Below are 56,768 nucleotides of genomic sequence, written 5' to 3' on the forward strand. Positions count from 1 at the left end.
TGTTGTCATCGGTGAAGATGGTTCCATGAAGGTCGATTTCTCCAGAGAAGCCACCTATCTCGATGCAGAAGGTAACCCAGTTTCCGCGTTCTCGCGTAACCAGTCGCTGATCCGCGTCGTCCTCGAACACGATATCGGCTTCCGTCATCCGGAAGGCCTGGTGCTGGGTACCGGCGTCCTGTTCTAACCCACCCCCTCTGTTAATAAAGCCCGCATATGCGGGCTTTTCCCTTTAAGGAGAATGCTATGGCTGCGAAAAATAAATCAGTGGAGCCGGAAGAAACGGTCGTACAGGACAACCATGCGACCGAGACCACACAGGACAACCATGCGACTGAGACCGCACAGGATAACCGTGCGACCATGGTCGCACAGGCAGAACGTAAATCCGTTGTGTTCCTCGGTCCGCATAGCCGTTATTCCCGTGGTGATATCGCGTGGTTTGAAGGATCGCACGCCGAAGAGCTGGTTAAGCGCCGTATCGCGGTATGGCCGAAGGATGCCGAACGCGCGCTGAAACCGAAGCCGGGAGACAGCGATTTTGATACTGACATTGGATGATGTGAAAACCCAGCTACGCCTGGAACTGGATTTCACGGAGCATGACGCCATGCTCACGCAAATGGTGAACGCCGCACAGCGGAGCATCGAGCGTGATTATTACTGCAAGCTGGTCACCAGTGATGAAGAGCTGCAGGCACTCCCGGAGACCGTCCGCGGATTTATCGCGGATGAAGATATCCGGCTGGCCATTCAGTTTCTGGTCAGCGATGCGTATCTGAATGGCCATACCGGACAGTGGCTGGAAACCGCTGCGGTGAGGCATCTTCTTTTCCCCCTGCAGGAGCATACGCTATGAACCTGAAACCGGGTGATATGAACTGTCGCATTGCGATTAGCTACGTTCAGTCCGGTCGGGGGCCGCTGGGCGAACCGCTACCGGAAAAGCAGGTTGAATCGGGAAAAGCGTGGGCAAAACGGGAGCTGGTATCGGGGCGAAAAGTCCGCACGCTGGATCAGCAGCAGGTGGTGGAAACCTGCCTGTTTACGGTCTATCCGGGTGTGCTGGTTGATATTGACTGGAAAATCACGACGAAAAATCTGGTTTATACCGTCCGGAATATCGACCGCAAAACGGACCGGATCATTATCACGGGGGAGGCTGACGGGCGGCATGATAGAGCTGGCGATTAAGGGTGCGCTGGAGCGCATCACCGGCATGAATGCGTATCCGCTTTTACTGCCGGACACGGTCCAGGAAGGAGCGACCTTTCAGCGTATCTCTGACCCGGAGATGGTCTCGGGAATGTTGCGAACGGGGATCGTCTCTGCCCGTATCCAGGTGAATCTGTACCGTCTCGATGATTACACCTCGCTGCTGCAGCTGGATAAAAAAATCTGGACGGAACTGAAGTCCGTCGTTCATGGCCAGCTGGAGGGTATCCCGCTTCAGTATGTGGAGCGAGGCGGTATCCATCAGGATAAAAACCAGCTGACGAATCGTCGCATTCAGTATCGCCTGACCCGCGATTTCATCATTCACTACGTGGAGGACTCCTCGTGATCCGAATGGAAGTTAAAGGGCTGGATGAGCTGGAGCGGCAGTTAATGGCCCTGGGCGAAAAAGTGGCGACGAAGGTATTGCGGGATGCCGGGCGCGAAGCGCTAAAGGTCGTCGAGGAAGATATGAAGCAGCATGCCGGCTTTGACGAAACGTCTGCCGGGCCGCACATGCGGGACTCAATCAAAATCCGCTCTTCCACCCGCAAGGGTAAAGGGAACGAGGTTGTAACGCTCCGTGTTGGCCCCAGCAAGCAACACCATATGAAGGCGCTGGCGCAGGAGCTTGGCACGGTTAAACAGGTTGCAGACCCCTTTATCCGACCCGCCCTGGATTACAACCTCCAGACCGTTTTGCGCGTGTTAACCGTGGAAATCCGAAACGGCATTGAAAACAGGTAGCATCCGCTGCCGTATAAAAAGAGAGAGAAACATGGCTGATAAAACTTCGCCTGAATATGCGATGTTGCCGGCGGGCACCATTGTGAAATACGGGGAGCCTGGCGCTGCCACGTCAGCGCTGAAACCGCTGATTAACTGTAAAGCGCTGGGTGCAATGGGGCAGACGGGGGGCTTTGTCGACTGCACCACGTTACTGGATAAGCAGAAACAGTCCATCAGCGATCTGCCTGACGGGCCTGAAAAGTCGCTGGGCTTCATTGATGATCCGGGCAATACCGATTTTGCCGCGCTGCTGAATGCAGCAGAGGCCCGCAAGACCATCCAGTTATACGTCGAATTACCCAACAAGCGAACAGCGACGATGCTCCTGGCGCTGTCCGGCTGGCAGATGAATGAAATCGCCGCTCCGGCGAATGAGGTCATCCAGATCACTGTTCAGGGTAAGCAGAACAAGATCACCTGGGGAACCGTCGCTGTCTCCGGCGGCGCCTGATTAACTTAACCTGTAAACAGCCACCTTCGGGTGGCTTTTTATTTTTAAGGACTACCTGTGAAAGATAAAGATTACCTGTCCACGCTGAAATCCGCGTTGCTTAAATCGGAGCCAACCGTCATTAAAACCGAGTTGTTTGGCGCCACCGTATTCATCCGCCGCCTGACCGGGGATTACCTCATCAGCTACGAAGAGAAAATGGCTGAAACCGCAAAAGCTGGCGCAGCGCGCGAGGCATCGGAGCAAGTCATCCAGATCGTCATCGATGCACTGGTTCAGCCGGATGGAACGGCCATTCCGGATGAGTTTAAACCCACGGCAGCCGAGCTGCTGAAGGCCCATGAAAACCCCGAACTGCTGGCCGCAGTGGAAAAAGTGAAGCAACACGCAATCGGCAAGCTGGAGGAAGCGGAAAAAAACTGAGTGACTCGCCCTGGCTGGAGCTGATTTTCTGGCTGGCCGACCGCTGGGGCGAGCCTGACCCATCCAAAATTGCCGCGTTGCCGGCAAACACGCTGTACCACTGGCGAGCCTACTTCCTGAAACAGGGCACTTTCCGCCGTCCTGGCGATGAAAACGCGCCACCTACCGAAACCACACCTGCGCCATCCCGGGTCGATGATGAATGCGCGGCAGTCATGAGGGCATTAATGTAATGGCAGACGTCGCATCTTTAGCGGTTGGGCTGCACCTGAACGCAGCCAGTTTTAAATCCCAGCTGCTGGGAGCGTATGGCGATGCGGAGAACCAGTCACGACGGTTTAACCGTAATGCCCAGGCGGACGCGAAAAAGACGGAAGACGCCTATAAGAAGGTCGGTCTGTCGATATCCGGGATGGCCAGCCGGCTGGCGGGGCTGGCAGGAGCCGGCCTTTCCATCGGTACGATCGTCACCACGTCCAGACAATATGGACAAGCGTTATCAGATCTGCAGGCCATCACCGGTGCGACTGCAGCTGAAATGAAAGCGCTGGATCTGGCTGCGCAGGAAATGGGGCGCACGACAGAGTACAGCGCCAGCCAGGCCGCCGAAGCGTTAAAGCTGATGGCGTCGGCTAAACCGGAGCTTTTAAAAACGTCCGATGGACTGCAGAAGGCTACGAACAGCGCGCTTATCCTGGCGCAGGCCGCCGGCACAACGCTGCCCGATGCGACCAGAACGCTGGCGCTCTCCTTAAACCAGTACGGGGCGAGCGCGCAGGAAGCGGATCGTTATATCAACGTGCTGGCCGCCGGCGCGAAGTACGGGTCGTCGGAGATTGTGGATACAGCGGCCGCCATTAAAAATGGTGGCGTTGCAGCCGCACAGGCCGGCGTTGGTTTTGAGCAGCTGAATGCCGCGATTCAGGTGCTGGCAGAGCGTGAAATTAAAGGCGGTGAAGCCGGCACGGCGCTGCGTAACGTCATACTGAACCTGGAAAAGGGCACAGACAAGAGCCTCAAGCCATCCGTGGTTGGTCTCAGCCAGGCGCTGACCACTCTTTCCGGGAAAAATCTATCCACGGCCCAGGCCGTAAAACTGTTTGGCGTGGAGAACCTGAATGCGGCGTCTATCCTGGTCCAGAACCGTTCAAAGCTTGATGAGCTGACCGCTTCCCTGACCGGTACCAAAACGGCGCATGAGCAGGCATCCATCAGGGTTAACAACCTGAACGGCGATTTGCTGGGGCTGAGCAGTGCGTTTCAAGGGATGGTCATTAAGATCGGCCAGAGCAGTAACGGGCCACTCCGCAGCGGGATTCAGGTTGCCACGGAGGCACTGAACAGCCTGGCAGACAATTTCAACACCGTCTCCAGCGTGGCGCTTTACAGCCTGATCCCCGTGTTATCCACGAAACTGACTGCAGGGCTGCGGGAGAATATCGCGGCTTGGCGGGAAAGCCAGGCGGCGGTAAAAGCGCGGGCGCAGGCTGATGCGGATATTGCCCGCAAAACGCTGGATTCGACAGCTGCCATCCTGAAACAGAACGACGCTGAGTTTGGCCACTACCGGCAGATGGAGCGGACGGCTAAACAGTACGGGATGAATATCAGTTACCAGGATGAGTTTACACGCCTCATCCGACAGGAAACTGAACAAACCAATCTGGCCAGCCAGGCGAAGCTGAAACTGGCGGCGGCAAACCGGCAATTGTCGATATCAGCCCGCGCGGCCTCCGTTGCGGTGGGGCTGGCAAGAGGTGCATTAAATTTAATCGGTGGTCCGTTCGGCGCCGCGATGCTGGCCGGTTCGGGCCTCCTTTACTTTCATGAGAAAGCAAAGGAGGCCAGGCAGTCAGCCATTGATTTAAAAGATGCCGTAGTCGAAACCAGTGAAGCGCTGATGCGCCTCTCGATTAACCAGCTAAATGTGAAGCAGTTCGACCTCGAGGATCAGTACGAAAACCAGGTCGTGCAGCGTAACCAGCTGATGAAAGAGATTCAGGATGCCGACAGTCGTATCGACAGCCTGAAAGGGTTTGACCCCTTCGGCCAGCTGGAAGGGGTAACAAAAGGCCAGGCGCGTGCACGGGCGGATCTCGATAGCGTTAACGAGGGACTCCGCAAAACCGAGGAAAACATTAAGCGTGTCAGTGATGCAAAAACACTGGCTCAGCTGGGTTTATCGGGAAAAATAACCTCCCTTACGGACGATCTGAAAGGGGCGTTAAGCACGCCCCCCAAAGAGACCGGAGATGGAAATCCCTGGGGCGGCGATGGCGGTACCGGCACGGGGAAAGGCAGTAAGTCCAAGGTCGACCAGTTCAAAACGCTGCGGCAGCAAATTGAAGAAGCCCATGCGTCCAGCCTGGCCAGAATTAACCTGCAGGAAAAGGACAGTAACAGGGAGCTGCAGGAAGCGGCGAAGAAAAATGGCGCCAGTGATGCTGACCTGCAGCGCGCGCTGTTAATGAACGCAGAGAATTACCAGAAACAGCGACTGGATCTGGCCGCGCAGTATTCCCCCGCCCAGGAAACTCTGCGAAAAGAGCAGGAAGCCAGCTGGGACCTGGCTGAGCTTTTCAAAGTCCGCCTTCTTGATGAAAAAGAGTACCAGGCCGCACGAATAACGCTGGCCAGAGATACTGCGAAAGAGCTGCTGCAGGCGCATGCCGATGAAATCGCTGCGCCGGCACTGGATATCGCCGGCGAAGTTGATCCACTGGTCTCGCTGCGCAATCAGCTTGCGCAGCGGCAGGCATTGCTGCAGGCGTACTACCAGGGCAGCGCGATCAGCAAAGAACAGTACGAAATGCTGATGCAGAAGGCGACGAAAGAATCCGCCGATGCGCAGTATCAGACGTCACTGGAGTTATACCGATCACAGGGAGAATTCCAGAGCCTGGCCGTCGGGTTATTTGAAACGGCCCATGAGCGCTCAAGCAACTTCCTGACGAGCATGCTGACGCGGACGAGAAGCTTTAAGGAGAACATGGCTGACCTGTTTTCCTCGCTCACGCAGTCGATCATAAAAAACCTCGTTGATATGGCCGCTCAGGCGCTGGTCACCAGTTCCGTCATGCAAACCATTATGGGCGTGGTGGGCGTCGGGACCAGCGTTGTCACGGGCGCTGCGGGCGCAGGCTCGGGGACGGCGATCCAGAATGCCGCCAGTAACTTCCAGTTCAACGCCAAAGGCGGCGTTTACGACTCGCCGTCGCTGAGCGCATACAGCAACCAGGTCTACGACTCTCCGCAGTTCTTCGCTTTCGCAAAAGGGGCCGGCGTATTTGGCGAGGCCGGGCCGGAGGCCATCATGCCACTGACGCGTGCCGGCGATGGTTCGCTGGGTGTACGCGCTGTCGGTGGTGGTCAGAACGCCGGCGCGTCGGAAGGGCCAAAAGTCTATATCACGATTGAAGGCGGAAACACCTCAACGCAGGCGCCGTCTGGTTTTGAGCAGTTTGGCCAGCAGATCGGCTCGTTTGTGGAGAAAAAATACAGGGAGCTGATGGCGCAGGATATGCGCCCTGGCGGGATGGTCTGGAATGCAGTTAAAGGGCAACGCTAATGGCTATTGAGATATTCACCTGGAGTCCGCGGGTTAATCCCCAGCAGACCGTTAACTTTCGTGTCCGGAAGGCGCAGTTCGGTGACGGGTATACGCAGGTATCCGGCGATGGTATTAACACCCGATCACAGGACTGGGAGCTGAGTTTTGTCGGTACGGAGGACTATATCCGCCCGATTAAGCAGTTCTTCGACCGTCATGCAGGCACCCGCGCGTTTCAGTGGACCCCGCCTCTGGAAGAGGTGGGGCTTTTCCGCTGCGAACAATATAAACCGGTGCCGCTGGGCGGCGGAAATTACTCACTTTCAGCCACTTTTATTCAGGCATTTAAACCATGAGCCTTAACGCGAATTATCAGAAGTTAGAGCCAGGCGATGAGGTTCGTCTCCTGGAGATCGATGGCCAGGCGTTTGGCCTGGATGAGGTTTTGTATTTCCACGGCTATAACGTTCCCCAAACTGCAGCCGAAATCCTCGCCGCTGGCGGCGACCTGGATAAGCTGCCGGCGAAAAGCATCTGGTGGCAGGGGCGGGAGTATAAAGCCTGGCCATGTGAAATCGAAGGGATCGAGTCATCCACCACGGGCAGCGACGCGCAGCCAACGCTGCGGGTAGGGAATATCGACGGAAAGATATCCGCGCTCTGTCTTCATTACGACGATCTGGCTCTGGCGCGGGTTGTTATCCACGACACGCAAAAACAGTATCTCGATGCGAAGAACTTTCCGGAAGGGAATGCCTCAGCTGATCCGACGCAGGAGAAACGGCGCCTTTTCTTCATCGACGTAAAGCATTATGAAGACGATGAGAAGGTGGAATTTACTCTCTCCAGCCCGTTTGCCCTGCAGGGGATGATGATCCCCACTCGCCAGCTGCATGCGATTTGCACCTGGTGTATCCGCAATCAATACCGCAGCGGTAACGGGTGTGACTATGCCGGCACCCGGTATTTTGACAGGAACAATCAGCCAGTTGATGACCCGTCGCAGGATGTCTGCAACGGAACGCTCACGGCCTGCAAATTACGTCATGGTGAGAATAGCGAACTGCCGTTTGGCGGGTTCCCTGGCACTTCATTAATCAGGAGCTGATATGCGTCAGAAAACGATTAAGGCCATCCAGGAGCATGCGGCCGCAGAATATCCGCGCGAGGCCTGCGGCCTCGTCGCCCAGAGGGGCCGAGCGGAGCGTTATTTCCCCTGCCGGAACCTGGCCACAGAGTCGAAAGATAATTTTGTGCTGGCGCCGGAGGATTATGCGGAGGTTGAAGAATGGGGAACGATCACCGGTATTGTTCACAGCCATCCTGATGCCACCACCCAGCCGAGCGAACTGGATAAAGCGCAATGCGACGCGACCCTTCTCCCCTGGCATATTATCAGCTGGCCAGAAGGCGATCTCCGTACCATCCACCCGCGTGGTGAGTTGCCGCTCCTCGAGCGACCATTCGTGCTGGGCCACTACGATTGCTGGGGCCTGGTGATGAGCTATTTTCGGCAAACCCACGGAATCGAGCTGCACGATTACCGCGTCGATTATCCGTGGTGGGAAAAGGAGTATCCGGACAATTTTTATCAGGACTGCTGGTATGAATGCGGGTTCCGTGAGTTTGATGGTCCACCGCAACCGGGTGATATGGTGATCATGCAGGTGCAGGCGGATAAGTGGAACCACGCCGGGATTCTGCTGGAAGGGAACCTGCTGCTGCATCACCTGTATGGCCATCTCAGCAAGCGCGTGCCGTATGGTGGGTACTGGATGGAAAGGACGATGAAGGTCGTTCGGTATAAGTCTCTATGTTAATATTTCGTCTTCTTTAAAAGGAGATGAATTAGTGAAAATTATTTTAGCATTGCCGATTATTATCGGGGCATTCATTCTTACTGGTTGTAAGTCACCTTCGGAAGTCCGTCAGAGTGGTCCGGAAGAAATATTTCATTCGAATAAGAATGTGAATGATGTTTCTGAGTGCATTTTATCAGGCTGGCAGGAAAAAAGTTTTCTAACAGGACCTGTCCCGGTATATATTCAGCCTTATAAAAACGGTAAGACTGTCTATATAGACGTATATACTTGGGTTGCAGATGTGATTCCTGACCAAGATGGGAAAAGTAAAGTTATTTACTTCTCTCAAAATGCCAGAAGAAGCGCTGAAATGAAATCGGTGATCAAATCATGCATATAAAAAAGGTGTGGTTTTATGATTACAGTTCAGGAGTCAATAGTTAATATTGAGCTGAGCGGTGAATTAGGAAAGCGATTTGGTAAAAAACATAAGCGCCTAGTAGCCACTACAAATGAAGCTATTCAGGCGCTTTGCTGTACGATCAGTGGCTTTGAAATGTTCATGAATAAAGCGAAAGAACGAGGATTGACTTTTGCGATATTCAAGGACGGGAAAAACATAGGGCTAAATGATTTTTCTTATCCTGTTAATGATGAAACTATAAAAATAGTCCCTGTTGTTATTGGCAGTAAAAAAGCAGGGGTATTGCAGACTATCCTTGGCGCAGTAATCATAGCTGCTGCCGTTATGCTTGGACCTGCCGGCGCCGGTGCTTTAGCCGCAGGTACTGCGTGGAATGTCGGGTTGGCTGGCGGCGCCATGATGCTCGGCGGCGTCGTTCAGATGCTTTCCCCACAGCCAGTTGGCCTGGCACGAAAAGAATCCGCTGACAATAAAGCGTCCTACGCCTTTGGGGGCGTGACGAACACTGCCTCTCAGGGATACCCGGTCTCTTTGCTTTATGGCAAACGCCGAATTGGCGGCGCCATTATATCTGCCGGTATTTACGTAGAAGACCAGCAATAAGTTTTATTCAGTAAACCATCCAATTCAGGCCACCTTGCGGTGGCTTTTTTTATGGGCGTAATATGGCAAATAACATAATTAAAGGGCGCAAGGGTGGCGGCTCAAAGCAGCGTACACCGACGGAACAGCCGGATGATTTACAGTCTGTTGCGAAAGCCAAAATTCTGCTCGCATTAGGTGAGGGTGAATTTGCAGGTGGTTTAACCGGTAAAGATATTTATCTTGATGGCACCCCGCTTGAAAATGCTGATGGTTCGCAAAACTTCAGTGGCGTGTCCTGGGCATTTCGACCCGGCACGCAGGCTCAGACTTATATTCAGGGTATTCCCGGCACTGAAAATGAAATCAGTGTGGGAACGGAAGTTTCCAGCAAGACAGCCTGGACCCATACCTTTACTAATACCCAGCTTTCTGCCGTTCGTGTCCGCCTGAAATGGCCGTCCCTGATGAAACAGGAAGATGACGGCGACGTGGTGGGCAATACCGTCAAGTATGCGATTGACCTGCAGACCGACGGTGGCGCCTGGCAGACGGTGCTGGAAACCGCTGTCACGGGTAAAACCACCTCCGGTTATGAGCGGAGCCATCGTATTGATCTGCCCCATGCCGGCAGTACCTGGACGCTACGCCTGCGTAAAATCTCTCCGGATGCAAACAGTGTCAAAGTTGGCGACGTGATGACGCTGCAGAGCTATACCGAAGTGATTGACGCGAAGCTGCGTTATCCCAACACCGCGCTGCTTTATATCGAGTTCGACTCCAGCCAGTTTAATGGCTCCATTCCGCAAATTTCCTGTGAGCCGCGTGGGCGCGTGATTCGTGTGCCGGATAACTACAATCCGGAAACCCGCGAATATACCGGCGTCTGGACCGGCGGGTTTAAATGGGCCTGGACGGATAACCCGGCCTGGATCTATTACGACATTGTTACAGCTGACCGTTTTGGTCTCGGTAATCGTCTGAGCAGCGCCAATATTTCGAAATGGACGCTGTACCAGATTGCACAGTACTGCGATCAGCTGGTTCCTGACGGGCGCGGTGGTGACGGCATGGAGCCGCGCTATACCTGTAACGTCTACGTCCAGGAACGCAACGATGCTTACACCGTGCTGCGAGACTTTGCAGCCATTTTCCGGGGCATGACCTGCTGGAACGGTGAGCAGATTGTTGTGCAGGCTGATATGCCGCGTGATGTCGATTTTACCTATACGCGCGCCAATATTGTCGGCAAACCCCGTTATTCGAGCAGCAGCAGCCAGGTTCGGTACACCAACGCCCTGGTTTCCTGGTCTGATCCGGATAATGCTTATGCTGATGCAATAGAGCCGGCGTTTATCCCGGAACTGGTTTCCCGCTACAGTTTTAACCAGCTCGAAATGACCGCGATTGGCTGTACGCGCCAGAGCGAAGCCCACCGTAAGGGGCTGTGGGGCATACTGACCAACAACAAAGACCGGGTCGTTGAGTTTGATGTGGGGCTGGACGGTCGCATTCCTCAACCCGGTTATATCATTGCCCTGGCGGATGAGTTGCTGGCCGGACGGGTCAACGGCGGGCGGATCAGCGCGGTGAATGGCCGGGTGATTACGCTGGATCGTTATGTGGATGCCAAACCTGGCGACCGCCTCCAGCTAAACCTGCCATCCGGGATCTCACAGAGCCGGACCATCCAGGCCGTTAACGGACGCCGGCAGATTACGGTCACAACGGCGTACAGTGAGACGCCAGAACGGGAATGCGTCTGGGCCGTAGAATCTAATGACCTCTTTCTGCAGCAGTACCGGGTCGCAGGGGTAAAAGAGAACGGCGATGCCACCCTCACGATCACCGGCGTGTCACATGACCCGGATAAATTCGCCCGCATCGATACCGGCGCGATTATCGATCAGCGCCCGGTTAGCGTATTGCCGGCGGGCAACCAGTCACCTCCTGACGATATTGTCATCACATCCCGCTCGGTCGTGAATCAGGGGATCAGCGTCGAAACGATGCAGGTTAACTGGTCAGCGGTCAGCGGCGCTATTGCCTACGAGGCGCAGTGGCGCCGTAACGACGGGAACTGGATTAATGTGCCGCGCAGCTCGACCACCTCGTTTGAGGTCAGCGGCATTTATGCCGGTCGTTACCTGGTTCGCGTCCGTGCGATCAATGCGGCGGAGATCTCGAGCGGCTGGGCGTATTCCGAAGAGAAAACCCTGACCGGCAAGGTCGGCGAGCCGCTGGCACCGCTGACGCTGGCAACCCGTTCGCTGGTTCATGGGGTCCAGGTTAGCTGGGAGTTCCCGACCGGCTCCGGGGATACGCTGCGCACGGAACTGCAGTACAGCAAAAACCAGGACGGCAGTGCGCCAATGCCGTTATCAGACGTAGCCTATCCGGGGAAAAGCTATCAGCAGATGGGCCTCAGTATGGGCGCCGAATTCTGGTACCGGGCGCGCCTTGTGGATCGTCTTGGCAATGAAAGCCCGTGGACCGGCTGGGTCCAGGGGATGGCCAGCGATAACTTTGATGACTACTACGAAAACCTGACCGACGCGATCAAGGATACGGCTGCCTGGGAGGAAACGCAGCGCACCATTAGCGAAACGCAGGAAGGTATCCGCAATACGCAGCAGGAACTGGAGCAGACCGCTGAAGCTCTGCGTAAGGAAGCCGAAGACCAGGCGAAGCAGGTCAGCCAGGATATTGATGCATCGGCGAAAAGCATCACTGCTGATGTTGACGGGAAGATCTCCGCCGTGAATAAAACCATCACGGATGAGATCACCTCGGTCAATGAGGCTCTCGATTCTGGTCTGGCTCAGGCAAACAAAGGCGTTCAGGAGGCAAAATCCGTTGTCGCAGATGCGAACAAGCAGATCGCAACTGTGAACAAGTCGCTGACCGACAGCATCACCCAGGTAAGACAGTCAGTCACCGATACGGCTGCGGAAATCAACGCCACCATCGACCTGGAGATTGCCAGGGTCAGCAAAACGCTGGCCGACGGCGATGCCGCATTGAATGCGCAGATAAAGACTGCTGAAAATGGCCTGAAGCAGTCGCTGTCTCAGGTTAACACCACGCTGACTAATGCAGTGAAGCAGGAGACCGCGGATCGTATCGCCGATGTTAACGCGAAGGCGGCACAGGCCGCTGATGAACTGCTGGCGGCAACGCAGGGGATTGAGGCGAGTATCGAGAGCCTGTCTGAGGCCGTGACCTCTGGTGACGAAAATCTGGCACGCCAGATCTCACAGATTGCCGCTGGCACAGGGGAGCAGTTTGACTCTCTGGAAATCTGGTATTTCGACAAAGATGCCGAAGGCTGGACGGAAGACGACAACGGCTACACGCCAATGAGCGTCACCAGCGATGGCTGGCTGAAAGCCAACAATTCGACTTCAACCTGTCGATCCCCTAACGGCCTGACGATCGATGCCCATGCTTATCGTTTCATTAAGATGCGCATTAAAAAGGTTGGCAACCCAACCTGGAACGCCAAAATGTTCTGGATCGGCGCTGATGAAACCGGCTGGAATGCTGGTCGCTCCGTGGTTATCAATGAACCGGAATACGATGACAAGGGTATTGCGATTCTGACCCTGCACGACATTGAGTGGCGAGATTCGACAACGATTCGTCGTTTCCGCTTCGATTTCACTTCAGGTCAGGATGCGGACAACTATCTGTTATTTGACTGGATCGCCGTTGGCCGGCCAGCACCCGGCGCCAGTACGGCGGCTCTGCAGGATGTGCGCAGTACGCTGAGCAACGCGCTGACTGCCGAAGCGCAGGCACGCAGCACGCTGGCGGCGCAGATGCGTGGCTCCTATGAGGGCAGCGATCTGGAGAAAGTCACCTCCGGGCTGCTGTACCAGGAAAAAACCGCGCGCGTTACCGCCATCTCGGCGGAAGTTAAGGCCAGAGAGTCCCTGCAGACGCAGTTTAACGACAACAAAGCTGCTGTTTCTGGTGAACTAAGTTCTCTGACGACAGAGCAGAGCGCGCAGGCGAGCCGTATCGGTGGCCTGGAAACCAGCCTCGGGAAAAAAGCCGATGCGGCCGCGCTGACGTCCCTGACGCAGAAAGTTGAGCAACAGGGCGCCACGCTGACATCGCAGGGCGCCGCGTTAACATCACTCACTAATCGGGTTGGCCAGACGGAAACGGGCCTGGCTGGTACGAATGAGGCACTGAGCGGGCTGCAGTCTGTTGTTACCCAGCAGGGCGACAGGATAACCAGCCAGGGTCAGTCCATCACGAAACTGACGAGCGATTTGGGCACGACAAATGCCGCGCTGGCGAAGAAAGCCGAAGCGGCTGCGGTCACTGCCTTAACGCAGCAGGTAGAGCAAAACGGGCGGGATATTCGCAGCAATACTGACAGCATCACCAGCCTGTCGAATCAACTGGTCAATGGCCAGCCGAATCGCTGGTCCCGTCGACTCTATCCGGTGCAGCTGGCTAACGCCGGGACAGTCCCGTCATTCAGCGATGTTCGCGCTGTGGCACCAACGGTCGTGGATGAGGTGGCCGACGCGGCCAAACTGGACTTTACGTCCGCCGGCAGCTATCTGATCGCGCTGTATTCCTGCCAGGTGAAAGTGGCCGCAGATACCACCATCACACTGGCGCCCGGCGCCAGGGTTTTTGATGATACCGGCGCCATATTTGTGAACGGGGTTCAGGTCGCCTGGGGTAACGCCAGCTGGAATACCGTCAGTTTTGAACTGAAAGCCGGCTGGAACACCGTTGAATTTCTGGTGAATCAGTGGACCGGCCAGGCGTATATCAACCTGGGCCTGAAGCTGTCAGACAAGGTTGCTGAGATGTACTCCGGTCTCGGGGTTTCCGCGCTGGCAAACGCAGCCGGCGTGCTCAGCTCGAATGTCAGCCAGATTGGCAACGAGGTGGTCAGCAATTCGCAGAGCATCACCCAACTCCGGAATGCGCTGACGCAGACAGACGCGAACGTGGCCAGCAAAGCGGATCAGACGGCGATGAACTCGCTAACCGGACGAGTGGAGAAAACGGAATCCGGGCTAACGGCTGCTAACGCCAACATTACCTCGCTGAAATCCGCTGTACGGGCCGGAAACGCATCAGGCGGAGATTTAATTCCCAACCCGACATTTGACCCGGCTTACGACCAGATGGGGTTTAGCGTCGTATCCACGACGGCTGAGGAGGTCCCTCCTGGCTGCCCGTATGGTTATGCGGCCCGAATTGCCAGCCGGGATCACCATCCTAACTTTGCCGCGTTCCCGGCCACGCTTAACGATGTGATTGAGATCAGCGCACTGGTTGCCTGCGGCGCCGGCACGGCGAATTTTAATCTGTATGTTGGCACCGCCGTTCGGCCAGATACGAGCACCGGTGCGCCACTCATGGCGGGGGGCGGAAAATCACCTTCTGCGACCTGGCAGAGAACCACCTGGCGCTTCAAGGTCACGCAGGCGATGGTAGACAGGGGTTATATTCGCCCTTTTCTGCAGATCTCGCAGAACAGCCCGTATGGCACCGTATGGTTCGTTACGGACTGGCATATGCGAAATGTGACAGCGGCGCAAAAGGTTCAGGATACTGCGGATGCCACGGCGGCGGCGGTTGACTCCCTGACCACCACCGTGACGCAACAGGGTAATCAGCTGACCTCGACCGGCAACCGGACAACCCAGCTGGAAAACGGGCTGGCAACCACCAATGCTGCAGTGGCCAAAAAGGCTGATGCGACAGCGGTGCAGGATTTGACCAATACCGTCACACAGCTGGGCAATGACCTGACGGCTGCGAACAGCGCCATCACGAAACTGACCGGAAATCTGGCTAATACCGATAAAGCGCTGGCGCTGAAAGCAGATGCGACTGCGTTGGCCACGCTCGACACGAAAGTGACGCAGCAGGGTAAAACGCTGGAGAGCCAGAGTAATTCGCTGACGAATCTGTCGAACAGCCTCTCGCAGGTCACGGCAGATATCGATGCCAGCGGTCAGATACCGGGTAACCTGGTCGTGAATCCCTCGTTTGAACGCGGGCTGGCTGGTTATACCGGGCAATCAAGCGCGACCAGTGTGGTGGAACTTTCCGTTCCTCACTGCGGGACTCGGGCGCTGAAGGTTGATCCGGGCAATGTGACTCCGGGGCAATTAATCCCGTTTGTTCAGGGACGAACCTATGAAATCGGGGTGTGGGTCAAGGAACCCGGAGCGACGACGGATAATGGCGCGGGGAACAACAAGCTGCGGATCGGCAACTCTGCCGGCCAGCCGGTTTTTGAGCGTCCGTACAACAGCGGTACGGTGGGGACAAACTGGACCCTGATTTCCGGTCGCTGGAAAGCGACAGAGACAGGCAGTCTACCAGTAACGCTGAATAACTATCTGAAAAGCGGCAGTCGCTACTTCGATGATTTTTACGTCACTGACGTTACCGACCGGGTGGACATCGATGCCACCGCCGGCGCCGTTACCGGACTGACGAGCCGGGTCAGCACAGCGGAAGGGACCATCACCTCACAAAGCCAGCAGCTGACGAACCTGCAGAACAGCCTGAACACGACCAACAGCAATGTGTCGAAGAAGGCCGATGCCACGGCACTGACTTCGGTCGATAACCGGGTGACGGAGGCGGAAGGGAAACTGACCACGCAGAGCCAGCAGCTGACAAATCTGGCGAATGTGCTGACGGCCACCCGCAACGCCGGCGACAACCTGATCCCGAACTTTGATTTTCTGCAGGGCAGCACGGCCTGGGATATTCAGTATCCAGCCGGTGTGACCTTTGGCGATTTCGGGGACGGGAAAGCGGGGGTCCGGCTGAACCGGACGACTAACACCAGTCCGGGTATCTTCTCCAACAACAACAAGCCGGTGCCGCTGAATGGCCAGCGCAAGTACCGGGTGGTGGTGAAGGCCAAAGGTGTTTCCGGCGCGATGAGTCTGCTGATCCGTCGCCAGAACAAAATCGGCCAGACGGACAGTACGTATGAGGATAAAACGGTCACGCTGACCACTGACTGGCAAACCATCACCTGGGAAACCGGATTGACGGCTGCCGGCGCGGACGGGCAGAACTTCAAACTTTATTCTCATCCGACAAACGGTGAAATCTGGCTCGATTCCGCCCGGGTGTTTGATATCACCGATGAAACCAACATCAAGGCGACCAGCGATGCTGTTTCATTTCTGACCGGGGCGGTGACGAATCAGGGGAACACCCTGACATCACAGGGGCAATCCATCACGGCGCTGAATAACGCGCTGGAAGGGGTCAAAGGTGATGTGGCGAAGAAAGCTGATGCGTCGGCAGTCAGTTCACTGACCAACCGGGTTACCCAGACTGAAAAGGATATCCGTAGCCAGGCCGACAGCCTGACCAGCCTGAATACATCGCTGAAGCAGCAGGCGACACGGGGAGCCAACGTACTGCCGGACGGCAGTTTTGAATCCTATGCCGTTGGCGATGTTCTCAGTAATGCCCGCGCCGTTATCACCAGTGAAGCTGCGCACAGCGGGACCAAAAGCCTGCGTGTTACGCGCAGTACGGAGTACAACCCGAACGCGACGGATAATAACGATACCCATATCTTTTCGGGCATGCAGGTTCGCGATAACGCGGTCTATTACGTGGAGGCGTGGGTTAAGTTGCCGGCTGGCTCGACCGCCGATCCGACCGTTTATATGGTGCTCGGATTTTCCTTCCAGGATTCTGCCAATGGCTGGTCGTGGCCTGGCCTGAACGTGAAAGTCTCCGAGTTGTCGGTGGACAACTGGACAAAAGTCAGTGGCTATCTGACCAACAACCGAACCGCGCTGAAACAGGCAATGGTGAGGATCTCCATCCCGAATACACCAAAAGTTCGCCTGGGTGACGCCTTCTTGATTGATGATCTGGTCATCACTGACGTGACCGATGCGAAAGCGGCGCTCGATGCCGCCGATGCGAATGCGCAGGCGCTTTCCAGTCTGTCCGCGTCAGTCACGCAGAACGGGAAGAATATTACGTCTCAGGGCAGCGCGATCACGAAACTGCAGTCGGATGTGACGCAACTTGGTAAGGATATCAGCGGCAAGGCCGATGCCAGCGCGCTGACGAATCTGACGACCCGCGTGACGGCTACCGAAGGCGGTCTGAAATCGCAGGGAGACAGCCTGACCAGCCTGCAGAACAGCCTGAACACGACTAACAGCAATGTGGCGAAGAAGGCTGATGCAACGGCGCTGCAGAGCCTGCAGAACACCGTTGAGCAGCAAGGAAAAGACCTGACCGCGCAAAGCAACGCGCTGACGAATCTTCAGAACAGCCTGAGCATCACCAACGGGAATGTGGCTAAGAAAGCCGACAGTGCGGCCGTAAGTATGCTTAGTGACCGTGTCAGCGCTAGTGAAGGAATGCTGACATCACAAGGTAACCTTTTGACCATGCTGAAAGGATCGCTGTCTTCCGGCAGTCTCATCGGCAATGGTGGAATGGAATCAGATTTATCGCTGTGGGTAGATTCGGGGACTGGCTCTGGATTTACGTACAACGATGCTGAAAAAGCTTTGCAAACAACTACAGCCTCCATCCGGACTGCAAACATCACGAAAGTACCCGTAGAGGCAGGGACCGTCTTGACGCTTAGTCTTGAGGTGCGAAGCTCGGTTACGATGACAAACGTATCTACCGATACGGTTGGTGTTATTGCAGATTTGTCGGATCCGGTGAACTGGCTTAGCTCTACCACGAAATGGTTGAGCGGTGTAACCACCGACTGGCAGACCAAAACTTTTACCCTGAACATTCCGGCTACTTTTATCGGTAATTACGTGTATCTGAGACTGGCCGCTGGGACACTGACACCATCAACAGCTCGCTTGTTGATCCGTAACGTAACGCTGTTTTCCTCGAATGGTGTATCACAAAAGGCCAGCGCGCAGTCGGTAAGTGATCTCACCAGCCGGGTCACCAGTGCGGAAGGCAAAATCACCTCCCAGGGGCAGGCTATCACGAAGCTGCAGGGCGATTTGAGCAGCACCACCGATAAGGTCAACACCAAAGCGGATCAGACGGCGCTTAACGCGCTGACTGGCCGGGTGGAGAAAACCGAGGCAGGCCTCACGGCAGCCAACAGCAACATCGTCAGCCTGACGGCAGCGGTGAACGCCGGGAATGCTGCCGGGGATGATTACATTCCAAACCCGTCATTTGATCCGGCGTATGACCGCATGGGTTATGACGTGGTGGAGACCACCGCCGATGGTGTGCCGGCTGACTGCCCGTTCAGGTATGCCGTCCGGCTGGCCGGGCGAGACCATGTGCCAAAAATCAACAACATCGCCGTGACACCGGGCGACGTTTTCGAAATGTCTGCTCTGGTAGCGTGTGGTACAGGCAGCGCCGACTTTAATTTCTATATCGGTCGGGCCACCACCGCCACCGGCGGTATCGGGGCGAGAGCGTCCGGGGGCAACACTAAGACCACCTCCGCGTGGAAACGAACCACCTGGCGCTTTACTGTGCCGGCTGACACGAACTTCCTGCGACCGTTCCTGCAGGTTAATCAGTCCAGCCCGTTCGGCACCGTCTGGTACGCTGCCGACTGGCATATGCGCAACGTGACGGCGGCGAACAGTGCGCAGAAAACCGCAGATGCGACCGCAAAAGCGGTGGATTCACTGACCACCACGGTTAGCCAGCAGGGCGATACGCTCAGCAGCATCGGCACGCGGACCACCTCGCTGGAGAACAGCCTCCGGTCGACAAACGATACGGTGAGTAAAAAGGCTGACACGACAGCGGTGACGCAGCTGCAGGGCACGGTGAAGCAGCAGGGGAATGACATCGCGGCAGCTAACAGCGCGCTGACTAAACTCAGCAGCGATCTGGCCACGACGAATGTGAACGTGAACAAAAAAGCGGACGCAAGCGCGATGAACACCCTGCAGAACCAGGTCACGGAGCAGGGCAAAACACTCAGTGCGCAGGGGGATTCTCTGACGCAACTGAGTAACAGCCTGAGCCAGACGGCAGCGGATATTGACGCCAGCGGGAAAATGCCGGGTAACCTCATTGTCAACGGCAGTTTTGAGCGCGGCGCGGCGGGCTTTACCGGCTGGAGCAGTACCGCGACGGTGGCCGATTTACAGGTTCCGCACTCGGGTAACAAGGCACTGAAAATGTCCGCCGGCCAGTCTAACCTGGTCGGACAGGAAATCAGTATCACCCAGGGTCGTACCTACCGCATGGGGGTATGGGCGAAGCAGGATCCGGGGACCACGATTAAAGATGCGGGTAACACGAAGTTTCGTGTGGCTGACAGCACTGGCCTGCTGGTCGGCTCAAACTACGGACCGTTTAGTTCTGGCTGGCAACTGGTAACGTTTGACTGGAAAGCCACGAAGACCACGACGGCCAGTTTCCAGCTGACGACCTTCCTCAGCGCGGGGGCAATGTATTTCGATGATTTCCATGTCCTCGATGTTACGGATGAAAAGGATATCGCAGCTAATGCCGGGGCCATTTCTCAGATGAATACCCGCGTCACCGCTGCTGAAGGGGCTATCACCACCCAGGCGCAGCAGCTGACGAAACTCAGCGGCGATCTGGCCGTCACGAATGCGGCGGTCAGTAAGAAGGCCGAGCAAAGCGCTGTCACCGGGTTGACCACCCGGATGACGTCTGCCGAGGGTAAACTGGATTCGCAGTCGCAGCAGCTCACCAGTCTGCAGAACAGCCTGACCACGATGAATACTGAGCTGGGTAAAAAGGCTGACACGTCCGCGGTGAGTTCACTGACCGGTCGCGTAAGCCAGGTGGAAAACACCATCACCAGCCAGTCGCAGAGCATCACGTCGCTGACCAGCACCATCAATACCATCCGCACTCAGGGAGCTAATCCGTGGGTTGACGGTACGTTTGAAAGCTACAGCGATGGCCAGGTGCTGGGCGGGAACGGCACCGCCGTTGTGGTGGCGTCTCAGAAATTCACCGGCGATAAGAGCCTGAAGTTGAGACGGGATGAGAACAACGGCGGCAACAGCGATAAACAGCTTGGCACCTGGCAGTCAGTCCGTGAGGACGCGAAGTTCCGGTTTGAGTTCTGGGCCATGATGCCGGCGGATCAGGCACCCTCCTCCGGGTGGAGAACGCTGGTCGGTATCCAGTCGCAGAATGCTGCCGGGCAAAATGCCTGGCAGGCGGCGGTCACTGTCAGCGAAGCTTCTCTGGGCGCGCGCGATAAATGGGTGAAATTCACGGGTATCGCCAGTAACAACGGGGCAGGCAGAACACGCGCGGTGGTCTGGATCTCCACCCGTGGCGCCACCGGCTACGGTACCCCTGGCTATTCACTGTATATCGACGATCTGGTCATCACGGATGTTACCGATGCGAAAGCGGCACAGGATGCCTCTGACGCGACGGCGAGCGCTGTGAGCGGCCTGACGGTGCGCGTAACGGATGCCGAAGGGAAAATCACTGCCCAGGCGCAGCAGCAGACGGCACTGGCCACGAAAGTGGATAACGCCAACTCCCGCGTCGATAACATGGCGAAGACGCTGAGCGACAGCCAGAGCACACAGGCCAGCCTGAATACCTCGCTTCAGTCGCAGATTGACGCGCAGGCGGCCGCCAACATCAAAAACCAGACGACGCTCGACAACACGATTAAATCGGTGGCCAGTATCACCAGTACCCAGCATACGCATGCAACGGCACTGGAGGCGCTGGCAACGCAGCAGACGACCCTGACATCCAGTGTCGGGGATCTCAGCGCTTCCGTTCAAAACACCGCTAAAACCGTGGCGGATGTGAATGGTACGGTGAGTTCGCTGTGGTCGATGAAGGTTGAGACGGTTAACGGGAAGAATGTTGGCGCGGGGATTACGCTGGGCAGCAATGGTGAAACGAGCGACATGATCCTCTACGCCGACCGCTTCTCGCTGTTTAACCGTAACAATGCGACGGCAGTGCCGGTGATGATTGCCGAAGGCAATGAACTGTATATCGATACGGCACGTATCAAAAACAGTTCCCTGACCTCAACCAAAATCGCGGACGGTTCCATCACGAACGCGAAGATCGGCAACGAGATCCGCTCGAATGACTTTGTTGACGGGTCACGCGGCTGGCGTATCGCCAAGGATGGCTCTTCGCAGTTCAATAACGTGATCGTCCGTGGCAGGGTCGAAGCGACTAGCGGCGTGTTCCGTGGCACTGTCCAGGCGGATGCGTTCATCGGTGACATTGCGGTGGCCAAAAGTTACGACAGCCTGACCTTCCGCCGCAACCAGACGGTACAGCGGAACGGTGCGTATCAGAACAGGGGGTATAGCATGACAGTGGTTCTGGCCTGCACCCTGGTGTGCCAGACCTATGGGACGGGCAGTGGCCTGGGGTATACCTCTGATATTACGTTCAACATTGGTGGGCAGGAGGTAACCCGCCGTATCTTCGTCGATGCCGGTAATATCACAGCCGGCACGACGGCCTTTGAATTGCGGTTTGCCGCGCGCCTGGATGCTGACTACAACAATGTCGGCTTCTTTATCAAAGCGACAGGTCGTACTGCCGCGATTGATTACACCTGCACAGTCGAGAACATCACCGCAACCGCATTTCGGACGGACAGCAGTTCATTTAGCTAACAGAGGCCCCGTAAGGGGCCTTTTCTTTTTCCAGGGATAATCATCCAGGAGGAACTTTATTATGGCGATGTATGAAGTCGGCACCGTCACGGGGGCAGCGTCGCAGGCACGGGTGACAGGTGCGACAACAAAATGGTCACAGGTAGCCCTGGGGATACAGCCCGGGTCGATTCTGGTGGTCTACCGCAGCGGTAGTGCTGACCTGTATGCGATCAAATCCGTGGACAGCGACACGCATCTGACGCTGACCCGGAATATCACCACCGCATTTTCCGGCGCCTCTTACGGCATTATTACCGCTGAAACCGCCAGCACCTCGTCGTTTGCTAACCAGCTGGCCAGCGCGTTTGCATTCTGGCGTAGTGTGGTGGAGGGCTGGTCGATGGCCCTGACCGGCAGCGGCGATATCACCCTGACTGACCCGATCACCGGAAAGCAGGTGACCGTGCCGGCGATAGCCGGGATGGCGAAGGCATCAGATCTTAATGCGTTGGCAAAACTCACCGGAGGAAACAAACTCGACGGCTCGCAGGTTATAACCAGCGATAATGCCGGTTTTATTCTCGGTAAGAACTCAGATTTGGCTCTGCTCAAAAAACAGGGGCAAGGCGGGACAATTGCCGTTGGCTCGGGAACACCGTTCAGGATTCAGCGTTCAAGAGCGAGCACTGTCTCACCGTCAGATACCTTTGATGACATCCTCATTATTGATGGCAACAACCAAACGACACTGCCTGGCGCGCTGTCTGCCGGCGGCAATATCGATAACACGTCGAAGGGTAAAGTGTTGACGCAGGCCATTGAGCTATCGATGAGCACGCCATACATCGACTTTCATTTCAACGGTAGTACCGCCGATTACACAACGCGGCTTATCGAGAGCGTAGCCGGTGAGCTGACTCTCGAGGGGGCCTTTATGTGTAAAAAGCATCTATACGCCTGGGGAGCAATTATGGCCCGGAACATCGCTCCCAGCGCACCTTCTAATGGCCAGCTTGTCACCGGTGCGCCGTTCCAGTCGATGATACAGGGACGCGGTGGATATGGAGATGCGCGCGGGGCAGTGGCAAATTACTACATTGAGGAACGGGTAGGAGAAGAGCATAGGGCGGTTGTCTATCTTGATGGCTATGGCCGAACAGATGCCTGGCTATTTCGGCCAGGCGGCACTATCACCACAGGCAAAGGCGACGTCATGACTACCGGTTCTGACGTTCGTCTGAAAGACGGATTTACAGAACCCCAGGAGGGGGCCTCCAGGCGCATTAATGCGCTCGGGGTATGCGAGTTCAATATGAAAGGCGAAACGCGCCGGAGGCGCGGTTTTATCGCTCAGCAGGCTGAAAAAGCTGACGAACTGTATACTTTTCTCGGCATCGAGCAGAAGATTGAGGGCGAAAAACTCAGGGTGATGAATGTGGATTACACGGCGATCATCGCCGATTTGGTAATAGTTGTGCAGGATTTGATTAGGCGAGTTGACGCACTAGAAAGTTGAGGAGCATAAAAAATCCCCCGGAGGCACTTGCCGGGGGCAACTGAAACGACATTAATTGCTGTGTACATCACAGAATAATTTGCAGTAAACGATAAGTAAGTTCAAGTAAAGTTTTACTGGTCAGATGTTGTGTTATTTTTTAATGACCTACCAAAATTAATAATGTAGTAGTGCTAAATTCCAATAGAAATTAATTTTTAAGAATATAATCCTAAAGCATTACTATGCATCAGATATAAATCGTGAGGATAGATTCAAAAAAATGGATGCCAAATGTTATTATTGATACGTTTATCATTAATTGAAGTGCAATCTTGTAATTTTCACATCCGTGTTATAACTTTGTAATGCAGGGCGGTTTTATCTTGTTATTTAGTGGGTTAAAGTGATGGCGGCTCTTAGTGATTTATAATAGGCTTTCTATGTTAACAAATTTCCCGGATGAAAAATACATATCTGATAGAAATTCATCGTTCATTAAGCGAGTATATTTTTTACGTCAGATTGGAGTCGTTCTTTGCTTTCTTCCTATATATTCAGTCCTCCAGGAACAGTCACATCAAAAAATAACAATAGCCTTGTTAATTCTGAATGCACTAATCTGGCCATCGGTTGCTTATCTTGCAAGCATGGTGTCGAAGGATATGCTGAGTACTGAAAAAAAGAATATGATACTTGATTCATTCTGGGCTGGGATCTGGATAGCTGTAATGCAAGTTAGTCCAATTCCATCATTATTCATAATCTCAGTTCAAATAGCTGATCGCTATGCTGCTGGTGGATGGAAAATTTTAAAACCAGCATTAATGTGGATGATGATTAGTTTCCTGACAGTTTGGTTAGCAAATGATTTCAGATATACTATAGAATTCAGTACCCGAACAGTATTGCTTTCTTTACCCTTGGCGACCTGTTATCCCATAGTACTGAGTATTGTTTCAAGGCACTTATCTATAAAGTTGAGGAAAAGAAGGGAGTTACTGGAAAAACAGGCTCTGATGGATCCTGGCTTAGATCTACCAAATCGCCGTTTTTTTGAGCAAAAAATGGAAAGTGCTTTTCGTGCAACGCGTAAAAAGAGAATTCATTCTTATCTTATGCTCATTGATGTTGATAATTTTAAAAAAATTAATGATACCTATGGCCATGAAGTAGGTGATGCGGTGTTATCTCGTATATCAACAATATTACGAGAGTGTGCTGGCGAGAAGGACGTACCAGCAAGATTTGGTGGCGATGAGTTGGCTATTATTGTTAATAATAGTAATAGCAAGCTTGTTATAGCTATGGTTCATATAATTCAGAAAAAAATTAAAGATCTTTCATTACCTTCTCACAACGATATTTACTGTACTGTCAGTATCGGTATTTCTTGTGCAGAAAATAAAGAATCAATCATCGAGTGGATCAAAGAGGCTGATGAAATGCTATATGAAGTTAAACGTAACGGGAAGAATGGATATTGCATGCCGAATAATTGAAGATGAAATGATTTCTTTTCTCATGATTTTATACATATAAATTTTTAAGATAGTTTATTATCGGCATTGCCAATACGGATAAATTTCCTCGGAACCACAGACCCCTCTCAACTACCGTTTGATACATGCCACTAAAGTATTGTCATTCCATAACAATATGATTTTATTCAAATTCATATTGAAATCATGTTTCTTTTTTTTCCCTTTTAAGTCATTTGATTTGAATAATCGATCAATTTAAGAAATATGATAGGTTTCGCCTATTGTTCGATCGTTATCGATCATTTTAAACTATTTTTCTTTTATTTCTAAATATGACACGATTAGGATTATTCCTAGTTCCGGTGTTTTTTTAATGATAAAGAACAGTATGGAAATAGATTCCTGTAGATTTGTTTTAGAACCATCTTTTAAAAAAGATGGTTCTATTCATTCTTGGGAAATTCTCACGAAAAATGTTAAAAAAAAGGACTGCAATGATTACTTTGCTAATGAAAGTGGTTTTTGTTTCACTTCATTAAGCGATAAAGAAAAAATCGATGTGTTTAAGAAACAGATATTGACAATTGAAAAGCTTGATGCATCAGAATTGAAGTTCAAGCCAGTTTCGTTGAATGTTGACAGTCTTATTAGCGATTGTATTTTGAACGATAAATATATTTGTGATTATTTAAAAAACCAAAAAAACATTGCTTTTGAGATTAACGAGCATTTTCATGAATTCAATACTAAATGCTGTATGGTTGACTTAAAGTGTCTTTCAAAATTGTGTCCAGTATGGCTGGATGATTTTGGGAGTGGCTTAACAAGCTTAACAGTTATAGATATGTTTAATTTTGAATGTATAAAAATTGATAAAGATTACTTCTGGGAACTACAGAGTGAGAGCGAATTCTTTAAAATAATAAATAAAATAAAAGCATACTGCAATTTCGTGATTGTTGAGGGAGTTGAGACAATAGAACAAAAAAATAAAGTACATTCTGTTGTTGATTGCGCTTGCCAGGGAAGGTTGTGGATGAGTGATTACTATTATGTTGAGATTTAAAATAAATGACAACAAAAGATGATAAATGTCCATTTTGTGGTGCAATTTTAATTAATGAGGACCACTGCCACAGTTGCCATGCATTTAAGATTAAAGGTTATGTATCAAGAGACGCACGCAAGACAATTAATTTGATATCTATCTGCACATCTTTACTGGTAGCGCTCTTTGGGATCTTGGTTGTGTTTCTGGTGTCTTTCGGCATCGGGACATATATTGCTATCATAGCGTTTTCTCTTATTTTATATTTTATTATGAAAAGGATTCTGCATATAAAAGAAGAAAAAAAAGGGAAGATGGTTTGGAAAAGAGCAATCATTACATGGTAGGTAGTAATTAAATAATATAATGGCGCTGCTGGTTCCAATGCAAGCCTCGTATTCCGAGGCTTTTTTATTTTCTTTTCAAATCATGAGTTATAACACCGGAAATATTTAACCCGACTCACAGGGAGTGAGTATTATTGGCTAATAATTCACTATCCAGATGAGCAGAAAGACTCAAAGCCGGTTATCAAAACTGAAAATATACTAATTAATTTCAATAGGTTAGGGCTTAGACTAAAAACATTAACCACGTATCAAAAATACCTATTTTTCTTTTTAAATCAATAAGTAATGATGTTATTAGTTAACTACTGCTGCGCCACATGCAGTGGTTCGAAGCCGCAGATCTGATCGTCAAAGGCATGGAAGGCGCTATCGCCGCCAAGACCGTGACCTATGACTTCGAACGTCTGATGGAAGGCGCTAAACTGCTGAAATGTTCAGAGTTTGGCGACGCGATTATCGCGAACATGTAATCCCGTTAGTGGATTAAGTTAAAGCGGGAGCCGATGGGCTCCCGTTTTTTTATCGCATTCAGGCCGTTATTTTGCCGGACGCTCGCTGCGCGGTACCATAGTCGATTTCCCGCAACACAATGTCCATCAAAGCCATGCGCTTACAACAGGGCTAGCTCAGTTTACCGCGAGATCGCAAGTGGGTATGGATTGAACGCCAGGGGTCTTACTGATGGCCCGACCGGCTTAAACCGGTGCCGTTCGGCGAAAATGTGATGTAGCCTAAACTCAGGCTATCCACCCACCTTCAGATTAAACAGCCGGGACAGCGCCGCTCTGCCGCTATCCGTCACTTGCACTTCCCGATATCCCGGCGCGCGGGTTATCCATCCTTTCTGCTCAAACAGCGCCATCAGCGCCGAACCGGCGTCGCCTCCCAGATGAAAACGTCTTTCGCTCCAGTCAAGACAGGGGCAACAAGGCTTACGTCGCGGGCGAGCGTTAAGTACCGCGCCCAGACTTTCAAGCTGGGTTTTACCGGCTGACGTCAGGGCCAGGCCATCGGCCGTCAGCCATTTTTCCCGCAGCATAAACTCATAAATCTTCACCGCCAGCTCGCCCGCCAGATGGTCGTAGCAGGTGCGAGCGTAGCGAAGTGTCACCGGCGTGCTGGTGGCCAGCGCCTTATGCGACTGCATTGAGACGCCCATCAGGTTTTCCAGCAGCCCGGCGATATGCGCGCCTGCCAGGCGGTAATAGCGGTGGCGCCCCTGCGCGAGACACACCACCAGCCCGTTGCTGAGCAGCCGGGCAAGATGTCCGCTGGTGGTGGAGGCGGAGACCTCGGCGACCGTGCTGAGCTCGGTCGCCGTCCATGCGCGCCCGTCCATCAGCGCGCAGAGAATACTGACCCTTGACGGGTCAGAGAGGGCGGAGGCCACCATCGCCATCGCGGTTTCCAGTGCCGCCTCTGGCTCACTGTCTTGCTGCGTTTTCAGGAGATTCATTCAGAAAGTATGGCCCATTTTTTGGTCACTTCCGCTGCCCGGGTGTCATCATCGGTAAGAAGAATGAGCCGGTTACGGTGGTCGCTGTACTGTACCAGAATATTAATACCGTTGCGGGCAAGGGTGTCGGCAATGTCTCCCAGTTCCCCGGGGCGTTCCTGGGGTAACTTACGTATCAGAGGACGGCATACATCGCTGACCGTAAAGCCGGCCTCGGTCAGCACCCTGCGGGCTGTCTCACCGTCCTCCACCAGAAAATGCGCATGTCCGGCATCAGGCGTGGTGAATACCCCACCACCTTCGAGGCCCACACCGTTGTTGCCCAGCGCTATACCCATTGCGCCAAGCGAGCCCGGCGTGTTGCTGAGAATGATGTGAATATCATACATCTGGCTGTGCTCCCCGATCCGATGAGTAATCCCGGAACACGCGGGCAACGCGTATTCTGTAGTATGAAAAAATCGATGCTTTGCCTTCGCGCTGGGCAGCCAGATGCCGCTCATTTTGCTGCCAGTTGGCCACCGATGCTTCATCTTCCCACCAGGATAGCGAAAGGATTTTGCCGGGCGAATTCAGGCTCTGAAAACGCTCGATGGCAATAAACCCCGGCGTGTCTGAAAGCAAAGGCGTCAGCCCGGCCGCCAGCTGAAGATATCTTTCCTGTGCTTCCGGTAAGGCGTCGGCCTCAAAAAGTACTGCAATCATAAGTCTGCTCCGTGGTGAATGTCCGTGCAGTCTAATGACGACCAGAGCAGGATGCTTCGGTGTGCAGCGAAGTGTGGCTGAGGTTGGATACCCCAGCCACATTTCCTGCGCACCGGATGATCGCGCCAGAAACGAGTTACTCTGCGTTAAAGATAATAAATTCAGGCTGGTAGCTGACCGGGAAATTGACCGATCGGGCGATAAAACAGACGTGATGGATCTGCTGATGAAGGGCCGCGGCGGCGTCGAGATCGGTACCTGGTAATACGGTGATTTTCGGCCGGAGGGTAGCAGAAATAAAGCGACCCGCGCCCCCTTTTAATACTTCACCCGTTGCCACCGGCGAGTCCTGATATTCCATGACCGTAATGCCGGCATCTGAGGCCAGATGTAAGTACCACAGCATGTGACAGGCAGAGAGAGAAGAGAGCAGGAGATCTTCCGGGTTCATTTTGCCGGGATCGCCGCCCAGTAATGGATCATTTGAACAATGAATGGGTTCTTTTCCCTTTACCGCGATATCCCAGGTCCGGGCATAAGCCTTGTAACCCGAGGTACCCGTGCCCTGATTGCCGGTCCATGTGATATGACTGGTATAAGCATGTTCCATTGGTTTGCCTTTCTCTATAGAGGGATGAATTTCTTCACTGCGGTATCGTCCAGTTGCATTGCCTGAACGAAGCCGCAGGTAGAATCGCAAGGTTGTCATGACGTTGGCTCGAATGGTATAATGGTATACCATTTATGAATGATGTAAAGAGAGCCAAATGAACGCTGCTACCCGTTCGACCGCCGATATCCTTGCCAGTGAGTTAAAAATCTTAATCAACAAGGGGGCATTGCGAGATGGCGACCGGCTTGTGGAGCGCGACCTGGCCTGCCAGTTTTCTGTCAGCCGTATCCCAATGAGAGAAGCGATACAGCAGCTTGAGCGCGAAGGTCTGGTTGAGATTTTCAGAAATCGTGGCGCGGTGGTGAAAACGCTGACGGCCGCAGATGTCGATGAAATTTATCAGCTGCGGGCACTCCTGGAAGGTGAAGCCATTTTTCATAGCCTGGAGAATATGGACCCGGAAACGCTTGCCCGGGCAGAGCTGGTGCATCAGCTGCTGAGTAGCGCTTCTGAACCCGAGCTGCAGGGGAGGTATAACCGGGAGTTTCATGAACTGCTGTATCGGAAGTGTAACAATCAGCGCCTGTTGAAGATGATCGGTGAATTGCGCGAGCAGATTGAAAGATATGAGCTTTTTCAGAACAGACTGCTGTCGGATACGCTGAAATTCCAGGATGAGCATCAGCAGATCCTGATGGCCTGCCAGCAAAATAATCCACAGGAGGCTCGGGCATATACTGTGAAACATATTCTTTCAGCAGGTGAAATCCTTCGCGCCTATATTGTAAGCCGTTAATGGTTGCGTAAAGCGGCTGCGTTGTTCACGCATAAATTGCCATCCGTATCTGCTCAATGCTATAAGAAAAGAGCCGTTTTAATCGTGCTTATCTTTTATCGGTAAGGAATAAGTGAAGGTCAGATAATGATTACGTCAGTGCAGCCAACCACCACCGTCACCACCACGACCGTAACCTGCGGTGGTGTGGGCGTATCTGTGACCGGCTCCTGACAAACAGATCCTCACTCCCCGCCAATGTGGACGGGGAGAGACCTCTCCGTTCGTGACAGACTGAATGGAGGCCCATCATGATTTCATCTGAGCATGCCCTGTTAATTATCGATATGCAGCAGGGGCTTTTCCGTGGCCCGGTTTCCCCGTATCAGGCCGATGCGCTTCTGGCGAACGTTTGCCTGCTGATTGAAAAAGCGAGACAGGCTGAGGTGCCCGTCTTCTTTGCCCGCCATACCGGAGCTGACGACTCTCCGTTCTCCGCGCAAAGTCCATTAACTCAACTGCTGCCTGAGATGGGTGTTAACGGCGAGCGGGATATCGTCTTTATTAAAAAGTACCCTTCCTGTTTCCAGCAAACTGACCTTGCGCATCAGCTCGCTCAGGCCGGCGTAAAACAGCTGGTTATTGCCGGGATGAAAACCGAATTCTGCGTGGACACGACCTGCCGAGCGGCATCGGCGCTGGGATTACGGACGGTGCTGATCTCAGATGCGCACTCAACCATGGATAACGAACGTTTATCAGCGCCTGACATCATTGGCCATCACAATGTCACCCTTGCCGGGCCATTTGTGACGCTGTCGACCGCCGCAGAGTGGCGCTTTTCGGCAGCGAAATAAGGATGAAGAAAGGGAGCCCGAGGGCTCCCTTTCGCTACGCCTGCTCATCCGGTTTTACTGCCCATGGCGGCGCAGGGTGGAGGCGGGGTGGCGCCGGAGCGCCTCTTCGGGACGCACAGGGCGCCGCACCAGTTCGCCGCCGCAGTTCGGGCAATGGCCGTTAAGCCGCGCCGTCATGCAGTCCTGGCAAAAGGTGCACTCGAACGAACAGATAAACGCTTCGCGTGAGTCTGGCGGCAGATCTTTATCACAGCATTCGCAATTCGGGCGTAACTCGAGCATTTCCTTCCCCTGTGGTTAACGGCTGTATCAGCGACGGCCGGCCAGCGCATGCTGTTTTTATAGCACGGCGCAGACTGGCCTCCGAGGGATTTCGCTGCGTTAATCTCCGCCTCAAAGCGTTGCCTTTCCGGGCTGCATCCCCGGCACGAGGATCACTTTGCGGCATGCCTCTTCACGTTTCTCAAAGATCTGATAGCCGCGCGCGGCCTCCTCCAGAGGCATATGGTGAGTGACAATCTCCTCCGGGGTGAGCAACCCTTGCTCAATAAGCGCCAGTAGATCCGGCAACCAGGCATGGACGTGGGTTTGCCCCATTCTGAAGGTCAGCCCCTTATCAAAGGCATCGCCAAACATAAATCCGTGAATGAAACCGGCGTAAACCCCGGGCACGCTGACGATGCCGCCGCGGCGCACGGCAGCGATGCACTGGCGCAGCGCTTTCCCGCTGCTGCCCTCGATTTTCAGGGTGCTGAGGACGGTTTCCGTAAGGCTGCCTTTCGCCTCGAAGCCGACGGCGTCAATCACCGCATCGACGCCGCGATGGCCGGCGGTGTTGTCGATAATCCACTGCGCCGGATCGTCATGGTGGTCGAAGTTTATCGGGATCGCGCCATAGCGCCGCTGCGCGAAGTCGAGTCGGTAATCGTTATGATCGATGATAAATATCTGCTCTGCGCCATTGAGCCTGGCGCAGGAGGCACACAGCAGGCCAACCGGGCCGGCGCCAAAAATAGCCACGCTGCTGCCGGGTTTGACCTCGGCGTTTTTTACCGCCTGCCAGGCGGTAGGCAGAATATCTGACAGAAACAGCACCTTTTCATCGGGTAAGGTGTCCGGCACTTTAAACGGTCCGGTATTGGCTTTGGGAACCCGCACATATTCCGCCTGGCCGCCGGGGATCCCGCCGTACAAATCGCTGTAGCCGAACAGGGCCGCCGGTGGCGAAATGCCTTTTCGGTTGAGCGTCGCCCCCTGGCCGCTATTGGTGCTTTCGCAGGCGGCATATTGCTGCAGGCGACAAAAGAAGCAGTCTCCGCAGGCGATGACAAACGGGATAACCACCCGATCGCCTTTACGAACCGCGGTGACCTCGGAACCGGCTTCCACCACTTCCCCCATAAATTCATGGCCGAAAATATCACCATGGTGCGTGCCGGGGATCTTACCGCGGTAAAGGTGCAGATCGGAACCGCAGATCGCCGTCGCCGTGACGCGCAGAATAATATCGTCCGGCGCCTCAAGGGCCGGGTCGGGCATGGTGTCGACGCTGACATGATGGGGGCCATGATAAGTGAGTGCTTTCATAAAGTCTTCTCCTGGAGAGAATGGCTGATAGCAGCAGGCGAAAAGGCATTGTGACCTAACGTTATTGCCGCCGATAAACCACAGTAAAAATAAAGCGTAGAGTACTTATAATGGAACTGCGTGATATTCCACTCAGTGAATGTATTCCACGCTTCGCTTATTTAGCGGCTGGTTTGTTGAGGTTATTTGAGGTTATTTGCCTATTCCCCTTATGTATGCCAGGCTTAATCGGGCATGATATTCGCTCCGTTTTATTTTCCAGCCGCTTCCCCAGCGGCTTTTTTTTGCCTTAAAAAAAGAAAAAATCTGAATTTCAACCAGACTAAGGGCGTTACTGCCGCTTCGTTATATAACCCAACAGGAGTACTCCGCCGGTATAAATAATTCTTTGCCACAGTGGTGCTCTGTGTGCATTATTTCCCTGAACACAGTAAGTTAGCGGGAATGTACCGTCTGGTTATTTTTGATGTGTTTTGTAGAATTATTCCGAATTACTCCTAAAAGGCATCAAAAACACGGGATAATAATTTGACTAACCAGCATTACCCGCTAGATTTAAATATCGAACGACGAGTGATACGGAATATTTTCGTATCGTACTGACATAACCGATATACATGAGGTGAAATATGGCAGAGCATCGTGGTGGTTCCGGAAATTTTGCTGAAGACCGTGAAAAAGCTTCTGAAGCAGGTCGTAAAGGTGGTCAGCACAGCGGCGGGAACTTTAAAAATGATCCGCAGCGTGCGTCTGAAGCGGGTAAAAAAGGCGGACAAAACAGCCACGGCGGTGGCCGCAAGTCCGATAATTCCTGATTATCCTTTTCCTTGCACCCTGAAGTGAAAGTATCTCCTGCGAGTCTGTCACAGACTCGCAGTTATTTTCTGACTCCAGAAGGTATTTCTATGAATATGAAAAGCATTGAAGATGTATTTATTCACCTGCTCTCAGATACCTACAGCGCAGAGAAACAATTAACCCGCGGGCTGGCAAAACTGGCCAGAGCGGCGTCCAGTGAAAAACTCAGCGCGGCGTTCAATGCTCATCTTGAAGAAACCCAGGGCCAGATTGAACGTATCGACCAGATTATTGAGCAGGAATCTGGTCTGAAAATCAAACGCATGAAATGCGTGGCCATGGAAGGATTGATCGAAGAGGCCAATGAAGTCGTTGAGAGCACGGAAAAAAATGAGGTACGCGATGCCGCGTTAATTGCCGCTGCGCAAAAGGTCGAGCATTACGAAATTGCCAGTTACGGTACCCTGGTTACCCTGGCGGAACAGTTGGGTTATAAAAAAGCGGTCAAACTGCTGGCCGAAACCCTGGAAGAAGAAAAGCAAACCGATGTTAAATTAACCGACCTGGCGGTAGGTAATATTAATAAAAAAGCGGAAAAATAAACGCTCCCTGACACGAGGAAATCACGATGAATCACATTGAACATTATCATGACTGGCTACGAGATGCGCATGCCATGGAAAAACAGGCAGAATCCATGCTGGAATCAATGGCTGGCCGTATCGATAATTATCCGGATCTCCGTGCCAGAATCGAACAGCATATTAATGAGACCAAACGGCAAATTACCGTGCTGGAAGAGATCCTCGACCGCAACGACATTTCGCGCTCGGTGATTAAAGATTCGATGAGTAAAATGGCGGCTCTTGGCCAGTCCATTGGCGGAATGTTTCCTTCCGATGAAATCGTCAAAGGCTCGATCAGCGGGTACGTTTTCGAGCAGTTTGAGATCGCCTGCTATACCTCTCTGCTGGCGGCCGCTGAAAAAGCGGGCGATACCGCCTCCATCCCAGCCATTGAGGCCATCCTGGCGGAAGAGCGGGAAATGGCCGACTGGCTGATCAAACATATTCCTCAGACCACGGAGCAGTTTCTCCTGCGTTCAGATGCTGACGGCGTAGAAGCGAAAAAATAACCCAGGAGGCAGGCCTATGTTTCGTCATGTGAAACAACTGCAGTATACCGTGCGCGTTGCTGAACCCAACCCGGGGCTCGCGAATTTACTGCTCGAACAGTTTGGCGGCCCTCAGGGCGAGCTGGCCGCCGCGTGTCGTTATTTCACTCAGGGATTAAGCGATGACGATCCCGGCCGTAAAGACATGCTGATGGATATCGCGACAGAGGAGCTAAGCCATCTGGAGATCATTGGCACCCTGGTCGGCATGCTAAATAAAGGCGCCAAAGGGGCGCTGGCGGAGGGCACCGAGAGCGAGGCGGAACTCTATCGTTCGCTCACCGCCAACGGCAACGACAGCCATATTACGTCGCTGCTCTACGGCGGCGGTACTCCGCTGACCAACTCGGCGGGCGTGCCGTGGACAGCGGCCTACATTGATACTATCGGCGAACCCACCGCAGACCTGCGATCGAACGTCGCGGCGGAGGCGAGGGCGAAGATCGTCTATGAACGGCTGATCAACGTGACCGACGATCCCGGCGTGAAGGACGCGCTGGCGTTCCTGATGACTCGCGAAGCGGCGCATCAGCTCTCTTTTGAGAAAGCGCTGCAGTCGATTCGTAATAACTATCCACCGGGCAAACTGCCGCCCATTAGCGAGTACGCGAACACCTACTACAATATGTCTGAGGGTGGAGAAGTACGCGGCAGCTGGAACAGTGACAAACACTTCGATTATGTCAAGGATCCGCAGCCGGCCGTGGATGGCGGAGATGGCAGCGCCTCTGTCGGCCTGACGCCGGAGCAGGAAGCGCTGTGCAAAGCGATGCTGAAGCGAACACAGTCTGACCCGCAGGGTGATCCTTTGACCGGCGCCGAACTCGGCGCCGGTAAGCAAAACACGTCATCATCGGCTAAGTGATGTTCGCATAAGCCCCGGCTGCGGCCGGGGCGTTTCACAATGATGGTGCGGATTATGTTTGAATTTGACGCGTTTCATCTGGCCCGACTGCAATTTGCCTTTACCGTTTCCTTCCATATTCTGTTTCCGGCCATCACCATCGGCCTTGCCAGCTACCTTGTGGTGCTGGAGGGGATGTGGCTGAGAACCCGGGATAACGTCTGGCGCTCGCTCTACAACTTCTGGCTGAAAATTTTCGCCGTCAATTTTGGTATGGGCGTGGTTTCCGGATTAGTCATGTCCTATCAGTTCGGCACCAACTGGAGCGGATTCTCTCAATTTGCCGGCAGTATTACCGGCCCGCTGCTGCTGTATGAAGTGCTGACAGCCTTCTTCCTCGAAGCGGGATTCCTCGGCGTGATGCTGTTCGGCTGGAGCAAGGTGCCGCCAGCGCTGCATTTTTTTACCACCTGCATGGTAGCCCTTGGCACCCTGGTCTCCACCTTCTGGATCCTCGCCTCCAATAGCTGGATGCAGACGCCGCAGGGTTTTACCCTCGAAAATGGCCACCTCATCCCGCAGGACTGGCTGGCGATTATCTTTAATCCCTCGTTCCCGTATCGCTTATTCCATATGGCGATCGCCGCGTTTCTCAGTAGCGCCATGTTCGTCGGGGCCTCCGCCGCCTGGCATCTGCTGCGCGGCAACGACTCGCCGGCCATCCGCAAAATGCTGTCGATGGCGATGTGGATGGCGCTGCTGGTGGCGCCGATCCAGGCGGTGGTGGGTGATATGCACGGTCTTAATACCCTCGAACATCAGCCGGCGAAGATTGCGGCGATTGAGGGGCACTGGGAAAACCGGCCCGGCGAGGCCACCCCGTTGCTGCTGTTTGGTCTGCCGGATATGGAGCAGGAGCGCACCCGCTATGGCCTGGAGATCCCGGCGCTCGGCAGCCTGATCCTCACCCATAGCCTGCATAAGCAGGTGCCGGCCCTGAAAGATTTCCCGAAAGAGGACCGGCCCTATTCGCCCGCCGTGTTCTGGTCGTTTCGCATTATGGTTGGGATGGGGGTGTTGATGATCGCCTTAGGGATCTGCAGCGCCTGGCTTCGCTATCGGCGGCGGCTGTACCATTCGCGTCCCTTCCAGTGGTTTGCGCTCTGTATGGGTCCCGCCGGTCTGATTGCGCTGGTCGCCGGGTGGGTGACCACCGAGATGGGCCGTCAGCCGTGGGTGATCTACGGTTTGCTGCGCACCCGGGACGCGGTGTCGTTGCACAGTACGCTGCAGATGGCTATTAGCCTGCTGGTGTTTATCGTGGTCTACTGCGCGGTGTTTGGCGTGGGGTATTACTATATCTTCCGGCTTATCAAGAAAGGGCCGCAGCCGGTGACGGAGCTGACCTCGCAAACCGCAGGCACCCCGGCGCGTCCGCTCTCGGCGGCAGAGCCGGTGCGGGATGAGGAGAACGCATCATGAGCATCGATATCTCGGTGATTTGGTTTGTCATCATTGTCTTCGCCACGTTGATGTATATCGTGATGGATGGTTTCGATTTAGGCATCGGAATGCTGTTCAGCGTGGTGCATGACGCCGAAGAGCGCGACGTGATGGTTAACAGCGTGGCGCCCGTCTGGGATGGTAACGAAACCTGGCTGGTGCTCGGCGGGGCAGGACTGTTCGGCGCCTTTCCGTTGGCTTACGCGGTGATCACCGATGCGCTGGTTATCCCGCTGACAGCGATGCTCATCGGCCTGATTTTCCGCGGCGTGGCGTTTGAGTTTCGCTTTAAAGCGGTTCCCTCGCATCGCACCTTCTGGGACTATGCCTTCGCTGGCGGCTCGCTGCTGGCGACCTTCAGCCAGGGGATTGTCGTCGGCGCGTTTATCAACGGCTTTGCGGTGGCTGACCGCCGCTTCGCCGGCTCGACGCTGGACTGGCTTACCCCCTTCAATCTGTTCTGCGGTCTGGGGCTGGTAGTAGCCTATCTGCTGTTGGGCACCACGTGGCTGATCATGAAAAGCGAAGGCGCGTTGCAGCAACGGATGCGCGAGCTGACCCGCAAGGCGCTGCTGGCGTTGATGGCGGTGATCGCGGTGGTCAGCGTCTGGACGCCGTTGGGCTGGCGCTACGTGGCGGAACGCTGGTTTACGCTGCCCAATTTCTTCTGGTTCGTGCCGGTGCCGATCCTGGTGCTGACCCTGAGCTTGTGGATCTGGCGTCTGAGCGCGCGCCCCGCAAGCCATGCTCGTCCCTTTATCCTGACGCTGGGCCTGATATTCCTCGGCTTCAGCGGGCTGGGAATCAGCGTCTGGCCGAACATTATTCCGCCGCACATCTCCCTGTGGGATGCCGCCGCGCCGCCCTCCAGCCAGGTATTTATGCTGCCGGGGGCGCTGCTGATCATCCCGGTGATCCTGATGTATACCGCCTGGAGCTATTACGTCTTTCGCGGCAAAGTGTCCGGCAGTGAAGGCTATCACTGAGCGAGATACGCGCCGGCGGCCCGGGAATGAACCAGATAGTCGCGGGCAGACCGGCGATCCGTTCCCTCCTTACTTGGGCAGGGTGTCAATATGGGGGCGCACCGGCAGCCCGAAGCCGTCGGTCAGGTCGGCGCTTAAGATACCGATCGTTATCTTCTCCACCCGGATCACCGCGGGGTCAAAAAGGGTTCCGGGCGTGGAGACGGCGGCAAAGTTCAACAGGCGCAAGGTGTCACCCGCCAACAGGAAAGCGTACCCACGCGATGTGCGTTCAATCAGGGGCAGGCTGTGACTCCCTGCGAGCCACAGAGCCCGCATGATGCTGGCCTGACGCCCGCCGGGGAAGGCGGGCAGAGGCTTACGCTTTTGGCGACTTGATCTTAATAATAAATCGCTCATTCACCCGGGTGATCCTCGCGCCAATGTCGCCAAACTCGGTGGCGATTTTAAAAAAATCGTCTGCGGCGACGTCAAAATCGAGTTCGATTTTCTGATGTTGTCCTGTCGCCAGTAACTCATAGAAATGGTCAAGGCTGCGGGCTTTTTCGCTGGGCATCGTATTTCTCCATGGTCAACCAATCAGCAGGGCGTTTATGACTTATAGCGCATTCCGGATTATTCAGCAGAATGGTAATGGCGCCTGATATAAGATTATGCAATGACAGTAAGAGTGAGGTAGGGCGATATTATTCCGTGTTGTTAAACCGTGCGGTCGCGCGTTTGCCGGCGATACCATGACGGCAGGAACCATCCTGCGGCGTCGGCTGATGATAGACATTGTTTGATGACAATTTGATGTCAGTAAAATGAACCTGCAAGGGCTCGGGATTTCATATCGCTAAATAATTTTTAATCTGTGGCTGTTAAGGTAGTTCTTAACTACCTTATGGTGATGGGGCTTTATTTTTATGGCCAACGGCGAGGGAACAACGATGCAATTACTTGATTTATTCGCAGGCTTATTGTGGTTAAGCAGCGTTATTTTCCTGCTGTTTGTTCTTGATGTAGTCATCACCCGTTATCTTTATCGTAAATAACCGACAGAGGCGACGGCGCTGGGCATAGGGTACCGCGCCGGAGGATGATAGTATAACGCCGGGACTGATTCAGGAAGGAATGTGCGGTGCTCGGGAGAATTGATTACGATATTGAAAAATACCAGTTTACCGAAGCCGGTGAAACGTCGCGGCTGCGGGAGCAGTGGCGAGAAGTCTATCAGGAGTGCCGTCAGCTGCAGGCCGGGGCAGAGGAGCGTCTGCGCATTGCGTTGCTGAACGTCGACTATGTCACCAGCTTCGAGCTGCCTTTTCGCCTGCTGCTGGTGCGCGCGCCGCAGCTGATCGCCGACGTCCGCGAGACGCTGCAGCTCAGTCGTAAAGCCGCCGTTTTCAACGGCAAACGTTACGGCTGCGTCTACAGTTTGAAGCAGGATTTACAGGCTGTACCGGAGAGCTTTCATTACCACCTGACAAACCGTATTCGTCGCGTCGAGGCGACGGGCCAGACGGCGGCGCCGTACCAGCAGATCGCCCGGGAGATTAAACCAGCCCGGGATCGACTCCGGCAGGCATTAATCTCCGGCCTGCCGGTTACCGCGCTGGATGCCCTGTTCTGGTTCGGCAGTCAGCGGGTAGCGGCGGACATTGCCCAGCTGCGCCGGTCCGGTATGGCCATTATCACTGAGGAGGTGGAGGTCTGCGACACTCTGTTCAATACCACCCGGCGGGTACCGGTTTATCGTCTGGCCAGCGCGTGAGCGGGCCTCCCTTCGCCCAGCCGCTGCCTCTGCAGGCAGTCGACCATTGCTCCATCAAACCAGACGCACAGGCCTCTGGCGGCATGCCGCGGAGCCGGTTCCAGCCACGCGCTGGCGCTGAGCATGACTAGCATCAGCGCCAGCGGAACCCCGTATATTCTTCTCACTATCCTTTTCCCACTTCGCCTCTTTTGCCAGTAAGGTAGCGGGAAAATATGACGTTTCGTTGACCCGTCTGCCTGATTTATCGCCTGCAGACGGCGTGGCAGGCGTGGCAGGCGGGCCGTGCCGGGTGATGCGTTATTGATCTTCGGCATAAAAATGCCAAAAACTGGCGGCTTGTTTTTTTTCGGTTTTATTACTCCATGCTTTTTTCCCCGTAGAGAAAAAGCATGAAGCCGCAATGCCTGGTGATGGATTATTTTGTAACTAGCTGGTTTGAAACGATATTTTAATTTTGACTTAGGTGGGGATGACAGCGGTGGCAAATTTATATTAATTCACTTTACCGATCAATAAATTATATCTTGATAGCTTTTAGCTATCGAATGTTTCTTATCGATCATTTTAAACTATTTTTGTTGGCGGGAAATATATGACATGCTTTAACCCTTTCTTATTTCTGGTATTTTTTAAATGGTTAAAGAAAACGTGAAAAATACCTCTTATCGCTTCGTTCTGGAGCCCGCTATTAGCGATGATGGTGCCTACCACTCGTGGGAATTGCTCACTAAAGACATTATAGCACCCGCACAAAATAACACCTCCGCGCCCACGTTTTCTTTCTCCACGCTCACCGAACGCGACAAGCTTGCACTATTTACCCGGCAAATCGAATTGCTTTCCGTCTTTGATTTTTCCCAGGTCGATAATAAGCCGATCTCGCTGAATATTGATGATTTATTAAGCCATTTTATTCTGACCGACCGCTATCTGTGTGATTTTCTGCGCGCCAGTAAATACATCGCCCTGGAAATAAATGAGAATTTTCATGAGTTTATCGCCGGTCGCGAACTGACGGCGCTGAGCACGCTGGCGGCGCTTTGCCCGGTCTGGCTGGATGACTTTGGACGCGGACGCACGACTTTCCGGCTGCTGGAGCGATTTCGCTTCGATTGCGTCAAAGTGGATAAAGATTATTTCTGGGACAAAGAAAACGATCCCGCTTTGCCTGGGCTGTTACAGGCTATTCATACCCTGACCGGGCATGTGATTGTGGAGGGGATCGAAACCGAAAAGCAAAAACGGTTAATCACTGCGGCCGGGGATATCATTGGTCAGGGCCGTTACTGGAAGGATGAATATATCTTTCTCTGCTGCTGAGCCCCCACCGGGGCGAGGTTTCGGTGACCTGCCATTCTTTTCTTATCCAGTTTTAAACGAATGCTTTGTTACAGATAGGCTTTATTCCCGCGATGATAATCCCGTCTCTTTTACTTGCCTGAAGGATAACTCATTGTGAATACACGCTTGCGTAACACCCTGATCGCCATTGCGCTGACCACCTGCTTCACCGCCGCCAGCCAGGCGTCGACCTCGGCTGACGTGCCGTCTGTCTCGCAGGACCCGGTCGTCCAGCATCTGAAGCTGAGTGAGGATCAGGTCGCCAAAATCCAGGCGCTGCGTCAGGGATTCGAAAACAATGTGAGCCAGATTAAAATCAGCGGCTATCAGGACGGCGCCCTGGCCGACGTTATTCACTCCGGGAAATGGGATGAAGCTAAAGTCAAACAGCAGCTGGCTGCTTTTGGCCAGCTGGATCAGCAGGTGCGCTACTATCGTGTGAAATACTACTTTGACGTCAGCCAGGTGCTGACTGCCGAGCAGCGCGAGCAGGTGAAAAAAGACCTCGCCGCGGCGATTAATTAACCCAGCCTTCGCCATCCGCTCCGGATGGCGCTGAATCGGGCGACAGGCGCCGCGTGTCCGGCGCCAGTCGCCCAGCTTGACTGACTTACTGACCGTGGCCGTTTTCCAGACGGGCGAAATACTCCGGAGCAAACGGACGCGGGTCGACATCGGCAAACGGCGCACGCTCAAAGTGTGGCTTCAGCGCCCAGGGGACCGTGCAGTCAAAAATCGTCTTGCAGCTGATACCTTCCCCGCGGATCGACGGACTGTATTCCGGCGTCTGGGAAGGATCGAGCTGGTGACCGCGGATACCGGGGAGGGTGGTGATGCTGACATCCCCCTGCATGCGGGTGGTCATCGCCCACAGGATATCGTCGCTGTCAAAGATATCGACATCCTCATCAACCAGAATGATGTTTTTCAGTTCGGAATAGGTCGCCAGTGCCAGCAGCGCAGCCTGTCCCTGACGACCTTCGTCGGCGGGCTGACGTTTTTTCACCTGCAGGATCCCCAGAAATTTACCGCCGCCCGCGGTGTGGGCGTAGACATTTTGTAAGAAGCCCGGGATGGCAGCCTCGACGGCATTCCAGATACTGGCTTCCGTCGGCAGCCCAGCGAGGGTGGTATGCTCTTCCCCCGGTCCCACCAGCGTCTGCAGGATCGCATTGTGCCGCATGGTGACCGCTTTGACTTTGATCACCGGCAGCGACGGGTTGGCGCCGCCGCAGTAGCCGGGAAATTCCGGCATCGCGTGGCCGCTGTTGGTGTGCTGATCCTCTCTGACGCGCACGCCGGGCAGCAGTTCGCCTTCAATAACGATCTCGGCGCGGGCGATAGCTTTCTCCGGGACGCTGACGCCCTGCACCAGCTCCACCGGGCGCTGACGCAGCGCGCCAGCCACGCCCAGTTCGTTATAGCCAAACGGCGTGGTGGGGGCTTCGAAGCAGGCGCCAATATAGATGGCTGGATCGAGACCCATATTGATGGTTATCGGCAGCGGTTTTCCGGCTGCCTCGGCTTTCTGGCGAAACACTTCGATATGGCGGCCGGCGGCAAGAAACATCGACAGCTCATCCCGGCCCTGCACGCACAAGCGGTGGATGGTGACGTCGGTGAGCGAGGCGTCGTCAGGATCGCTGGCCAGCGCCAGGCCCAGGCAGAAGAAGGGGCCGGCGTCGATCGGGGTGTTGGTAGGCGCCGGGAGCAGGGTGCGCAAATCAAAGTCCGGATCGTCGGCCAGAAAGATCTGCTCCTGACAGGGGGCGCTGTCGGCCGGGACCACTACCGGCGCGACCGGTGTTTTCACCGCTTTACCCACCTCCAGCGCCAGCTGCGAAGCTTCGCAGCCCAGCAGCAGCGCTGCCCGCTGGCGGCTGGCGTGCATGCCCACCAGAATGCGCGAATGCGGATAGCCCTTAATATTGTTAAACATCATCGCCGGGCCAATGCGGGTGGGGCGCTTCACGGTGCCGCCGGCGCCGATATGGCGATAGACGCCGGCCAGCTCTGCGTTAGGGTCCACCGGATGATTGGTTTCGAGGTACTGATTGTCATGCTGTTGCAGCAGCGCGATGGCGTCGCGCAGATCCTGAATCGGTGCGGTCATGATGTTCTCCTTAGCGTGTCGATGCGCACAGTATGCTTCGCAGGCTAATGGTTATCAATTGCATCATTCATGCTTTATTGATAATATTTTTTTTATCAATCAAGCCCACCGGAGTCCGGCCATGTCCTTGCGAGCGTTACGCCATTTTGTGGTCGTTGCCGAAGAGTTACATATGCACCGGGCGGCGGAGCGGTTGCATATCGCCCAGCCCGCCCTCAGCCAGCAGATCAAACAGCTCGAGCAGCGTCTGGGGGTGGTGCTCTTCTCCCGCGCTAACCGCCGTCTGACCCTGACCGCCCCGGGCGAGGCCTTTTGGCAGAAGACGCGGCTGGCGCTGGAGATGGTCGACCAGGCGGCACTGGACGCCCAGCGCACCGCGCGGGGCGAGCAGGGAAGACTGCATCTGGGGTATGTCTCCAGCGCGATGTACGACAGCAAACTGCCGGGGCTCCTGCGCGAGCTGCGCGCCGACTGGCCGGGGATTGAGCTGTCGCTGGTGCATGGCGATGTGCAAATGCTCTACGAAGCGCTGCTGGATCTGCGCCTGGATATCGCCATCATCCGCGCGCCGCTGGCCTCGCCGCCGGACGCGCTGGTGGTCAGGCCGTTTATGCGGGAAAAGCTCTGTCTGGCGCTCTATCAGCAGCATCCACTGGCAGGGGTAGGGGCGCTCAATCTGGCCTCATTGCGCGCGGATAACTGGATCTCTCTTAACGATCCGCAGGGCACCGGGCTGGAGCAGGTATTTATTGACGCCTGCCGCGTCGCGGGCTTTACGCCGCAGGTGGCGCAGCGGGTCAACGACGTCACCTCGATGATTAGCCTGGTCTCCGCCGGGGTCGGGGTGGCCCTGGTTCCGGTCTCGGCGCGGGCCTTACGCCTCGATAACGTGGTGTACATCGATCTTCAGGACCGGCTGGCGGAGAGTGAGCTGAGCATGGTTTACCACCGCCATATCCGTTCGGCGGTAGTACGGAAAGTCATCTCGCTGCTCAATGCGACTGAGCACTCACCCGGTTAACCGGTCTTCAGGCGGCCAAAGCTGACAATCCTTGAGCGGCCCAGCTCTTTCGCCCGGTACAGCGCGGCGTCCGCCGCGCGCAGCAGGCTGTCGCTTTGGGTATGCTGCGGATAGCTGGCGATACCAATCGACACATCCACCTGACCTATTTCGGTCAGACCATCGCGCAGCGTCATATTATGCACCTGGGTATAGATCTCGCTGGCGCACTGGTGCGCCTCGGCTTCGTCAATGCCGGGGAGCAGCACCAGAAACTCCTCGCCGCCGTAGCGGAAAGCCATGCCGATATCGCGCACCGCGCGCTGCACGATGGTGGCGACGCTCTTAATCACCAGATCCCCGGCCTCGTGGCCGTAGCGATCATTGATGGCTTTAAAATGATCGATGTCGATCATCAGACAGCTCAGCGGGGTGTGGGTATGGACCGCCAGCGCCATCTGTGAATGCAGCGCTTCGTCAAGATGATGGCGATTACGCAGGCCGGTCAGGGAATCGAACAGCGCTTTTTCCAGCAGGGCGCTGCGTAAACGCTGATTGGCCAGCGCCAGGCCCAGCGCTTCCGCCATCAGCTCAAGGTAGGCCCGGGAAGGGGCGTCACTGGCGGTAACGTTCTGAAAGGTCAGCAGCCCGATGGCTTCGCCCTGGGCGATAAGCGGTACGCAGAGCGACTGGCCGGCGTGCTCCTCCGGCAGATGATAGCAGGTGATATCGGGTTCGCCCTGCACCGGCGGATGGCTGAGTCCCCGACGTATCGCCCAGCAGTCGTCGGGTGAAAAGGGCGTCGTCTCCCCGGCGGGCGCCAGCCACTGCGCCACGCAGCGCATCTGCCAGGGATCGGTATCCAGAATATACAGTTTCCCGGGGATCGTCGGGGCGATATTCGGCGCAAACAGTTCTGCCACCTTAATCACATCCTCAATGGTTTCACAGCCCTGCAGCCGCTGGGTCATGCGCGCCAGCAGTTCGCGGATCGCCCAGTCGGCGTCGCGCTGCTGCTCCAGCTGCTGGCGGGCCAGGCCGTTCTCGCGAAAAATGCGGATGGCCTGGGCCATATCGCCAATCTCATCCACCTGAGTGAACTGCGGCGTCTCCACCGCATAGTCCTGGGAGGCGAGACGCTGCACCACGTCGCTCAGGCGAACCACCGGGTAGAGCACCCGGCGTTTGAGAATAAAGCCGAGGACGAACAAAAACATCAGGGCGGTCAGGCCGACCATGATTTCCGACAGGGTTCGCCAGATCCGCGAGCGGTCGGTGGCCTGGTCAATGGCAACGGCGGCGCGATTTTCGAGCATCTGGCGGAAGCGATCGATCTGCGTCTGCATACGTTCCAGCTCGGTCTCGTACGCTTTGCCATACAGTATCGCGATGGCCGCTGGCGCATCGCCGTTGGCGACATGCGCCAGGGCGGCCTGCTGTTCATCCTGAAGTTCAGCGGCAATCTGCAGGCCATCGTGCAGCAGCGCCAGCTCCTCGCGGTTGGCGCCGTTATCTTTCAATCTGGCCAGCCGCAGCTCAATGCTTTTGTCGCTCCGCTGCAGCTGCTGATACTGCTCCAGCGTCTCCGGCGAGGGCTTAACCACGTATAGCCGGGCGAGGTCAGACAACGCCCAGGCGTCGTTTTCCACCTCGTCGGAGAGGGTATCAAAGACCTGGCGCTGCTGTACCGCCTGGCGTTCGACGCGGTCAGCGCTGGAGGCCATGAGCATGGCGCTCCCGGATGCCAGCGTCAGGCCGACGGTGATCCCGTAGGCCCAGTTGGTGATGGTGGCGATTCTCACCCTGTGTTTCCTTGCATGCAGATGAAGCGGTTTTAATTATAGAACCCGCCCCCGGTTATGACGGCGGCCCGCTTCAGGGGCGGTGCTCGCTGCGGGGGTGTTCAAGGGTCTGAAGAATGATGGCGTGTAGCGTTTCCGCATGGTGGCGTAAAACGAGAAAGACATCGCGATCCAGAGCGCCATTTATAACATCCGTTTCCATAATCTGTAAGGCCTCCTGCCAGGCCATCCCTTTACGATAAGGGCGATTTTCGGTCAGGGCGGTGAAAATATCGGCGATGGAGATAATCCGGTCGGCGAGGGTCAGGTGATCCTTTTCGAGATGCAGAGGGTAGCCGCTGCCGTCCAGTTTTTCATGATGATTCGAGGCCCAGTTGATAATGTCGCCAAGCTCGCTGTAGTCGCTCAGGAGATCTCCGGTCATGTAGCTGTGCTCGCGTACCTGACTCAGCTCGTCGTCATCCAGCTCCCCCTCTTTTTCCAGAATAGAAAGAGGGATATAAACCTTACCAATGTCATGCAGATAGCCGGCAACCTGTATTTGCTGGCAGGTGGGCTCTGGCAGCTGCATCCAATGGGCAAGCTGGCGGGCGATTTCCCCGACCATAATACTGTGGCTGGCGGTAAAGCTGCTGTAGGTGTCGACAATTTTGGCAATCAGCAGGCAGACATCTTTCAGACCGTCAATATCCAGATATAGCGTGTTGATGGGGGCAATAATTTCCAGCAGCCGTTGAATATGCCCGGGATGCAGGTGCTGCCAGAAGCTCGCATTTTCAGCGACCTCGCACAGGGTATCGCAGAGCAGCGGATCGATCTCCCGGTGCAGGGTGACGAACTGCTCCACCACTGCCCGCGTGGGCCACGCGGCCACGCGGCTATCCGCCGGCAGCAGCCGTTCAAAGGCATCGGCGAAATAGACAATATGCTGTTCGCGGCTGCCGCGGTGCTCCGGGCTAAAGTGGTGGTCGCGAATAAAGGGGACGATGGGCTGGAAGGTTGCTAACCCCTCAAGCATCGCCGCCCCCTGGCGCTGATGCGGATCGTGGATATTATCGATGGCATCCAGCGAATGGATGGTGCGTCTATCACCCAGTACGCCGATATCGTGCAGCAGCGCGGCGCAAAAAATGGTCTGCTGACGCTCGGCAGGCAGCTCCAGCCTTTGCGCCAGCGTCAGCGCGATTAAGGCCGTTCGTTGCATATGCCGGTGCAGTTCAGGGTTAATGATCTGAATGACGTTGGTGGTCAGCATCAGGGCCGACTTCAGGGCAATGCGCATTTCTGTTCTCCGTTCGCGTCACCTGGCGGGCATAAATGACCTCGAGGGTGACGGAAGTGTCGATAATCTGATCGCAATGCGTGTTGTGTGTTGCTGAACGGGTAAAATCTCATAATGTATGGGGTCATGGCGCCTGCCCGGTTCAGATCCAGTCATGCACCAGATTTGGGCGATGTTGAGGCGAGAACCTTATTATTGTCTGATAGTTAACCATTTACCCCCCGTAAAAGATATCAATTCTGGCAAGCCCTTTGCATTAAGCAAGCGTAAGTTTGATTAATGTCTATGAAGGGAGTGACCTGTATGAATTTTAGAGCATTACTTGCCATTGCGTTACTGACGATAAGCAGCCTGGCGTTTAGCGAGACGCGTTTACCGCATATTGTCATTTTAGCCACCGGCGGGACGATTGCCGGCTCGGCGGCCAGCAATACCCAGACGACGGGCTATAAAGCCGGGGCAATTGGCGTGCAGACGCTGATTAACGCCGTGCCGGAAATCAGTAAAATTGCCCACGTCGAAGGTGAGCAGGTGGCGAATATCGGCAGTGAGAATATGACCAGCGATATTATTCTGCAGCTCTCGAAGCGGGTGAATGCGTTATTAGCCCGGGATGATGTCGATGGCGTGGTGATCACGCATGGCACCGACACCCTCGATGAAACCCCTTATTTCCTCAATCTGACGGTGAAAAGCAATAAACCGGTGGTCTTTACCGCCGCGATGCGTCCGGCGACGGCGATCAGCGCCGACGGACCGATGAATCTGCTGGAAGCCGTCACCGTCGCCGCCGACCCGGATGCCCGCGGGCGCGGGGTAATGGTGGTGCTTAACGACCGCATCGGCGCGGCGCGCTTCGTCACCAAAACCAATGCCACCTCGCTGGATACTTTCCGGGCGCCGGAGGAGGGGTATCTTGGCGTCGTGGTGGGGGGAAAACCCCAGTTTGAAACGCGGGTGGATAAGATCCACACCCTGCGCTCGGTCTTCGATGTGCGTCAGCTGAAGGCCCTGCCGAAAGTGGTAATCATCTATGGTTACCAGGACGACCCGGAGTATATGTACGATGCGGCGATCGCCCATCATGCCGACGGTATTATTTACGCCGGCACGGGGGCAGGTTCGGTGTCGGTACGTAGCGCCGCCGGTATTAAAAAAGCGCAGCAGGCGGGCATCGTGGTGGTGCGCGCCTCCCGCACCGGCAGCGGCGTGGTGCCGCCGGACGACAGCCAGCCCGGGCTGGTGGCCGATTCCCTCAATCCAGCGAAAGCGCGTATTCTGCTGATGACGGCGCTGACGCAGACCAAAGATCCGCTGCTGATCCAGCAATATTTCCACACCTACTGATCCTCTGCCGCCGGGGCGTCCATCACGTCTTCGCTGCGGTTTGCCCTACAGTGACCCGACGTCGGGTCACTGTCCGCGCTAAACACGGTGCTTTATGCCGGTAAGGCGTAAAGAAATATTTTTTCAGCGGCGGGTAAGGGCGGTATTAACGCGCAAACAATTGCCAGGGCGCTTATTTTTAAAGCATCTTTAAATAAGTCTATTCTTAATTATTCCCTTAAGGCGATTTTAATATTCCTTATGCTGACGGATAAAAAATGAGTCACGCTGAAGGGGGAACCCTTTTATTTTTTCGCGGCACAGACGAAGAGCTTGGAGACGCGGGCAGGCTGCGGGCCGTGTGGCTGAGCGGGCATCAGACCCCGGCAGACAAGGCGTTCTCGCGTCGGGTTTCGATTATGTCCGGTAGTAACGCTGATGATTAGCGTGAAAATGATATGCACGATGAATATATTAAGAAGAGGATAAGATTTAAGTTTACATTTAGTAACATTTGTGCCGCAATTATGTTTTTTTGTCAGCACGCTGTTTTTTACTTGCCGGAGGGAATTTCAGCGGATTAGTATTGTCCTACTTGCTGTACGTACCGCCTAATGATGATAAATGGATTCTGTTTTCCTTAAGCGTTACCACATAATTAATGTTTACAGGAAAAATCATGGCCTGCGTATTTAATAAACAACTTTTACACCCGCGCAACTGGCTGACCTGGTTTGGGCTCGGCATCCTCTGGTTGATTGTACAACTGCCTTATCCGCTGCTGCATTTTATCGGCACCAGTGCGGGTCGTCTTTCCCGACGTTTTCTCAAACGCCGCGAACATATCGCCCGGCGCAATATTGAACTCTGCTTCCCGGAGATGTCGCCGGCGGCGCGCGAGACCCTGATCGATCAAAACTTTATGTCGCTGGGAATGGGGCTGATTGAAACCGGCATGGCCTGGTTCTGGAGCGACGAACGGGTCAAAAAATGGTTTGATGTCGAGGGCTTTGCCAATCTTAATCATGCGCTTAGCGGCGGGAAAGGGGTGATGGTCGTCGGCGTGCACTTTATGTCGCTGGAGCTGGGCGGGCGCGCCATGGGGCTGTGTCGTCCAATGATGGCCACCTATCGTCCGCATAACAGTCCGCTGATGGAGTGGGTGCAAACCCGCGGTCGCCTGCGCTCGAACAAAGCGATGATCGATCGTAACAACCTGACCGGCCTGGTACATGCCTTAAAATCAGGCGAAGCGGTATGGTTTGCTCCGGACCAGGATTACGGCCCCAAGGGCAGCGTGTTTGCGCCGTTTTTCTCCGTCCCGCAGGCGGCAACCACCAACGGCACCTATGTGCTTTCCCGCTTATCGGGGGCGAAAATGCTGAGCATCAGCATGGTGCGCAAGCTGGATCGCCAGGGCTACAGCTTGCACATTAGCGAAGTGATGAATGACTATCCGGGTGAGGATAAGCAGATCGCCGCCGGCTATATCAACAAGGTGATTGAGCGCGAGATCCTCCGCGCCCCTGAGCAGTATCTGTGGGTGCATCGCCGTTTTAAAACCCGCCCGCTGGGTGAACCTTCCGTCTATTAACCTTCCCGCACAGGCTGCGCTTTCAAAATCCCGACAGTTGGGGTAACGTGAGCCGGATCATGTTTTAGTCGTGCGCGAAGGAGTGCAGAGTGTTCGCTGAGTTTGGTGTTCTGAATTATTTGACTTACCTGGTCGGGGCGGTGTTTATCATCCTCGTCCCTGGCCCTAATACGTTTTTTGTGCTGAAGACGGGCATTGCCCACGGCGTGAAGAAAGGCTATCTGGCGGCGGCGGGCGTCTTTATTGGCGACGCGGTGCTGATGTTTCTGGCCTTTGCCGGCGTGGCGACGCTGATTAAGACCACGCCGGTGCTGTTTAACGTCGTCCGTTACCTCGGGGCGATTTACCTGCTGTGGCTGGGGGGCAAAATGCTCTATGCGGTGCTGACCCAGCGTGACGGCCAGGCCGACGCCAGCGCAGAGCCGGCGAGCGCGATCCTCAAGCGTTCCCTGACCCTGAGCCTGACCAACCCGAAAGCGATTCTGTTTTATGTGTCGTTTTTCGTGCAGTTTATCGATGTCAACGCCAAAGCCCCCGGGGTGGCGTTCTTTATTCTGGCGCTGACCCTTGAGGTGATTAGCTTCTGCTATATGAGCTTTTTGATCCTCTCCGGCTCGTTTGTCACCCGCTACGTCAAAACCCGCAAGAAGCTGGCTAAACTTGGCAACAGCCTGATTGGCCTGGTTTTCGTTGGGTTCGCCGCGCGCCTGGCTACCCTGCAGTCCTGATCCCCACGGGCCGGTTACCTACAGACCGGCCCGCCGCCTCTTATTCTGTCCTGTAACAAAAACCCTTCATTTTTTATTGCATTGGTGTTACATATACAGCCGTTTATCGCTCAGCAAAAAGGAAGCCCGGATGATTCTGCAAAAACTCCTCAGCAATAAAAACTGCAAAAAATACTGTCTGTCGCTCGCGGCGGTGTTTGCTATCGCGCTGGCGGTGGTGGGACGGGCGACCTTTGGCGGCGTGGTGAGCGAGTACAATATGCCGTACTCGGAGTGGACGACGTCTATGTTCTTCCTGCAGGGGGCGATGGTGACAGTTTACAGCATCGTCTTTACCGCGCTCTTCGCTATTCCGCTCGGCTTTATTTTCCTCGGCGACGAGCGTCAGGATTAAGCGTCAACGGGCGAACCGCGGTTCGCCCTGTCTTATCGGCTCATCAACAGCGTGAAGCATTAATCATCGTCATGATAGTGGTGATGGTGGTGGTGGCGATGGTGGTGATACCCATCGTCAACAATGCATCCCGATAACAGCGTGCACAGCGCGATAATCAACGGTAACACGATCGGCTTTTTCATCCTTACTTCTCCCGCTATTTTTCTTTCCCCGTGGCCGAGAATGCCGCGGCGGATAACGTGAGTGTAAAGCGTTAACTTATTGATGGGATAGGACAACTCCGCAATATCGTCGCGGCGATCACCACCAGCCGAACTGGGCGCCGGCCACCGCCACGATGGCGACAACCAGCATAATAATGGTGCTTTTTTTCATTATGCCCCGCCCGGCGCCGCATAGCCGCCGACAAAAAACCAGCCGAGAAAGACGACGGCGATGATAAAGATCGCCACCGGGAAAAGAATACCCAATTTCATGATAGTGTCCCTGTACCCACGAATGATGCCCTGCATGATACTGGATATCGCGTGACTTTAGTCAATATGAATAAAATTCTCCTGCCGGCGAGACTTTTTATCCTGATACATCGCCTCATCGGCAGCGCGTAAGGCCGCTTCAACATCGATACTCTGCGGATCGCAGATGACCACCCCGAAGCTGGCGCCCTCATAGTTGATACGCTGTTCGCCGAGGAAGTAGACCCCGCACAGGGCCTGGCGCAGGGTGGTGACATACGCCTGCTGCGCTGCAGGCGGCTGGGCGCTACCGACGATCAAAAACTCATCGCCGCCAAGGCGGCCAACGATATCTTCACGGCGCGCGACGGCGGTGAGTCGTTCGCCGACCTGCACCAGAAAGCTGTCGCCGCACGGATGGCCGAACCGATCGTTAATGGCTTTGAAACCGTCGAGATCGATAAAAATGAGCGCGACCTGTTGCTGCTGAGCGCGGGCGGAGGCAAAGCGTAGCGCCAGCTGCTTAAACAGCGCGCGGCGATTAGGGAGCTGGGTGAGCTCATCGGTCGACGAATGCAGCTCCAGCGCGACGTTTGCCGCCTGCAGTTGTTGCACCAGGGTGTCTTTTTCCACGTAGTGGGAAATGAGCTTCGCGAACAGGCCCATGACCTGTTCACCTTCAAGGTTATAAGGCTGTTGTTGCCGGCTGGTGGCGCAGAGGGTGCCGAACAGAGAGCCGTCGGCCAGGCGCACAGGAATGCTTAAAAAGGTGGCGATCCCCAGCTCCTGGGCGGCGATGCAGGAGTGCCAGCGACGGGCGACGTCATTGCTAAACGTACACTGATCCTCAAGGGCGCGTTTGCACAGAGATTCATCCCAGGGGACGGAAAATCCTTCCGGGATCTGCATTTCGCTGCTGTTGTGGGCGAACATGATCTGCTGCCGCTGGGCGTTGATATCGATGCGGGTAAGGTAGGTGGACTCCATTCGCGTCACCGCCTCCAGCATCTCCAGCAGCTGGCGCACCAGGGTTTCCAGGGACTGTTCCGTAGCGAGGGTTTGCGACACCCGGGCAAGAATAAAATCTGACATGAATAATACAGCTCCAGCACGCCAAACGTCACCCCAGCATATTGGGCTGCAAACGGACATCAGCGTCGAATAAACAGTGATATTTTTAAATTTATCACATCTTTCTGGGGAATACTTGTCGACTCGCCGGGAAAAAAGCCCCGTCGGGGGCGACGGGGAAAAACTCATTGATTATGGAATGATCTGTTCTCTGGTCAGTTCGAGAACAGGGGCTACTCTACGGGGGAAAAGTGCAGGCAAGATGGAGAAACCATGGAGATTCAGGCTAAAATCCCCGGGAATTGGAGAAAGGGAGAAAAGATGAAAAAGTTACTGGCTATTTTGCCCCTGGCGCTGGCCGGCTGTGCCCAGCCGCAGCCCACCGCGCCGACGAAAACCATCGGCATGCCCAATCCCGCGGCGGTCTACTGTCAGCAATCCGGCGGCATCCGGGTGCCGGTGCAAACGCCGCAGGGCGTCAGCACCCAGTGCAAGCTGCCCAGCGGCGAAACTCTCGATGAGTGGGCGCTATGGCGCCGGGACCATCCGGCTAAATCGTAACCGGCAGGGCCGCCAGCCAGGCGGCCAGCACCCGGGCATGATTCTGCTCGGTGTTCTTCGCGGCGTACAGCAGCGTCAGCGTCTGGCGCTGCGCCAGCGCCGCCAGCCGCAGGCCCGTGTCGCGATGGGCGTCGAGCTCCTGAAGATAGTGCTGGCTGAAGTGGGCGAAATCGATCGCCTCGCCGTGAAAGGCTTTCCGCAGCTCAGCGGACGGCGTTAACTCTTTACACCACTCATCACAGGCCAGTGCCTCTTTTTTAATCCCCCGCGGCCAGAGACGGTCGACCAGCACCCGGTAGCCGTCGCTGCTTTCCTGCGGATCGTACACCCGTTTACATTGAATCATCATCCTGCTCCCTCTGTGCCATCCAGGCGAGCAACTGCGGGATCTGCCCGTCGGAAAATACCGTGATGCCGTGGGCGCGTAGCAGCTCGGCGGCCACGCCGGCGCCCGCTTTGCGCCGCCCGCGAAAGGAACCGTCATAGATAAACTGACTGCCGCAGGTGGGGCTGCCGTCGGTGAGTAACGCCGCCTCACAGCCCGCTTCCCGGGCGGCGCTGAGCGCCAGCCAGGCGGCCAGCTGATAATGTTCCGTGACGTCGCGGCCGTCGCTTTCCACGATCCGCGCCCGCCCGGCAAGCACATCGCCGCCGGCGCCGCCGACGATCTCCGCCGGCAGACGGGGCGTGGACAGACCGGCCGCCAGCTCCGGGCAGTGGATCACCAGACGATCCGCCTGCTGCCAGCGGGACAGGGTCGCCGCCAGCTGCGCCTTCTCGCTACCGTTATATCGCACCTGGAATCCCATCAGGCAGGCGCTGACCAAAAGCTTACTTTTCATCCTCTCTCCCTTTTGCGCTTGCTCCAGTATACCTCACCCGCCGGCCACGGCGGTGGGGGGAAAATAAGGATTGTGTTCCGCAGAGGGGATCGCTATCCTGACGTGCCTTGTGCTGCTCGTCTCGTCCAGACATAAGGAACCTGCTATGAAAACCCCTTTACGCCTCGCCCTCGTCGGCGATTACCACCCCGATATTGTTGCCCATCAGGCCATTCCCCTGGCAATAGACGATGCTGCCGCCGTGCTGGAGCAGCCGGTGAAATATGACTGGCTCGCCACCCCGTCGATCGCCTTCGGCGACGCGCTGGCGGAGTACGATGCCGTCTGGGTCGTTCCCGGCAGCCCGTATCGTCACCCGGAAGGCGCGTTTACCGCTATCCGCTATGCCCGTGAAAACAGCATTCCTTTCCTCGGCACCTGCGGCGGCTTTCAGCACGCGGTGATTGAATACGCCCGTAACGTGCTCGGCTGGCAGGATGCCGGTCATGCGGAAACCGACAGCGAAGGGCGGATGGTGATCGCGCCCCTCAGCTGCTCGCTGGTGGAGGCTTCTGCCGTCGTCGAGCTGCGGGCGAATACGCTGATTGCCCGCGCCTATGGCCGGGAGAGCATTGAAGAGGGCTACCACTGCCGCTACGGGGTGGACAGCGCGTTTGCCGCGGAGCTGGAGCAGGGCGATCTGCGCGTCACCGGCTGGGATGAAGAGGGCGAGATCCGCGCCGTCGAGCTGGTGACGCACCCGTTTTTTGTCGCCACCTTGTTCCAGCATGAACGCCACGCGCTGGACGGGCGTCCTGCGCCGCTGGTGCAGGCGTTGCTGCGCGCCGCGGCACAATAACCCTACCGGCAGCGCCCGCTGCCGGTCATCTTCAGGGATGAATCTCCCGGTCGCGCCCGGCGAGGGCGCCGCAGATCGCCATCACCAGCGAAATCAGCGCCACCGCCAGCAGCGGAATATGCCAGTCGCCATTGGCATCGTGGATCCTGCCCATCAGCGGCGGCCCGCAGGCGGCCAGCAGATAGCCGACGCTCTGCGCCATCCCCGACAGCGCCGCGGCCTGGTGCGCCGAGCTGGCGCGCAGGCCGATAAACGTCAGGCCGAGGATCATCGTGGCTCCGGAGCCAAAGCCGAACAGCAGCGTCCAGCCGATCGCCAGCCCTGGCAGTAGCCACAGCCCGGCGGCGCTGATGGCGCACATCAGGGCGACCAGCACCGCGATCCCGCGCTGGTCGCGCAGCCGATGCAGGATCAGCGGTATCGCCAGGCCGGGCGCAGCGGTCGCCAGCTGCAGCAGGCCATGCAGCGAGCCGGCCTGCGCTTCGCTATAGCCCATACTCTGCAGAATCGACGGCAGCCAGCCGATAATCACGTAATAGACCAGCGAGTTGATGCCGAGGAACAGCGTCACCTGCCAGGCCAGCGCCGACCGCCAGATCCCCCGGTTATGCATGGCGCCTGAGCCGGTCAGCGGGGCCTCCGCTTGACGCCGGGACTGCGGCAGCCAGCTGAGGAGCGCCAGCAGCGGAAAGATCATCAGCAGCAGCAGCGCCCCGCGCCAGCCGAATCCGGCCATCGCCACGGGGACCACCAGCGCCGAGCCTAGCGCCGCTGCGCCGCCCATCGTCAGGGAATAGGCGCCGGTCATCCGCGCGACATGCTGCGAGAAATCCCGTTTAATCAGCCCGGGCAGCAGCACGTTTCCCAGCGCAATGCCGCAACCGATCACCGCCGTGCCGATAAACAGCCATGCAGCGGAGGGCAGGGAGCGCAGGGCAATGCCGGCGCAGATCAGCAGCATCGCCAGCAACAGGCTGCGCTCCATGCCGAACCGGCGGGCAACCCCTGCCGCCAGCGGCGAGACAAGGCCAAAGGCCAGCAGCGGCAGGGTGGTGAGCAGCCCGGTCTGCGCGGTGGTCAGGCCATAGTCGCTACGAATCGCGTCCAGCAGCGGCGCCGCGCCGGTAAAGACCACGCGCAGGGTGGTGGCGATGAGCAGGATACCGGCAATCAGCAGCGCGGAGCGGCGGCCGGTGGAGGAGGTCACAGAAGACATATCATTCTCAAGGTAACTAAAGAGGGGGGTTACGATAGCGACTTTGTCCTCTGTTTAAATCAAGCTAAAATGACAGATTATCGCTAATATCGGACAACATGATGATCGGACTGGGTCTGGATGGTTATGAACCGGACAGTGGCCACGAATCGGCCATTGCCTTTCGTATTCGGGTGGTGGAGGCGGAGCAGTATATTCCGGCGCATTCCCACCGTAAGGGGCAGCTGATCCTCGCCCTGCACGGCGCCTTAACCTGCGAGGTGGAGAACGCGATGTGGATGGTGCCGCCGCAGTATGCGGTGTGGGTCCCGGGGCAGCTTTCCCACAGTAACCGCGCCACCCCCGGCGCCCAGGTGTGCTTCCTGTTCATCGAGCCGGGCGCCGCGCCGATGCCGGACCGCTGCTGTACGTTAAAGATTTCCCCGCTGGTGCGGGAGCTGATCCTCGCCCTGGCGGAACGCGGCGGGGAGTCGCTGGCCGCCCCCGCCACGGCCCGGCTGGTGCAGGTTCTGTTTGATGAGCTGCCCCGTCAGCCGCAGGAGCACCTGCAGCTGCCGGTATCGAACCACCCGAAAATTCGCCAGATGGTGACGATGATGGCTGAGGATCCGGCGCGCTGGCAGACCCTGAACCAGTGGGCGGCGGAGTTCGCGATGAGCGAGCGCAATCTGGCGCGGCTGGTGGTGCGTGAAACGGGGCTGAGCTTTCGCCGCTGGCGCCATCAGCTGCAGCTGATCCTTGCACTGCAGCTGCTGATCCGCGGGCAGACGGTGCAGCAGACGGCCCAGGCGCTGGGCTACGACTCCACCACCGCCTTCATCACCATGTTTAAGAAAGGGCTGGGGCAGACGCCGGGCCGCTATCACGGCAGCCTGGCTACGACTTCCCAATAAACAGCGAGATGATCCCGGCGGCAATCAG

At 55.4% G+C, this 56,768-nt stretch carries 57 protein-coding genes and 1 pseudogene (2 of these 58 running past the window's edge); 39 read left to right on the top strand and 19 right to left on the bottom strand.

From position 1 onward, the window contains the following. The 19 genes and pseudogenes from ACLEXF_RS00585 to ACLEXF_RS00675 all read left to right on the top strand — a co-directional run. Positions 1-187, top strand: partial view of a phage major capsid protein gene (locus ACLEXF_RS00585; RefSeq protein WP_023279519.1) — the end only. Its footprint begins 1,100 nt before the window's first position; 187 of the gene's 1,287 nt are visible here — the last part of the coding sequence; its start codon lies off the left edge, out of view; it ends in the stop codon at positions 185-187. A 59-nt stretch (positions 188-246) separates the two neighbouring features. Next, positions 247-561 carry a hypothetical protein gene (locus ACLEXF_RS00590; protein ID WP_423265697.1) on the top strand — a complete coding sequence of 105 codons (315 nt, stop codon included), beginning with the start codon at positions 247-249 and terminating at the stop codon, positions 559-561. Further along, on the top strand, positions 542-859 hold the full coding sequence (locus tag ACLEXF_RS00595) for a head-tail connector protein (RefSeq protein WP_020317538.1): 318 nt from the start codon (positions 542-544) through the stop codon (positions 857-859). The genes ACLEXF_RS00590 and ACLEXF_RS00595 overlap by 20 nt, the downstream gene beginning before the upstream one ends. Then, positions 856-1,194: a phage head completion protein gene (locus ACLEXF_RS00600; RefSeq protein ID WP_021462607.1), complete on the top strand. Its 339-nt coding sequence runs from the start codon at positions 856-858 to the stop codon at positions 1,192-1,194. The genes ACLEXF_RS00595 and ACLEXF_RS00600 overlap by 4 nt, the downstream gene beginning before the upstream one ends. Continuing rightward, complete coding sequence (locus tag ACLEXF_RS00605; protein ID WP_100097633.1) at positions 1,175-1,564, top strand: hypothetical protein; 390 nt, start codon at positions 1,175-1,177, stop codon at positions 1,562-1,564. The genes ACLEXF_RS00600 and ACLEXF_RS00605 overlap by 20 nt, the downstream gene beginning before the upstream one ends. 5 nt (positions 1,565-1,569) lie before the next feature. Then, positions 1,570-1,962 (top strand): HK97-gp10 family putative phage morphogenesis protein, encoded by a 393-nt coding sequence (locus ACLEXF_RS00610; protein ID WP_176553765.1) that lies wholly within the window; start codon positions 1,570-1,572, stop codon positions 1,960-1,962. A 31-nt stretch (positions 1,963-1,993) separates the two neighbouring features. Next, on the top strand, positions 1,994-2,455 hold the full coding sequence (locus ACLEXF_RS00615; protein WP_014228913.1) for a major tail shaft subunit: 462 nt from the start codon (positions 1,994-1,996) through the stop codon (positions 2,453-2,455). Positions 2,456-2,512: 57 nt separating this feature from the next. Then, positions 2,513-2,878: a phage tail protein gene (locus ACLEXF_RS00620; RefSeq protein WP_014228914.1), complete on the top strand. Its 366-nt coding sequence runs from the start codon at positions 2,513-2,515 to the stop codon at positions 2,876-2,878. 232 nt (positions 2,879-3,110) lie between these two features. Then, complete coding sequence (locus tag ACLEXF_RS00625; RefSeq protein WP_122927449.1) at positions 3,111-6,446, top strand: phage tail tape measure protein; 3,336 nt, start codon at positions 3,111-3,113, stop codon at positions 6,444-6,446. Next, positions 6,446-6,784, top strand: a complete 339-nt coding sequence (locus ACLEXF_RS00630; protein ID WP_014228916.1) for a phage tail protein — start codon at positions 6,446-6,448, stop codon at positions 6,782-6,784. The genes ACLEXF_RS00625 and ACLEXF_RS00630 overlap by 1 nt, the downstream gene beginning before the upstream one ends. Then, positions 6,781-7,536, top strand: coding sequence for a phage minor tail protein L (locus ACLEXF_RS00635; protein WP_100097630.1), 756 nt, complete (start codon positions 6,781-6,783; stop codon positions 7,534-7,536). Before ACLEXF_RS00630 ends, ACLEXF_RS00635 begins: the two co-directional genes overlap by 4 nt. Position 7,537: 1 nt before the next feature. Continuing rightward, positions 7,538-8,248: a C40 family peptidase gene (locus ACLEXF_RS00640; protein ID WP_017880253.1), complete on the top strand. Its 711-nt coding sequence runs from the start codon at positions 7,538-7,540 to the stop codon at positions 8,246-8,248. Positions 8,249-8,279: 31 nt separating this feature from the next. Continuing rightward, positions 8,280-8,630, top strand: a complete 351-nt coding sequence (locus ACLEXF_RS00645) for a hypothetical protein (RefSeq protein ID WP_021462612.1) — start codon at positions 8,280-8,282, stop codon at positions 8,628-8,630. 15 nt (positions 8,631-8,645) lie between these two features. After that, positions 8,646-9,257 (top strand): tail assembly protein, encoded by a 612-nt coding sequence (locus ACLEXF_RS00650; protein WP_100097628.1) that lies wholly within the window; start codon positions 8,646-8,648, stop codon positions 9,255-9,257. A gap of 62 nt (positions 9,258-9,319) precedes the next feature. After that, positions 9,320-21,865 carry a TipJ family phage tail tip protein gene (gene gpJ / locus ACLEXF_RS00655; RefSeq protein ID WP_423265698.1) on the top strand — a complete coding sequence of 4,182 codons (12,546 nt, stop codon included), beginning with the start codon at positions 9,320-9,322 and terminating at the stop codon, positions 21,863-21,865. A 61-nt stretch (positions 21,866-21,926) separates the two neighbouring features. Continuing rightward, on the top strand, positions 21,927-23,363 hold the full coding sequence (locus tag ACLEXF_RS00660; RefSeq protein ID WP_122927451.1) for a tail fiber domain-containing protein: 1,437 nt from the start codon (positions 21,927-21,929) through the stop codon (positions 23,361-23,363). Positions 23,364-23,785: 422 nt separating this feature from the next. Then, positions 23,786-24,844, top strand: a complete 1,059-nt coding sequence (locus tag ACLEXF_RS00665; protein ID WP_064141500.1) for a sensor domain-containing diguanylate cyclase — start codon at positions 23,786-23,788, stop codon at positions 24,842-24,844. A gap of 355 nt (positions 24,845-25,199) precedes the next feature. Then, the gene (locus ACLEXF_RS00670) at positions 25,200-25,892 is read left to right on the top strand and encodes an EAL domain-containing protein (RefSeq protein ID WP_064141501.1); all 693 of its coding nucleotides are present in this window, start codon (positions 25,200-25,202) and stop codon (positions 25,890-25,892) included. Between the two features lie 634 nt (positions 25,893-26,526). After that, positions 26,527-26,694, top strand: a pseudogene (locus ACLEXF_RS00675) (isocitrate/isopropylmalate family dehydrogenase); the annotation flags it as partial. A 272-nt stretch (positions 26,695-26,966) separates the two neighbouring features. On the opposite strand, the gene ACLEXF_RS00680 reads toward ACLEXF_RS00675, so the two are convergent. The 4 genes from ACLEXF_RS00680 to ACLEXF_RS00695 all read right to left on the bottom strand — a co-directional run bounded on the left by ACLEXF_RS00680 (position 26,967) and on the right by ACLEXF_RS00695 (position 28,995). Next, positions 26,967-27,680, bottom strand: coding sequence for an ArsR/SmtB family transcription factor (locus ACLEXF_RS00680; protein WP_004203704.1), 714 nt, complete (start codon positions 27,678-27,680; stop codon positions 26,967-26,969). Next, positions 27,677-28,069 (bottom strand): amino acid-binding ACT domain-containing protein, encoded by a 393-nt coding sequence (locus ACLEXF_RS00685; protein WP_004203705.1) that lies wholly within the window; start codon positions 28,067-28,069, stop codon positions 27,677-27,679. Before ACLEXF_RS00685 ends, ACLEXF_RS00680 begins: the two co-directional genes overlap by 4 nt. Then, a complete protein-coding gene (locus ACLEXF_RS00690; protein WP_004203706.1) occupies positions 28,062-28,385 on the bottom strand; it encodes an antibiotic biosynthesis monooxygenase family protein in 324 nt (107 codons plus the stop codon). The genes ACLEXF_RS00685 and ACLEXF_RS00690 overlap by 8 nt, the downstream gene beginning before the upstream one ends. 136 nt (positions 28,386-28,521) lie before the next feature. Further along, positions 28,522-28,995 carry an OsmC family protein gene (locus ACLEXF_RS00695; RefSeq protein WP_004203707.1) on the bottom strand — a complete coding sequence of 158 codons (474 nt, stop codon included), beginning with the start codon at positions 28,993-28,995 and terminating at the stop codon, positions 28,522-28,524. A gap of 157 nt (positions 28,996-29,152) precedes the next feature. On the opposite strand from ACLEXF_RS00695, the gene ACLEXF_RS00700 reads away from it, so the two are divergent. Next, the gene (locus tag ACLEXF_RS00700; protein WP_004203708.1) at positions 29,153-29,794 is read left to right on the top strand and encodes a GntR family transcriptional regulator; all 642 of its coding nucleotides are present in this window, start codon (positions 29,153-29,155) and stop codon (positions 29,792-29,794) included. 290 nt (positions 29,795-30,084) lie between these two features. Then, positions 30,085-30,630 (top strand): cysteine hydrolase family protein, encoded by a 546-nt coding sequence (locus tag ACLEXF_RS00705; protein WP_048294493.1) that lies wholly within the window; start codon positions 30,085-30,087, stop codon positions 30,628-30,630. 54 nt (positions 30,631-30,684) lie between these two features. Here the strand turns inward: ACLEXF_RS00705 and ACLEXF_RS00710 are convergent, their stop codons facing one another. Further along, positions 30,685-30,912: a DUF1272 domain-containing protein gene (locus ACLEXF_RS00710; RefSeq protein WP_004203710.1), complete on the bottom strand. Its 228-nt coding sequence runs from the start codon at positions 30,910-30,912 to the stop codon at positions 30,685-30,687. Positions 30,913-31,023: 111 nt separating this feature from the next. Then, positions 31,024-32,217 carry a zinc-dependent alcohol dehydrogenase gene (locus ACLEXF_RS00715; RefSeq protein WP_004203711.1) on the bottom strand — a complete coding sequence of 398 codons (1,194 nt, stop codon included), beginning with the start codon at positions 32,215-32,217 and terminating at the stop codon, positions 31,024-31,026. A gap of 629 nt (positions 32,218-32,846) precedes the next feature. Here ACLEXF_RS00715 and ACLEXF_RS00720 point away from each other — a divergent pair. The 6 genes from ACLEXF_RS00720 to cydB all read left to right on the top strand — a co-directional run bounded on the left by ACLEXF_RS00720 (position 32,847) and on the right by cydB (position 37,522). Continuing rightward, on the top strand, positions 32,847-33,032 hold the full coding sequence (locus tag ACLEXF_RS00720) for a general stress protein (RefSeq protein ID WP_004150795.1): 186 nt from the start codon (positions 32,847-32,849) through the stop codon (positions 33,030-33,032). Between the two features lie 90 nt (positions 33,033-33,122). Next, positions 33,123-33,617, top strand: coding sequence for a ferritin-like domain-containing protein (locus ACLEXF_RS00725; RefSeq protein WP_008807707.1), 495 nt, complete (start codon positions 33,123-33,125; stop codon positions 33,615-33,617). A gap of 26 nt (positions 33,618-33,643) precedes the next feature. Beyond that, positions 33,644-34,150 (top strand): ferritin-like domain-containing protein, encoded by a 507-nt coding sequence (locus ACLEXF_RS00730; protein WP_004203713.1) that lies wholly within the window; start codon positions 33,644-33,646, stop codon positions 34,148-34,150. A gap of 16 nt (positions 34,151-34,166) precedes the next feature. Continuing rightward, a complete protein-coding gene (locus ACLEXF_RS00735; protein WP_004140512.1) occupies positions 34,167-35,054 on the top strand; it encodes a manganese catalase family protein in 888 nt (295 codons plus the stop codon). A 54-nt stretch (positions 35,055-35,108) separates the two neighbouring features. Continuing rightward, the gene (locus ACLEXF_RS00740) at positions 35,109-36,515 is read left to right on the top strand and encodes a cytochrome ubiquinol oxidase subunit I (RefSeq protein WP_004203714.1); all 1,407 of its coding nucleotides are present in this window, start codon (positions 35,109-35,111) and stop codon (positions 36,513-36,515) included. After that, positions 36,512-37,522 (top strand): cytochrome d ubiquinol oxidase subunit II, encoded by a 1,011-nt coding sequence (gene cydB, locus ACLEXF_RS00745; protein WP_023317966.1) that lies wholly within the window; start codon positions 36,512-36,514, stop codon positions 37,520-37,522. Before ACLEXF_RS00740 ends, cydB begins: the two co-directional genes overlap by 4 nt. 69 nt (positions 37,523-37,591) lie before the next feature. Here cydB and ACLEXF_RS00750 read toward each other — a convergent pair whose 3' ends face one another. Together ACLEXF_RS00750 and ACLEXF_RS00755 are read right to left on the bottom strand one after the other, a co-directional pair. Next, a complete protein-coding gene (locus ACLEXF_RS00750; protein ID WP_135722021.1) occupies positions 37,592-37,921 on the bottom strand; it encodes an FUSC family protein in 330 nt (109 codons plus the stop codon). After that, a complete protein-coding gene (locus ACLEXF_RS00755; protein ID WP_004203716.1) occupies positions 37,881-38,078 on the bottom strand; it encodes a hypothetical protein in 198 nt (65 codons plus the stop codon). Before ACLEXF_RS00755 ends, ACLEXF_RS00750 begins: the two co-directional genes overlap by 41 nt. A gap of 567 nt (positions 38,079-38,645) precedes the next feature. Here ACLEXF_RS00755 and ACLEXF_RS00760 point away from each other — a divergent pair. The 4 genes from ACLEXF_RS00760 (at position 38,646) to ACLEXF_RS00775 (ending at position 41,147) form a co-directional block, all read left to right on the top strand. Next, a complete protein-coding gene (locus ACLEXF_RS00760) occupies positions 38,646-39,278 on the top strand; it encodes a helix-turn-helix domain-containing protein (RefSeq protein WP_407259844.1) in 633 nt (210 codons plus the stop codon). Positions 39,279-39,323: 45 nt separating this feature from the next. Continuing rightward, positions 39,324-39,479 (top strand): hypothetical protein, encoded by a 156-nt coding sequence (locus ACLEXF_RS00765; RefSeq protein WP_043519503.1) that lies wholly within the window; start codon positions 39,324-39,326, stop codon positions 39,477-39,479. A gap of 435 nt (positions 39,480-39,914) precedes the next feature. Then, positions 39,915-40,601 (top strand): KPN_01159 family EAL domain c-di-GMP phosphodiesterase, encoded by a 687-nt coding sequence (locus tag ACLEXF_RS00770; protein ID WP_004203719.1) that lies wholly within the window; start codon positions 39,915-39,917, stop codon positions 40,599-40,601. A 135-nt stretch (positions 40,602-40,736) separates the two neighbouring features. Further along, entirely contained in the window at positions 40,737-41,147 is a 411-nt protein-coding gene (locus ACLEXF_RS00775; RefSeq protein ID WP_023317967.1) for a Spy/CpxP family protein refolding chaperone, read from the top strand. An 85-nt stretch (positions 41,148-41,232) separates the two neighbouring features. On the opposite strand, the gene ACLEXF_RS00780 is transcribed toward ACLEXF_RS00775, so the two are convergent. After that, entirely contained in the window at positions 41,233-42,735 is a 1,503-nt protein-coding gene (locus tag ACLEXF_RS00780; protein ID WP_004203721.1) for a UbiD family decarboxylase, read from the bottom strand. A 121-nt stretch (positions 42,736-42,856) separates the two neighbouring features. Here ACLEXF_RS00780 and ACLEXF_RS00785 point away from each other — a divergent pair, with 121 nt between their 5' ends. Then, positions 42,857-43,756, top strand: a complete 900-nt coding sequence (locus tag ACLEXF_RS00785) for a LysR family transcriptional regulator (RefSeq protein WP_371329528.1) — start codon at positions 42,857-42,859, stop codon at positions 43,754-43,756. On the opposite strand, the gene ACLEXF_RS00790 is transcribed toward ACLEXF_RS00785, so the two are convergent. Together ACLEXF_RS00790 and ACLEXF_RS00795 are read right to left on the bottom strand one after the other, a co-directional pair. Continuing rightward, positions 43,753-45,537: a sensor domain-containing diguanylate cyclase gene (locus ACLEXF_RS00790; protein ID WP_048323831.1), complete on the bottom strand. Its 1,785-nt coding sequence runs from the start codon at positions 45,535-45,537 to the stop codon at positions 43,753-43,755. The genes ACLEXF_RS00785 and ACLEXF_RS00790 overlap by 4 nt on opposite strands. 73 nt (positions 45,538-45,610) lie before the next feature. Next, on the bottom strand, positions 45,611-46,819 hold the full coding sequence (locus ACLEXF_RS00795) for an HD domain-containing phosphohydrolase (RefSeq protein WP_004203727.1): 1,209 nt from the start codon (positions 46,817-46,819) through the stop codon (positions 45,611-45,613). Between the two features lie 303 nt (positions 46,820-47,122). On the opposite strand from ACLEXF_RS00795, the gene fraE reads away from it, so the two are divergent. The 4 genes from fraE to ACLEXF_RS00815 all read left to right on the top strand — a co-directional run bounded on the left by fraE (position 47,123) and on the right by ACLEXF_RS00815 (position 50,861). Continuing rightward, positions 47,123-48,166 carry a fructose-asparagine asparaginase gene (gene fraE / locus ACLEXF_RS00800; RefSeq protein WP_049115112.1) on the top strand — a complete coding sequence of 348 codons (1,044 nt, stop codon included), beginning with the start codon at positions 47,123-47,125 and terminating at the stop codon, positions 48,164-48,166. Positions 48,167-48,824: 658 nt separating this feature from the next. Then, positions 48,825-49,739, top strand: coding sequence for a kdo(2)-lipid IV(A) palmitoleoyltransferase (gene lpxP / locus ACLEXF_RS00805; RefSeq protein WP_017898648.1), 915 nt, complete (start codon positions 48,825-48,827; stop codon positions 49,737-49,739). 89 nt (positions 49,740-49,828) lie between these two features. After that, positions 49,829-50,467 carry a leucine efflux protein LeuE gene (leuE, locus tag ACLEXF_RS00810; RefSeq protein WP_004203730.1) on the top strand — a complete coding sequence of 213 codons (639 nt, stop codon included), beginning with the start codon at positions 49,829-49,831 and terminating at the stop codon, positions 50,465-50,467. Positions 50,468-50,597: 130 nt separating this feature from the next. Continuing rightward, positions 50,598-50,861, top strand: a complete 264-nt coding sequence (locus ACLEXF_RS00815; protein ID WP_004203731.1) for a DUF2534 family protein — start codon at positions 50,598-50,600, stop codon at positions 50,859-50,861. A 59-nt stretch (positions 50,862-50,920) separates the two neighbouring features. Here ACLEXF_RS00815 and ACLEXF_RS00820 read toward each other — a convergent pair whose 3' ends face one another. From ACLEXF_RS00820 to ACLEXF_RS00835, 4 genes are all read right to left on the bottom strand, one after another. After that, a complete protein-coding gene (locus tag ACLEXF_RS00820; RefSeq protein ID WP_004203733.1) occupies positions 50,921-51,046 on the bottom strand; it encodes a hypothetical protein in 126 nt (41 codons plus the stop codon). 118 nt (positions 51,047-51,164) lie between these two features. After that, entirely contained in the window at positions 51,165-51,239 is a 75-nt protein-coding gene (gene yoaJ / locus ACLEXF_RS00825) for a protein YoaJ (RefSeq protein ID WP_137910537.1), read from the bottom strand. Further along, entirely contained in the window at positions 51,239-51,340 is a 102-nt protein-coding gene (locus tag ACLEXF_RS00830) for a YoaK family small membrane protein (protein WP_004150782.1), read from the bottom strand. Before ACLEXF_RS00830 ends, yoaJ begins: the two co-directional genes overlap by 1 nt. A 57-nt stretch (positions 51,341-51,397) precedes the next feature. Beyond that, positions 51,398-52,411 carry a sensor domain-containing diguanylate cyclase gene (locus ACLEXF_RS00835; RefSeq protein ID WP_017898645.1) on the bottom strand — a complete coding sequence of 338 codons (1,014 nt, stop codon included), beginning with the start codon at positions 52,409-52,411 and terminating at the stop codon, positions 51,398-51,400. A gap of 300 nt (positions 52,412-52,711) precedes the next feature. Here ACLEXF_RS00835 and ACLEXF_RS00840 point away from each other — a divergent pair, with 300 nt between their 5' ends. Further along, positions 52,712-52,951 carry a putative hemolysin gene (locus ACLEXF_RS00840; protein ID WP_049115115.1) on the top strand — a complete coding sequence of 80 codons (240 nt, stop codon included), beginning with the start codon at positions 52,712-52,714 and terminating at the stop codon, positions 52,949-52,951. Here the strand turns inward: ACLEXF_RS00840 and ACLEXF_RS00845 are convergent. Both ACLEXF_RS00845 and ACLEXF_RS00850 read right to left on the bottom strand, forming a co-directional pair. Further along, on the bottom strand, positions 52,941-53,279 hold the full coding sequence (locus ACLEXF_RS00845; RefSeq protein WP_407259998.1) for a DUF488 domain-containing protein: 339 nt from the start codon (positions 53,277-53,279) through the stop codon (positions 52,941-52,943). The genes ACLEXF_RS00840 and ACLEXF_RS00845 overlap by 11 nt on opposite strands. A 4-nt stretch (positions 53,280-53,283) precedes the next feature. After that, positions 53,284-53,793 carry a DUF523 domain-containing protein gene (locus ACLEXF_RS00850; RefSeq protein ID WP_126494446.1) on the bottom strand — a complete coding sequence of 170 codons (510 nt, stop codon included), beginning with the start codon at positions 53,791-53,793 and terminating at the stop codon, positions 53,284-53,286. Positions 53,794-53,938: 145 nt separating this feature from the next. Here ACLEXF_RS00850 and ACLEXF_RS00855 point away from each other — a divergent pair, with 145 nt between their 5' ends. Then, positions 53,939-54,631 (top strand): CTP synthase C-terminal region-related (seleno)protein, encoded by a 693-nt coding sequence (locus ACLEXF_RS00855; protein ID WP_064177947.1) that lies wholly within the window; start codon positions 53,939-53,941, stop codon positions 54,629-54,631. Positions 54,632-54,662: 31 nt separating this feature from the next. On the opposite strand, the gene ACLEXF_RS00860 is transcribed toward ACLEXF_RS00855, so the two are convergent. Next, positions 54,663-55,838, bottom strand: a complete 1,176-nt coding sequence (locus tag ACLEXF_RS00860; RefSeq protein WP_072140547.1) for a CynX/NimT family MFS transporter — start codon at positions 55,836-55,838, stop codon at positions 54,663-54,665. A 107-nt stretch (positions 55,839-55,945) separates the two neighbouring features. Between ACLEXF_RS00860 and ACLEXF_RS00865 the strand changes: the two genes are divergently transcribed. After that, a complete protein-coding gene (locus ACLEXF_RS00865; protein WP_072140428.1) occupies positions 55,946-56,740 on the top strand; it encodes an AraC family transcriptional regulator in 795 nt (264 codons plus the stop codon). On the opposite strand, the gene ACLEXF_RS00870 is transcribed toward ACLEXF_RS00865, so the two are convergent. Further along, positions 56,724-56,768, bottom strand: the 3' portion of a protein-coding gene (locus tag ACLEXF_RS00870) for a DUF441 domain-containing protein (RefSeq protein ID WP_004203746.1). Its footprint extends 402 nt past the window's final position; only the last 45 of its 447 coding nucleotides appear in the window; its start codon lies beyond the right edge, outside the window; its stop codon occupies positions 56,724-56,726. The genes ACLEXF_RS00865 and ACLEXF_RS00870 overlap by 17 nt on opposite strands.

This window comes from Klebsiella pneumoniae complex sp. WS1778 (assembly GCF_049472055.1).
Classification (GTDB): domain Bacteria; phylum Pseudomonadota; class Gammaproteobacteria; order Enterobacterales; family Enterobacteriaceae; genus Klebsiella; species Klebsiella quasipneumoniae.

Bases quoted from the DNA above. Each gene is read 5' to 3' on its own strand.
- ACLEXF_RS00865 (WP_072140428.1), top strand. From the start codon at position 55,946: ATGATGATCGGACTGGGTCTGGATGGTTATGAACCGGACAGTGGCCAC.
- lpxP (WP_017898648.1), top strand. From the start codon at position 48,825: ATGGCCTGCGTATTTAATAAACAACTTTTACACCCGCGCAACTGGCTG.
- ACLEXF_RS00830 (WP_004150782.1), bottom strand. From the start codon at position 51,340: ATGAAATTGGGTATTCTTTTCCCGGTGGCGATCTTTATCATCGCCGTC.
- ACLEXF_RS00650 (WP_100097628.1), top strand. From the start codon at position 8,646: ATGATTACAGTTCAGGAGTCAATAGTTAATATTGAGCTGAGCGGTGAA.
- ACLEXF_RS00690 (WP_004203706.1), bottom strand. From the start codon at position 28,385: ATGATTGCAGTACTTTTTGAGGCCGACGCCTTACCGGAAGCACAGGAA.
- ACLEXF_RS00635 (WP_100097630.1), top strand. From the start codon at position 6,781: ATGAGCCTTAACGCGAATTATCAGAAGTTAGAGCCAGGCGATGAGGTT.
- ACLEXF_RS00780 (WP_004203721.1), bottom strand. From the start codon at position 42,735: ATGACCGCACCGATTCAGGATCTGCGCGACGCCATCGCGCTGCTGCAA.
- ACLEXF_RS00815 (WP_004203731.1), top strand. From the start codon at position 50,598: ATGATTCTGCAAAAACTCCTCAGCAATAAAAACTGCAAAAAATACTGT.
- ACLEXF_RS00730 (WP_004203713.1), top strand. From the start codon at position 33,644: ATGAATCACATTGAACATTATCATGACTGGCTACGAGATGCGCATGCC.
- ACLEXF_RS00610 (WP_176553765.1), top strand. From the start codon at position 1,570: ATGGAAGTTAAAGGGCTGGATGAGCTGGAGCGGCAGTTAATGGCCCTG.
- ACLEXF_RS00660 (WP_122927451.1), top strand. From the start codon at position 21,927: ATGGCGATGTATGAAGTCGGCACCGTCACGGGGGCAGCGTCGCAGGCA.
- fraE (WP_049115112.1), top strand. From the start codon at position 47,123: ATGAATTTTAGAGCATTACTTGCCATTGCGTTACTGACGATAAGCAGC.
- ACLEXF_RS00715 (WP_004203711.1), bottom strand. From the start codon at position 32,217: ATGAAAGCACTCACTTATCATGGCCCCCATCATGTCAGCGTCGACACC.
- ACLEXF_RS00850 (WP_126494446.1), bottom strand. From the start codon at position 53,793: ATGAAAAGTAAGCTTTTGGTCAGCGCCTGCCTGATGGGATTCCAGGTG.
- ACLEXF_RS00710 (WP_004203710.1), bottom strand. From the start codon at position 30,912: ATGCTCGAGTTACGCCCGAATTGCGAATGCTGTGATAAAGATCTGCCG.
- ACLEXF_RS00855 (WP_064177947.1), top strand. From the start codon at position 53,939: ATGAAAACCCCTTTACGCCTCGCCCTCGTCGGCGATTACCACCCCGAT.
- ACLEXF_RS00600 (WP_021462607.1), top strand. From the start codon at position 856: ATGAACCTGAAACCGGGTGATATGAACTGTCGCATTGCGATTAGCTAC.
- ACLEXF_RS00795 (WP_004203727.1), bottom strand. From the start codon at position 46,819: ATGCGCATTGCCCTGAAGTCGGCCCTGATGCTGACCACCAACGTCATT.
- ACLEXF_RS00640 (WP_017880253.1), top strand. From the start codon at position 7,538: ATGCGTCAGAAAACGATTAAGGCCATCCAGGAGCATGCGGCCGCAGAA.
- ACLEXF_RS00670 (WP_064141501.1), top strand. From the start codon at position 25,200: ATGATAAAGAACAGTATGGAAATAGATTCCTGTAGATTTGTTTTAGAA.
- ACLEXF_RS00695 (WP_004203707.1), bottom strand. From the start codon at position 28,995: ATGGAACATGCTTATACCAGTCATATCACATGGACCGGCAATCAGGGC.
- ACLEXF_RS00835 (WP_017898645.1), bottom strand. From the start codon at position 52,411: ATGTCAGATTTTATTCTTGCCCGGGTGTCGCAAACCCTCGCTACGGAA.
- ACLEXF_RS00820 (WP_004203733.1), bottom strand. From the start codon at position 51,046: ATGAAAAAGCCGATCGTGTTACCGTTGATTATCGCGCTGTGCACGCTG.
- ACLEXF_RS00785 (WP_371329528.1), top strand. From the start codon at position 42,857: ATGTCCTTGCGAGCGTTACGCCATTTTGTGGTCGTTGCCGAAGAGTTA.
- ACLEXF_RS00630 (WP_014228916.1), top strand. From the start codon at position 6,446: ATGGCTATTGAGATATTCACCTGGAGTCCGCGGGTTAATCCCCAGCAG.
- ACLEXF_RS00705 (WP_048294493.1), top strand. From the start codon at position 30,085: ATGATTTCATCTGAGCATGCCCTGTTAATTATCGATATGCAGCAGGGG.
- ACLEXF_RS00685 (WP_004203705.1), bottom strand. From the start codon at position 28,069: ATGTATGATATTCACATCATTCTCAGCAACACGCCGGGCTCGCTTGGC.
- ACLEXF_RS00740 (WP_004203714.1), top strand. From the start codon at position 35,109: ATGTTTGAATTTGACGCGTTTCATCTGGCCCGACTGCAATTTGCCTTT.
- ACLEXF_RS00725 (WP_008807707.1), top strand. From the start codon at position 33,123: ATGAATATGAAAAGCATTGAAGATGTATTTATTCACCTGCTCTCAGAT.
- gpJ (WP_423265698.1), top strand. From the start codon at position 9,320: ATGGCAAATAACATAATTAAAGGGCGCAAGGGTGGCGGCTCAAAGCAG.
- ACLEXF_RS00770 (WP_004203719.1), top strand. From the start codon at position 39,915: ATGGTTAAAGAAAACGTGAAAAATACCTCTTATCGCTTCGTTCTGGAG.
- ACLEXF_RS00680 (WP_004203704.1), bottom strand. From the start codon at position 27,680: ATGAATCTCCTGAAAACGCAGCAAGACAGTGAGCCAGAGGCGGCACTG.
- ACLEXF_RS00735 (WP_004140512.1), top strand. From the start codon at position 34,167: ATGTTTCGTCATGTGAAACAACTGCAGTATACCGTGCGCGTTGCTGAA.
- ACLEXF_RS00840 (WP_049115115.1), top strand. From the start codon at position 52,712: ATGAAAAAGTTACTGGCTATTTTGCCCCTGGCGCTGGCCGGCTGTGCC.
- ACLEXF_RS00665 (WP_064141500.1), top strand. From the start codon at position 23,786: ATGTTAACAAATTTCCCGGATGAAAAATACATATCTGATAGAAATTCA.
- ACLEXF_RS00625 (WP_122927449.1), top strand. From the start codon at position 3,111: ATGGCAGACGTCGCATCTTTAGCGGTTGGGCTGCACCTGAACGCAGCC.
- ACLEXF_RS00590 (WP_423265697.1), top strand. From the start codon at position 247: ATGGCTGCGAAAAATAAATCAGTGGAGCCGGAAGAAACGGTCGTACAG.
- ACLEXF_RS00700 (WP_004203708.1), top strand. From the start codon at position 29,153: ATGAACGCTGCTACCCGTTCGACCGCCGATATCCTTGCCAGTGAGTTA.
- ACLEXF_RS00720 (WP_004150795.1), top strand. From the start codon at position 32,847: ATGGCAGAGCATCGTGGTGGTTCCGGAAATTTTGCTGAAGACCGTGAA.
- ACLEXF_RS00615 (WP_014228913.1), top strand. From the start codon at position 1,994: ATGGCTGATAAAACTTCGCCTGAATATGCGATGTTGCCGGCGGGCACC.
- ACLEXF_RS00750 (WP_135722021.1), bottom strand. From the start codon at position 37,921: ATGAGCGATTTATTATTAAGATCAAGTCGCCAAAAGCGTAAGCCTCTG.
- cydB (WP_023317966.1), top strand. From the start codon at position 36,512: ATGAGCATCGATATCTCGGTGATTTGGTTTGTCATCATTGTCTTCGCC.
- ACLEXF_RS00605 (WP_100097633.1), top strand. From the start codon at position 1,175: ATGATAGAGCTGGCGATTAAGGGTGCGCTGGAGCGCATCACCGGCATG.
- ACLEXF_RS00755 (WP_004203716.1), bottom strand. From the start codon at position 38,078: ATGCCCAGCGAAAAAGCCCGCAGCCTTGACCATTTCTATGAGTTACTG.